Below are 53,879 nucleotides of genomic sequence, written 5' to 3'. Positions count from 1 at the left end.
GTAGTGGCCCTCGCTCAGGATCACGTCGACCGTGCGCTCGCAATACTCCGAGCTGCTCACGTGGATCAGCGCCTTCAGGTCCGCGAGGTCGCTCGCCAGGTCCGCGCCGCAGGCGATGAAGCCCACGCGCAGCGCCGCCGAGAACGACTTGGAGAAGCTGCCGATGTAGATCGTGCGCTCCAGCTGGTCGAGCGCGGCCAGGCGCGGCAGCGAGGTGGGCTTGAAGTCGGCCAGCGGATCGTTCTCGACGATCAGCAGGTCGTGCTTCTGCGCGAGCTGCAGCACGCGGAATGCCTTGGCGGGCGAGATGTCGGAGCCGGTGGGGTTGTGCGCGATCGACTGCGTGAAGAACAGGCGCGGCCGCTCGGCGACGAGCAGGCGCTCCAGCGCCTCGAGGTCGGGCCCGTCGGCCAGGCGCGGCACACCCAGCACCTGCGCGCCCGCAAGCTTGAGCTTGCCGAACAGCGGGTAGTAGCCCGGGTCGTCCACCAGCACCTTGCCGCCCGGCGGCACGAAGTAGCGGATGACGATGTCCATCGCCTCGTTGGCGCCGTGCGTGAGCACGATCTGCCGCGGCTCGGCGCCGATGCCGAAGTCGGCGAGCTTGCGCACGAGGTGGTCGCGCAGCGGCGCGTAGCCGAAGCGGCTGCCGTAGCGAAACAGCGCGCCGAGCCCCGTGCGGACCACCTTGGGGTGGTACTTGTCGAGCCGCACGTCGGCCAGCCATTCGACCGGCGGAAAACCGTCGCCCACGGCGATCGCATCGGGCTGCGTCTTGAGCTGCTCGCGCATGAGCCACACGATGTCCATGGCGCGGCCGAGGCTGCCTGCGTCTTCTTCCACCGGCTTGACCGCCTGCTGCGGCAGCACGAAGTAGCCCGAACCGCGACGCGGCTCGACCAGCCCGCGCGACACCAGCAGCTCGAAGGCGGCCACGACGGTGTTCTTGGCGTAGCTGTGCAGTTGCGCAAGTTCGCGCAGAGAAGGGAGCTTGTCGCCGGCCTTGTAGGCGCCGCTGGCGATCTGGCGCGCGAGAGTCTCGGCGAGCGAGTCGGCAATGGTGGTCATGGGCGCCGACTGTGACACAGCGGTCCGCTTTCGCGCACCACTGTCCGCACTGTCCCGCCAAACTGTGCCTTCCGCCGGCGGTACAGCCGACCTAAATTGCCTGCTCCCGAATTCATCCTCCGAAGAGACACGCAACGATGGTCGCCGATTCCCGCATTCCCAATTTCCGCGCACTCACGCCCGCGCAGCGCTTTGCCCACGTAGCGCAGGCCGCCTCCCTGAGCGACGAAGAGGTGGCGCTGCTCACCCGACCCGGCGCCCTGGGTGTGGAGCGCGCCAACGGCATGGTCGAGAACGTGATCGGCACCTTCGAGCTGCCGCTGGGCGTGGCCGGCAACTTCATCGTGAACGGCCGCGAGTACCTCGTGCCGATGGCTGTGGAAGAACCCTCGGTGGTGGCCGCGGCCTCCTTCATGGCCAAGCTGGCGCGCGAAGGCGGCGGCTTCGAGGCCTCGAGCACCGGGCCGCTGATGCGCGCGCAGGTGCAGCTGATCGGCGTTGCCGACCCGTACGGCGCGCGGCTCGCGCTGCTGAGGGCGCGCGACGAAATCCTTGCCGTGGCCAACAGCCGCGACAAGGTGCTCATCGGCCTGGGCGGCGGTTGCCGCGACATCGAGGTGCACGTGTTCGACAGCACGCCGCGCGGCCCGATGGTGGTGATGCACCTGGTCGTCGACGTGCGCGACGCGATGGGCGCGAACACGGTCAACACGATGGCCGAGGCGGTGTCGCCGCTGGTCGAGAAGCTCACGGGCGGCACGGTGCGCCTGCGCATCCTCTCGAACCTGGCCGACCTGCGGCTCGCCCGTGCACGCGTGCGGCTCGAACCCGCCGTGCTCGCCACGCGCGAGCGCAGCGGCGAGGAAGTGGTGGAAGGCGTGATCGACGCCTACACCTTCGCAGCCGTCGACCCCTACCGCGCAGCCACGCACAACAAGGGAATCATGAACGGCATCGACCCGGTGATCGTCGCCACCGGCAACGACTGGCGAGCGGTGGAGGCAGGCGCGCATGCCTACGCCTGCCGCAACGGCCGCTACACCTCGCTCACGACCTGGGAGAAGGACAACGGCGGCGCGCTCGTCGGCACCATCGAGATGCCGATGCCCGTCGGCCTGGTGGGCGGCGCGACGAAGACGCATCCGCTGGCGCGGCTGGCGCTGAAGGTTCTCGGCGTGCAGTCGGCGCAGGAGCTCGGCGAGGTGGCCGTGGCGGTCGGCCTCGCGCAGAACCTCGGCGCGCTGCGCGCGCTGGCCACCGAAGGCATCCAGCGCGGCCACATGGCGCTGCACGCTCGCAACATCGCACTGGTGGCGGGCGCCACGGGCGACGAGATCGACGCGGTGGCGAAGCAGATGGCCGCCGAGCACGACGTGCGCACCGACCGCGCGGTGGCGCTGCTCGAGGCGCTGCGCAGGAAGTAGGCAGGCAGACAGGCAACGCGGAAGACCGCGGCGGCCACGCAAGGTGGTCGCCGGAACAACCACAGACGGAGACAACGAGAAATGAACGCAGAAGAAGCAACGCCCGCCCGCTGGCGGCTGGTGGAGATATGGGGCGACACGGCCGACCTGGGCCACCTCGCGTGGTCGATCGCGATCGGCGTCGCGGTGAGCCTCACGGGCTACCTCGTCGCCAGTCGCGTGCTCGCAAGCACCGTGGGCACGCCCGAGCTGGCGCGGGCCTACGCGATGCTCGCCGGCCTTGGCGGCTGCGTGGTGTCGGGCCTGATCTGCGCGAAGCTCTTCACGCCGAAGCGCGAAGTCGTCGAAGGTACTGACGCCGATCCGCGCTGGCGCGAGGAGGTGCTGGCCGAGCTGGCCGCCGAACACGGCGGCCTCGGCTCGATGGACGACCTGCCGCCCGTGGTGGTGCGCGAGATGAAGGAGCTCGAGATCCACGAGCTGTTCGCGTCGTACGAGCCCCGCGCCCGGCGCGTCGAAGGAGCCGCGCAATGATCGACGCCGCGCTCCTGAACCAGATCCTCGTGGCCACCGGCATGGGCCTCGTGGGCGCCGTGGTGTTCGCGGCCATCGGCCTCGTGTCGGGCACCGACGAGACCACCACGCTCGCGCCGCTCACACTGCTGGTGGTGCTGCTCGGCGTGCCGCCGGTGGGCGTGTTCACCTTCTTCCTGGCGGCGGCCGTCGCCAAGCACATGACGCACGCGGTGCCAACGGCCCTGCTCGGCATTCCGGGCGACACCATGGCCACGCCGCTGCTGCAGGATGCCAACGTGCTGCGCAACCTGGGCGTGCCGCACATCGCGCTGCGCAAGATGGTGTCGGGCGCGATCATCGCGGCCTTCATCGCGGTGCCGCTGGCCGTGCTGTTCGCGGTGCTGCTGGCGCCCTACGGCGCGGCCATCACCAAGGCGGCGCCGTGGATCTTCGTGGCGGCTGCGGTGGCCATCGCGTATTTCTCCAGCGGGCGCTGGGCCTCGGTGGCGACGCTGGTGCCCTTCGTGATGGTGATCGTGGCGCTGCAGGCCCTTACCGGCAAATACGGCGTGAAGCTCAGCATCAGCTACTTCCTGGGCATCGCCATCGGGCCGCTGGTGGCCGACCTGTTCTCGGTGATCTCGCCCGCCGCGCGTGCCCGCATGAAGCGCGACAAGGTCCGCACCTTCTCTCTGGCGCCCGACGTGAAAGGCTGGTCGGGCTACTTTCCCAACCCGTTCAAGGTGCTCGACCGCGGACAGGTGAAGTGGACCTTCGCGACGGCGGCGATCTCCAGCGCCACCTTCGTGTTCAGCCCGGTGGCGATGACGGTGGTGCTGGGCGAGCTGGTCGGCTCGCGCATCAGGCATGCGTACCACCGGCTCACCACCACGCTGGCCGCGCGCAACGGCGTGACCGAGGCCACCTACATCGCCGAGGCGCTGATCCCGCTGATCGCCATCGGCCTGCCGCTGAGCCCGGTGGCCGCCGGGCCGGCCGCGCCGCTCTTCAACGCACCGCCGGTGTTCACCATCGATGCGGCCAGCGGCCAGACGCACAACCTGCACAACCTGCTGAACCACTGGGAATTCCTGGGCTACGGCATGCTGGCGGTTGTCCTGGCCGCGCTGGTGGCCTATCCGTTCACCATGAACTTCGCGCGCCGCGCGGCGCTGTTCGTGTCGCGCAAGGTGAGCCACGAGGCGATCATCGCGACCTTCGTCGGACTGATCGTGGTCATCAGCGTGTGGGAGGGCCAGCTGCTCGGGCTGCTGGTGATCCTGACGATGGGACTGCTGGGCGGCCTGTTGTCGCGTGCGATCGGGTTCAACACCGGCGTGCAGTTCATGGGCTACTACACGGCGGTGCTGACGGTGCCGGCGGCCATCAAGGCCTTTGCCTAGGGCCTGGCCCGGGCCTTGGGTTTGGGCACCGGCTTCTTCGGCTTGCCCCCGCCGAAGATCTTCTCCACCTGCTGCCCCACGCGCGCCCCGATGGCGGTGCCCACGCCCGGCAGCACCGCGCTGCCGATGGCCGCGCCGGTCAGCGCGGCGCCGGTCAGCGAGAGTTCGGGGTCGCTCATGGTGCCGCTCACCTTCAACGGCACGCCGACCACGCCATCAACGAGGTCCACCGCGATCTCGCCGTCGAGCTTGCGGTTGAACAGCTTCAGGTTGCCGCTGGCCTTGAGCACGCCCGAGCGGGCCTTGAGGTTGCTGTACTGCAGCACCACGCCGTCCTCGGTGCCCTGGGTGTCGAGCGTGCCGCTGAGTTCTTCCAGCGTGGTGGTGCCGCCGCGGCTGATGCCCGCGGTGGTGACGGCCTTGGCCACGTCCAGCCTGGTGAGCGTGGCGGGCTGCACCGAGAAGGTGGTGCGGGTGTGCAGGCTGCGGATCAGCGCGCCCAGTTCGTCGGCGCTGCCCGCCTCGGCCACCAGCGTGGTGTTGCCCGAGAACTTGCCGGCCACCGAGGTGCTGCGGCCGAAGGCCTGCGCCAGGCTCTCGATGTCGATCTGGCGCGGCTCCAGGTCGGCCGAGAGCTGGAGCTTGCCGTCGGGCTGGGTCTCGAGGCGGGAGACGCCGTTCCAGGTGCCGCCGCCCGCGTCGATGCGGGTGCGCCAGCGGTCCTGCCCGGCCTGGCGGTCGAGGCGCAGGCGCGCGGGCGGTGTCAGGCCGGAGCGCTCGACCCGGGCCTGGCGCGGGCGCCAGCCGGGGTCGAAGCGGATGTCGCCGTCGTAGGCCAGCGCGATGTCGCGCCGGTCGATCCATGTCACGTCACGCCAGCGCAGCTGTTCCACGGGCACGGGCGCGAGCGTCCATGGCGCGGGCAGCGCGACGACGCCCCCGCCCCCCTCCTGCGGTTTCGGCCCCTTGCCGCGGAACGCCTGCACCGAGGCACGCGGCAGCACCAGGCCCTCGATCTCGATGTCGTCCACGGCAATGACGCGCTGCAGCAGCGGCACGGGCTGCAGCTGCAGGGTGAGGCGGCGCAGGGTGATGGGTCGCGGCTGGTCGGTGGCGATGTCGGACAGCACCAGCACGGGCATCGGCAGCAGCGTCCAGTGGGCGCCACCGATCTTCAGGGCGACGCCGAAGCGCTTCTCGAAGCCTTCGGCGATCTTCGCGGCCACCTCGTCGTCGGTGGGCAGGCGCGTGGCCACCACCCACACCAGCGCGCCGATGCTCAGCAGCAACGCGATGGCGATGCCGGCGAGCCAGCGGCGGAGGGGGCGCTTCATCGGCGCAAGGTAGCACGCAAAGGCGACTCGGTTTGTCAGTCGCCATCGCTATAGTTTTGGCCACTCTGTTACAGGCAAGAAAGAAGCACCGAATGCGTATCTGGAAAAAAGAGATCTCCGTCGAGGCGCTGACGCGCAACCACGTGGGCACCGCCGTCTCGACGCTGGGCATGGAGTTCCTGGAGGTGGGCGACGACTTCATCCGCGCCCGCTGCCCGGTGGACGAGCGCACCCGCCAGCCCTACGGCATCCTGCACGGCGGCGTGTCGGTGGTGCTGGCCGAGACGCTGGGCTCCTGCGGCGCCCACTACTCGGCCCCCGAGGGCGACCGGGCCGTGGGCCTGGACATCAACGCCAACCACATCCGCTCGGTCACCAGCGGCTGGGTGATCGGCACGGCGCGGCCGGTGCACCGGGGGCGCACCACGCAGGTCTGGCAGATCGACCTGACGAACGAGGCGGGCGAGCTGACCTGCGTGTCGCGCATCACGATGGCGGTGCTGCAGCCGCGCTGAGCGGCGCCTCTCCCCTGTTCTTTTTCTTTCTCCGGCACAGGGTGGCGCCGGTGTTCAGGGCGGTGTTCCTCGCCCACAATCACGCCCCGGGAAAGCCGGAGCGTTCCGGGCCCCACCGCGCACAACACCCCAACAAGAGGAGAAAGAAGAATGTTCAACTGGACTGAACGGCCCGCGTCCGCGCTGGCCAACGGCGCGGTCATCGCGCCCGACGAGCGGCTGCCCTGGCTGCAGACCGGCGCCATGGGCGTGCAGCACGTCATCGCGATGTTCGGAGCCACGGTGCTCGCGCCGATCCTGATGGGCTTCAACCCCAACATCGCGATCCTGATGAGCGGCATCGGCACGCTGATCTTCTACTTCGTCACCGGCGGCAAGGTGCCCAGCTACCTGGGCTCGAGCTTCGCCTTCATCGGCGTGGTGATCGCGGCCAGCGGCTACGCGGGCAAGGGCCCCAACGCCAACATCGCGGTGGCGCTGGGCGGCATCGTGGCCTGCGGGGTGGTGTACATCCTGATCGGGGCCATCGTGCAGGCCGTCGGCACGGGCTGGATCGAACGCTTCATGCCGCCGGTGGTCACGGGCGCGGTGGTGGCGGTGATCGGGCTCAACCTGGCGAGCGTGCCGGTCAAGAACATGGCGGCCGGCAACTTCGACGCCTGGATGCAGGCCGTGACCTTCCTCTGCGTGGGCCTGGTGGCGGTGTTCACGCGCGGCATGCTGCAGCGCCTGCTGATCCTGGTGGGGCTGATCCTGGCCACGCTGGTCTACGCCGCGCTGACCAACGGACTGGGCATGGGCAAGCCGGTGGACCTGAGCGGCATCGCCAACGCGGCCTGGTTCGGCATGCCGACCTTCACGGCGCCGGTGTTCACGGCCAACGCGATGCTGCTGATCGCGCCCGTGGCGATCATCCTGGTGGCCGAGAACCTCGGTCACCTGAAGGCGGTGACGGCCATGACGGGCCGCAACCTCGACCCGTACATGGGCCGCGCCTTCATCGGCGACGGCATCGCCACGGTGGTGAGCGGCGCCGCAGGCGGCACGGGCGTGACCACCTACGCCGAGAACATCGGCGTGATGGCGGCCACGCGCATCTACTCCACCGCCGTGTTCGTGGTGGCGGCCGTCATCGCGCTGGTGCTGGGCTTCAGCCCGAAGTTCGGCGCGCTGATCCAGGCCATTCCGCTGCCGGTGATGGGCGGCGTGAGCATCGTGGTGTTCGGGCTGATCGCGATCGCGGGCGCCAAGATCTGGGTCGACAACAAGGTCGATTTCTCGCAAAACAAGAACCTGATCGTGGCGGCCATCACGCTGATCGTCGGCACGGGCGACTTCACGCTGAAGTTCGGCGATTTCGCGCTCGGCGGCATCGGCTGCGCGACCTTCGGGGCGATCATTCTCTACGCGCTGCTGGGCCGCTCGAAGAACTGAGCCGAAGGCGAACCTTCCAGGGATACCGTGGAACCGGCTTTGCCGGGCCACCGGTATCGCCCCCTGCAAGGGGGTTGGCGAAGCGCTACGAAGTACCGCGAAGCCTGGGGGTTAGCTTGGTAACCTCATGAAAGAAGTGTTTGCCGGAGGGCCTGAGGAAGGGCCCCTTCACCGGCGTTTGGCCCGCGCCCGTTAGACTCCAACGCTTTTCGCACCGACGTTTTCCCAATGGCCGATGTCTCCGCCGCGCGCACCAAGGCGGTTTTCGAATTCAAGAGCGCCACGCTGCCGCTGATCGCAGTGATCCTCAAGACGTCCGACCTGGACGTGCTGGCCGAGGCACTCGACGCCCAGCTGGCGGATTCGCCCGACTTCTTCGAGCAGGAGCCGGTGGTGATCGACCTCTCGCTGCTGCAGGAAGCGGAGGGAGGCGACGGCGACATCGACTTCGCCGCCCTGCGCGGCCTGCTGGCGCGCCACCAGACGCAGCCCATCGCGGTGCGCGGCGGCAACGACGCCCAGAACGCCGCGGCGCGCGCCGCCGGCCTCTCGGTGGCGGCCATGCCCGCGGCCCCTGCGCCCCGTGCACCGGCCCCGCCGGCCGAGCCCCCCGCTTCCGAAGCCCCGCAGATCGTGCGCGAGGTGCCGGTGCCGGCCAACGGCACGCTGCTGATCGACAAGCCGCTGCGCTCGGGCCAGCAGGTCTACGCCCGCGGCGGCGACGTGGTGGTGACCGCCGTGGTGAGCTTCGGTGCCGAAGTCATCGCCGACGGCAACGTGCACGTGTACGCACCGCTGCGCGGCAAGGCCATTGCCGGCGCGCGCGGCAACACCGAGGCGCGGATCTTCTCGACCTGCATGGAAGCGCAGCTGGTGGCCATCGCCGGCACCTACCGGACCAACGAGGTGCCGCTGCCCGACTCGGTGCTGGGAAAATCGGCCCAGGTTCGCCTGGACGGCAAAAAAATAGTGATCGACCCGATTCCCTGATCGAACCCGATCACGGAACGCGGCGACCCTGACAACCAACAACTGAATCGAAACAAGAAGGAATGGCCATGGCCAAAATTGTGGTGGTGACTTCGGGCAAGGGCGGCGTCGGCAAGACGACGACGAGCGCCAGCTTCGCGTCGGGCCTCGCGCTCGCGGGCAAGAAGACGGCCGTGATCGACTTCGACGTGGGCCTGCGCAACCTGGACCTGATCATGGGCTGCGAACGCCGCGTGGTGTACGACCTGATCAACGTCATCCAGGGCGAAGCCAACCTGAGCCAGGCGCTCATCAAGGACAAGCAGTGCGACAACCTGTTCGTGCTGGCCGCCTCGCAGACGCGCGACAAGGAAGCGCTCACGCAGGAAGGCGTCGAGAAGGTGCTGACCGACCTCGCCGCGATGGACTTCGAATACATCGTCTGCGACTCGCCCGCGGGCATCGAGACCGGCGCCATGATGGCGATGCACTTCGCCGACGAGGCGCTGGTGGTCACCAACCCCGAGGTCTCCTCGGTGCGCGACTCGGACCGCATCCTGGGCATGCTCAGCAGCAAGACCAAGCGCGCCAAGGAAGGCGGCGATCCCATCAAGGAGCATCTGCTCATCACCCGCTACAACCCGAACCGGGTGGCGGGCGGGCAGATGCTCTCGCTCGAAGACATCCAGGACATCCTGCGCATCAAGCTGATCGGCGTGATCCCCGAGTCGGAAAGCGTGCTGCATGCCTCCAACCAGGGCGTGCCCGCGATCCACGACAAGGACACCGACGTGGCGCAGGCCTACAGCGACGTGGTGGCGCGCTTCCTGGGCGAAGAGAAGCCGATGCGCTTCGTCGACGCCGAGAAGCCGGGCTTCTTCAAGCGCATTTTCGGGAGCAAGTAGCCCATGTCCTTTCTCTCGTTCCTGCTGGGCGAAAAGAAGAAGACTGCGAGCGTCGCGAAGGAGCGGCTGCAGATCATCCTCGCCCACGAGCGCTCGAGCCTCAGCGGCAAGAAGCGGCCCGACTACCTGCCCGAACTCCAGCGCGAGCTGGTGGCGGTGATTTCGAAGTACGTGTCGATCAACGCGGACGACATCAAGGTCAACCTGGAGACCCAGGACAACCTCGAGGTGCTCGACATCAAGATCGAGCTGCCCGACCCGGTTCCGGCGCCGGGGCGCTGAGCGGAAAGAAGTTGAAGCGAACGGACGGGTCCTGCAGGACCCGTCCGGACAATGCGCGCTCCCACGCGAGGTAGTCGGCCCAGGCCGCATCGCGGCGCGGACCGAAGACGCGCATCACCGAGCCCCAGTCGTCGTCGAAGGGGGTGAGTTGCTGGGCCGGCACGAAGGCCTCCGTCAGCGGCCTTCCCGAAGCCTTCCAGCCCTGCGTTCCGCCCTGGAGCCAGGTGAACACCGCGCCCGAATCCGGCCAACGCCGGTGCGCATCGCGCGCCACGCGGGCGGCGGCCGTGCCGTCGGGCGAGGCGAAGACCAGCGTGCGGCCGGCCATCGCGTGCGCGGCCAGCGGCGCGAGCGATGCCGGCAGCATGTAGAGCGCGCCCGGCAGGTGGCCGCGCTCGTAGTCGAGGCTGGGGCCGACGTCGATCACGGTGACGGCGCCGTTCCTGCGCAGCTGGGCCAATGCCTCGGGGGCGAGCGGCGGCGGGGCGCCATCGATGGTTGCGGAAAAGTCCGGCGGGGCCTGCAGAGGCGTGAGTTCGCCGTCGTACACATACACCTCGGCCTGGCCCAACTGCGTGAGCCAGAAGGCGGTGATGGCCGCGCGCAGGCGGTGGACGGGGTCGTCGACCAGCACGATGCGCGCGCCGCGCGTGCCCACGAGGTTCTCGAAGTGCATGAGCAATTGGCCGCCGGGCACCTGGCGCAGGCCGGTGCCCGCGAAGGCGGGATCGGGTTCGGGCCGCACGTCGAAGACGTAGAGGGTGCGCTCGCCGTCCTCGCGCCAACTAGCGAGCTGTGCGGCGTCGGCCACGGGCAGCGCGAAGCGCGCGAGCAGTTCGTCGGCGAGACCGCGCAGCACCTCGGAAGATTCGGGCGGCAGCTCGTCGTCAGGCGCCGCGTTCTGCACGGTGGGCGCGCCCCGCAGGCCCCAGTCCATGACGCCGTCCTCGACGAACACCGCTTCGCTCGCGCGACCGAGCAGCCGAAGCGTGGTCGCGCCGACGATGCCGCGCGTGCGGCTGAAGCAGTTGATGGCCCAGAGATGGCCTGCATCAGTCTTGGGCGGCTCGAAGCGGCGCAGCGCCAGCTCGGTGCCAGGATGGTTGCGCGCGCCGGGCAGCGAGAGGAATTCGAACTCCGCGCGCGGCCTCGCATCGACCAGCGTGGTCGGACGGCCTTCGCGCAGGCGCGCACGCAACGCCTCCACCGGCAAGCCCGGCGTGCCGTAGTGCATCCGTGCGCGGTCGCCGAAAGCCTTCACCAGCGTGCCGTAGCCGTCGATGGCGGGCAGTCCCTCGGTCACCCAGCGCTGCAGGCCGCCGTCGAGCGTGCGCACGTCGGTGTAGCCCAGGCGCGCGAGCACGGCCGATGCCGCCTGCGCGGCACCGTCGGGCGCGTCGTAGTCGTCGTAGAGCACCACCGGCGTGGAACGGCGCGGCACCAGTGCACCGACCTGCAATTCGAGGCCGCTGAAAGGTACGTTGCGCGCGAGGTTCAGGTGGCGCTGCACGAACCAGCGCGTCTCGCGCACGTCGAGCAGCGCGAGCTCGGTCGCGGGCTCTGCCAGCAGCAGGGCCCACAGCTCGCCGGGCGCGACGGCATTCTTCGGGGGCGTGCTCATGCGCGCATTCTCCGGGGCCTGCCGCTCAATTGGGCTGGATGCCGGCCTGCTTCACCACCGCGGTCCACTTGACGGTCTCGGTCTGGATGAAGCGCGCGAAGTCTTCCGGCGAGCTGCCCACGGTGAAGGCGCCGATGTCGTCGTAGCGCTTCCTGAAGTCGGCCGTCTGCACGATGTCGCGCAGCTCGCGCGACAGGCGCTGCACCAGCGGCGCGGGTGTGCCGCTGCGCACCACCACGCCGTACCAGGACGTGACCTCGAAGTCGGGCAGGCCGGCCTCGGCGGTGGTGGGCACGTCGGGCAGCCAGGGCGCGCGCGTGCGATAGGCCACCGCCAACGGCTTGAGCGTGCCGGCCTTCACGAAGGGAATGGCCGTGACCACCTCGTTGAAGATGAACTGGGTCTGGCCCGCGAGCAGGTCGTTGATGGCCGGAGCGCTGCCCTGGTAGGGAATGGCGGTGAAGTCGGCGCCGGTCTGAGTCTTCAGCAGCTCGCCCGCGAGGTGCGAATAGGCACCCACGCTGATGCCGTAGTTGACCTTGCCGGGGTTCTTCTTCGAGTAGTCGATCAGCTCGCGCGGGCTGACCACGGGCAGCTTCGGGTTCACCAGCAGCACCTGCGGCGTCTGCACGAGCAGCGACACGGGCGTGAAGTCGCGCGAGAGGTCGTAGCTCAGCTGCTTGAAGAGCGCCGGCTGCACCGTGAGGTTGGAGGCCGGCGCGAGCAGCAGCGTGTAGCCGTCGGCCGGCTGGCGTGCCACGTAGTCGAAGCCGATGTTGCCCGCCGCGCCGCTGCGGTTCTCGACCACCACCGGCTGCCTGAGCCGCTGCTGGAGCTGCTCGGAGACCTCGCGGGCGATCTTGTCGGCGATGCCTCCGGCCGGGTATGGCACGACAAGGCGGATGGTCCTGGTCGGGTAGTCGTCCAGCGTGGCGGCGTGGATCTGCACGTCGACGGACAGCGCTACGAGCAATGCCAGCGCGAGGCGGGTGAGGAAGTTCTTCATGGGGAGCGGAGCGGCCGGCAGGAATGCGGCAAAGCCAAGGAGCGTAGGCCGCACCTCTACGGGGCAGAACGAAGTTTCACGCCCATGCTTATGCGAAAAGCGCGCATGCAAACGGTCGCTTGCTACCTAGCATCGCAGTCCCATTCCTCGCCATGACATCGACTGCCGCATCCCTTCCCGAGAAAGCGCCTGCCCGCCGGCACTGGTGGTGGCACTACGAAGTGCCCACGCTGCTGCTGGCCGCAGCACTCTATGCGGCTTGGGCGGCGCTGGTGTGGTGGCACGCGGCGCTTCCGGGCTGGGCGCTGTTCATCGTCGGCGGCTTTCTCGCGCAGCTGCATTTCTCGCTGCAGCACGAGAGCATCCACGCGATGCGCCACCTGCCGAAATGGCTGCGCCACGCGGTGGTGTGGCCGCCGCTGAACCTGTGGCTGCCGTATCCGTTCTACAACCGCGGCCACAGTTCGCACCACGTCAACTACCACCTCACGCACCCGGAGCGCGACACCGAGAGCGCCTATCACTCCGCGCCGGCGTGGCAGGGCTATGGCCCGGTATGGCGCTGGATCTACATGGCCAACCAGACGATCGCGTTCCGCGTGGTGCTGGGGCCGTTCCTGCGGCTGTGGAAGCTGGTGCGCTTCGAAACCGGACGGGTGCTCGCGGGCGACTTCTCGCGCCTGCCGACGTGGTTCTGGCATGCGCTGAGCGTGGCGCCGGTGCTGTACTACGTGATCGCCGTCTGCGGCATGAGCCTGGGCGAGTACCTGCTGTACTTCGTGTACCCCGGGATGATGCTGGGCTCGCTGCGCACCTTCACCGAACACCGCTGGGCCGACACGCCGCACGAGCGCGTGGCCATCGTGGAATCGAACCTCGTGTTCGGGCTGCTGTACCTCTTCAACAACCTGCACCACGTGCACCATCGCGCGCCGACCATGCCGTGGTACGAGATACCGGTGTACTTCCGCAGGCACCGCGCGGCGGTGCTGGAGGCGAACGGCAACTTCTACTACCGGGGATATGGGGAGATCGTGCGGCGGCACCTGTTCAAGCCGGTGTTCACGCCGATCCACCCCACCTGGTAGCCCCTCCGGTTCAGTCCGCCGCCACGAAGCGCGACACCTGCTCCAGCACCTCGGCTTCCTTGAGGATGCGGCGATGCCCCCAGCCCTGCGTGGCGACGAGCCGTGCGCCTGCAATCGCGTCGCGGTAAGCCTCCGCGTCGGCGAAGCGATTCACGCGGTCGTCGCGGTCGTGCACGATCAGCGTGGGCTGCGCGATGCGCGGGCCCACGGCCGCAGGTTCGAGCTGCTGCATCAGCACGCCTTCGCGCGATTTGAACAACCGCTGCATCGCCAGCCGGGTGGCTTCATTGAGGCCGAAGGTGTGCGCGAAGTAGCGCGTGTAGTCGCGCGGCGAGGCCGGCGGCGCGAGCAGCACGATGCGCTCTGCCGACAGGCCGCGCGCGGCGGCCAGGGCCAGTCCGTTCGCACCAAGCGAATGGGCGACGGCTGCACGCAGTGCATGACCGTCCGCCGCGAGCCGGGCCGCGACATAGGCGATGGCGCGCGCGAACTGTGGCGAGTTGCTCATCATCCCGGCGCTGCGGCCGTGCGCCGGCAGTTCGAGCAGCACAGGCCGAAGTCCTGCCGCCGCCACGGCCTGCGCAAGCGGCAGCATCTGCCCCGCATGCCCGCCCCAGCCGTGCACCAGCAGCACCACGGGTGCCGACTCGGCGCCCGAGTCCTGCTCGGCGAGGTGATAGATACCGACGCTCGCGTCCTCGAAGGCCCACCCTTCGCGCCGCCATTCGGCACCGGGGCCCTGGCCGCGATAGAGCCACTTGGGCGGCAGCGGCGTGCCGAACAGGCGGTAGGCGGCCCGCACGCCCAGCGCAGGCCAGAGGCGCTGCGAGGCGGTCAGGCCGAAGCGCAGCGCGCGCATCGTGCGACTGGGCCGGTAGTAGTTCGACTGCGCGGCGTGGCCGGCAGCCGGGGTGGAAGTGCTCGTCATGGCGTGGCGTTCCTCGCGGGCGTTCAGTACCAGACCCAGTCCCCGTTGCTGCGGGGCAGGCTGCTCAGGGTGTCGCGAAGGCTCCTGACGCCAAGGACGGCCGCATAGGCGGCAAGCAAGAGGGCAATGATCAGCATGGTGCTTCTCCTTTTTATCGCACGACTGTGCGAAATTCTGGCAAATGAAAGCGCGGGAAATCCGCCTGCTTCGTGAATACGCCGGCCGCTCAGGCGAGGTAGCTGGAAAGAAGCCGCTGCCACGTTTGCGTGGCGCGGTCGGCGGCCTGCGGGTCGCGCAGGAAGCGCGCGTCGTGCAGCTGGGTCATGGTCAGGCCATTGATCTCGCTCACGAGCTGGGCAGGGTCGGTGTCGGGCTTGAGCTCGCCGGTTTCGATGGCCTGCAGCACGGTGCGGCGAAGCGCGGCGCGCCAGCGGGTGATTTCGCCGAGCAGCATCTCGCGCAGCTCGCCCTCGCGGTCGTCGAACTCGAAGGCGCCTGCCGTGTAGAGGCAGCCGGTGTACATCTCGACGTCGCGCATGCGGGCGATCCAGCGCCCCACGATGTCGTTGAGCCGGGGCAGGCCCTTGGGCTTCTGCATGGCGGGCACGAACACGTCGGCCAGGAAGCCACGGCCGTATTCCTCGATGACGGCCTTCTGCAGCGCCTCGCGCGAACCCACGCGGGAGAACACACCGCTCTTGGACAGGCCCAGCTTGCTGGCCACGGCCTGCAGCGTGATCGCTTCCAGGCCCTCGGCCAGCGCGAGGTTCATTGCCGCGCCGACGATGGCGGCACGGGTGAGTTCGCTTTTCTGGGTCTTGGCGTCCATGCGGCGGACTTTAGCACAATCGTGCGAAACTTCAAGCAAGCGATGGAAACCCACAGCCGAAGGGCCTTAAAGATGTTTTGCTCATGTGGAACCAACAAACGCATCGTTCCCCGAATAAGCGCTTCTGCCGAGAATCGCCGGTCGGCCCCAGCCGGGGCTTCGATGACTCTTCCGCGCCAGATGAACTTCCAACAACTGCGCTCGGTACGCGAGGCCGTTCGTTGCGGCTTCAACCTGACCGAAGTCGCCCACACCCTTCACACCTCCCAGCCCGGCGTGAGCCGGCAGATCCGCGAGCTCGAGGAAGAGCTCGGCATAGAGCTCTTCGTGCGCGCCGGCAAGCGGCTCACGGGGCTCACCGAGCCCGGCGGGCACGTGCTGCCGATCATCGAGCGCATGCTGATGGAGAGCAGCAACCTCAGGCATGCGGGCCAGGAATTCGTCGCGCAGCAAAGCGGCCTGCTCTCGGTGGCGGCCACGCACTCGCAGGCGCGCTACGCGATGCCGGTGGCGGTGCAGGAATTCCGCGCGCAATTCCCGAACGTGAAGCTGCACCTGCACCAGGGTTCGCCCAAGCAGATCGCGCAGATGCTGCTCGACGGCGAGGCCGACGTTGGCATCGCCACCGAGGCGCTGGGCGACTATCCGCAGCTGGTGGCCCTGCCCTGCTACCGCTGGACGCATTCGGTGATCGTGCCGCCGGGGCACCCGCTGCTCGACGCGCCGCTGACGCTGGAGGCACTCACGCGCTATCCGCTGATCACCTACGACACGGGCTTCACAGGCCGTTCGCGCATCGACGAGGCCTTCGAGCAGCGCGGACTGCAGCCCAACATCGTGCTGGCCGCGATGGACGCCGACGTGATCAAGACCTACGTGCAACTGGGCCTGGGCATAGGCATCGTGGCCGGCGTGGCCTACGAGGCCGAGCGCGACACGCAGCTGCGCGCGCTCGATGCGGGGCGGCTGTTCGGCATCAACCTCACCAAGCTGGCGGTGCGGCGGGGCACCTACCTGCGCAAGTACGTCTATGCCTTCATCGAATCGTTCGCGCCCACGCTGACGCGCGCGGTCGTCGAAAAGGCTCTGGGAGACGAAGCAAGGGCCTCGCACTACGAAATCTAGGGCTTGTCCAGAGCCTGTTGCGCGGTGTGTACTGGGGACGACAGAAAGGTTAAAAAAGAAGACTGCAGCTTCACACAGGCGGCGTACATTCGGGTTAATTCCCTGGCTTCCTGGAAATGGATCAGCAATGGCATCGTCGACCTCGCAACAGCAGCAACAGCAAACAAGGGCCGCCCTCAAGGCAGCCGATGCGGCGGAGCGGCGAGAACGGCTCAGACGGGGCCTGCCCGGCGTGGTGGAGCTGCTGCAGAGCCGACAGGCCGACCGCATCGACGACGCCGACATCGATGCGTACGTGAGCCTCAACTGGCTCGAGTGGCACGGCGGTGGTCTTCGCCTGACCATCACGGGGCGCAACGTCTGCGCCCAGTCCGTGCCCACCGCGCTGGTCTGAAGACCGGCTCCGGCGTTCCCTCCAAAAGAAAAACCGCCGCGGTTGCCCGTGGCGGTTTTGTCGTGGTGCGAGCCTTTGCTTACTGGCCAGCGATGATGTTCGCGATCACGCCGGTGGCAATGGCCGCCAGCACGAAGTCGCCGCCCACGCCCACCCACTGATAGCCACGGGGCGGCTGCTGCAGCCGGTAGGCGCGCCAGTCCTGCACCACGTAGTTGCGGCCACGGTACTCCTGCGGCACGCGGCCACCACGGCGCCATTCGGTGTGCGGCTGCGGGAAGCCACGGCGATCGAACTGGCGACCGTCGCGGAAGTCCTGGTTGCCGCGGTAGTAGTCGCCATGCGGCCCCCTGCGGTCGAAATTGCGGTCGCGCTGCTCGTAGCGGCCGCCGCCGGGGCGGCCGTTGTCGAAGCGGCGGTCTTGCGCGAAGGCGCTTCCCGCGGCCATGCTCATCGCGAGTGCAGCGGCGGCCACGGCCATGATCTTCGAGTTGGTGTTGTTCATCCGGAACTCCTTCATGCGTTGATGACGAGTCCATTGTGTGGACCGCATGTGTCCGTTTCCACCACTTCAGGTCGCGGTCAGGTGAAATCAGGTAAGCGCTGGTATCTGTGCGGCACCTTGTCCTGCATCAGGCCGGCACGTAGCGGTTGACCACCATCCCGCTCTCGTAGGCCGTGGAGCGCAGCAGCCGCAGCCTGTTGCCCTTGCGCTGGTCGTGGAACACCGAGCGCCCCGCACCCACGGCCGTGGGGTTCACGAAGAACTGGAACTCGTCGACCAGCCCCGCCTCGACCAGCGCCGATGCGAAGCCCACGCCCCCGATGGTGATGATGTCCTTGCCCGGCTCGCGCTTGAGCGCGTTCACCTCCTCGGCCATGCCGCCGCGCGCGATGACAGTGCGCTCCCAGCGCGAGGAAGCGAGCTTGTCGGTGAGCACGACCTTGCGCGCGTCGACGATCTTCCGCGCGAAGGCGTAGTGCGGATTCGCGGGAAAGTTCTTTGCCGCACGGCCCCAGTGGTCGAGATAGCCCTCTTGCGCGATGAGCCGGCTCAGCAGGATGGTGTCGATGCCTTCGAAGACGGCGTTGAAGTCGCGCTTCAGTGCGTCGTCCCAGGCCCAGCGCTCGCCCCAGCCCCACAACTGCCAGTCGAGGCTGCCATTGGCCGGCGACACATAGCCGTCGACCGACATCTGCATTTGCAGGATGAGTTTTCTCATGCCGGTTCTCCTTCGGATACTGCTTGCCAAATGCAAGCGGTTGAAGTGTTCGGCAACTGATGCAAAAATGCAAGCAGTTTTTCAAAGAGATCGGAAACACCATGGCCTCCAGCGAAAAGTCGGCATGTCCGATCAACCTCGCGCTCGAAGTCTTCGGCGACCGGTGGAGCCTGCTGATCGTTCGCGACATGATGTTCGCGGGCAAGCGCCACTTCCGCGAGTTCCTGCAGTCCGAGGAAGGCATCTCCTCGAACATCCTCACCGAGCGTCTCGGCAAGCTGGTCGAGTACGGCGTTCTCTCCAAGGCCGACGACCCGACCCACAAGCAGAAGGCCATCTACAGCCTCACGCCGATGGGCATCGACCTGCTGCCGGTGGTGGCGCAGATCGGCATCTGGGGTCGTAAATACCGGCCAGTGACCGAAGAGAGCGGCGCTCCCGCCGAAGCGCTGGAAAAAGGCGGGGCCGCTCTGCAGAAGAAGATGCAGGCCGGGCTGCGCAAGGCGCATCTCGGCGGGCACTGAGGTCGCAGCGTCAGTAGAGGCCACCTGCGAGCGCGGCAATGGCCAGACCATGCGCCAGCGTGGCCGCAAGCAACCCCGCACGCCGGTACACGAGGCCCGCGACCAGCCCTTCGATCAGCGTGAAGACCAGCACCGGCAGCCCCACGCGCGTGACGATCAGCGCCAGCCATGCGTGGCACAGGCTGAACAGCACGGCCGCCACGACCGCCGCGCGCATCGGCGCCATGTGCTGCGCCAGGCGCTGCTGCAGCATGCCGCGGAACAGCAGCTCTTCATACGCGTTGCCGAGCAGCGCGAAGACCAGGATCGGCAGGAGCATGACCGCGTCGGGCTTCGGAAGCGACGGCAGCCCCAGTGCCGTCTTCAGCGTAGCAGCCACCGCGGTGATGACTGCTGCGCCAAGCAAGCCCCAGAGCACGGAAGGCACGAGCCGCCCTCCTCGCCGCCACTCCACGCGCTCGAGCCACGCCACGCCGGCGAACAGTGCGGCCGACACGCCCGCCAGCGCGAGCAGCACGGGCGCCGGGGCCGTCAGTCGCATCGATCCCGCGCCCAGCTGCCAGAAGCCCGCGGGGCTCATCGCATCGCGCGCGAAGATGAAGAACAGGATGTGGACCGCCAGCCGCGCGCCGACCAATCCACGCGGAATGGCCAGCAGGAGCACCAGCGCGAGCACGCCGGCAGGCAGAATCGAAACCAGGTAGCCGTACAGTGAAGAAACCATCGGGAGGAACGTATGCCTGAACAAGCCGCACCGGCAGCCGCAGTGATCTATGCCAAGGACGTCGCGCGCCTCGGCGCCTTCTATGCGGATGTCGCGGGCCTCTCGATCATGCACGCGGAGGCCGACCACACGAGCCTCGAGTCGGCATCGCTGCAGCTTTTCATTGTCGCGATCAACCCGACGATCGCAGCAAAGGTCCAGATCGCGCAGCCGCCGGTGCCGAGGGAGAACACCGCGTTGAAGTTCATCTTCCCGGTGGCGAGCCTTGCGGCGGCGCGCAAGCTCGCGGTCGAGGCCGGCGGCTCATTGAAGCCGGCCGGGGCCGAATGGGCGTTCAACGGCTTCCGCCATTGCGACGGCGTCGACCCCGAGGGCAACGTGTTCCAGCTGCGCGAGCGCGCAGGCTGACGAACGCTGTCGCGCCCTCGTCAGCTCATCCGCCGACCACGCTGTTGACCTGGTAGCTGCGCGCGCTGCCGCTGCCGTGCCTGGCATGCCGGTCCAGCGGCGGCAGGTCGAGCTCGATCAGCGCGCCGTGCGCGCGGGCCAGGTCGAAGGTACCGGTCGACTGCGGCCTGTCGGTGTGCAGCACGAGCGCATACGGCCCCTCGCCGCGCGCCGCGATGCGTTGCGCAAGGGTGCCGCCTCCCTCCCCTGCATGCGTACCGTTCTCGCGCGGCGACGACAGCACGAGCACGCTGCCGCCCAGCACGATCACCGCCACGCGCACATTGCTGCCGGGCACGGCCACCGGCTCGCCGATGTGCGTGTCGGCATCGTCGCCGGACACCGTGCCGAACAGCGCCCGGTAACGCGCCAGCGTGGCGTCGAGATCGCGCACCGCGATCGCCAGGCTCGCCACGCCGAGCGCGCCGTTGGCATGCACGCGCACCTCGCCCTCGGGCACGCGCAATGCGCGCGGCGTGAGGTCGCCGCACAGGAAAGGCAGGTCGGCCGAAGGCGCTCGCGCCGTCTGCCAGCGCAGGCGTTCGCCATCGGGCCGCACGCGACCGCCGTCTAGCGGGCCGTCGAGCACGAGGCCCCGAGCCTTCGCATCGGCGACCGTGGTGGCGGTGTCGCGCGGCAGCAGCGCGAAGTCGACGATGCCTTCGCCGTGCTTCTGCAGCAGTTGCCACCAGCGCTCGGTGGGCGAAGGCTCGCGCCATGCGATGAGCTCGAAGTAGCTGCCGTCGCCGAACACCACCAGCGCGTTGTGCGTGGCGCGGCCCGGATGGTCGCCGCCGCGCAGCACGTGGAAGCCCAGTGCGCCATAGTCGGCGATGGCGCGTTCGAGGTCGTGCACCGCGATGACGATGTGGTCGAGTTTCAAGGCCATGTGCATGTTCTCCCGTGGATGTTTTTCGGATCTTGCGGATCAGGAGGCGGTACGCGCCGCGCCGTCGCCGCCGAGGTAGGCGTCGCGGATGCGCGCATCGGCCAGCAGCTCGCGCGCCGGGCCCGAGAGCACGATGCGCCCCGTCTGCAGCACGTAGCCGTGGTGCGCGATCTGCAGCGCGAGGCTCGCGTTCTGCTCGACCATGAACACCGACACACCCTGCGCGTTGATGCGCGCGATGAGCTCCAGCACCTTGTCGACGTACAGCGGCGACAGGCCCATGGTCGGCTCGTCCATGCAGATGAGCTGGGGGCGACCCATGAGCGCGCGCGCCATGGCCACCATCTGCTGCTCGCCGCCCGAGAGCGTGCCGGCCTGGAACTCGATGCGCTCGGCCACGCGCGGGAACAGCTCCAGCATGCGTTCGAGGTCTTCGGCCACGGCCTTGCGGTCGCTGCGCGCATAGGCACCCATCAGCAGGTTCTCGCGCACCGTCATCGCGGGGAACAGGCGGCGCGCCTCGGGCACCGAGCCGATGCCGCGGCGGATGATCTGCGGCGTGCTCAGCCCGAGCGTCGATTCGCCGTTGAACTCGACCTGGCCCGAACGCGGCTTGAGCAGGCCGAGCACGATCTTCATCGTGGTCGACTTGCCGCTGGCATTGCCGCCGAGCAGGCTGACGATCTGGCCCCTGCGCACTTCGATGTCCAGGTCGAAGTGGGCCTGCACGGGGCCGTAGAAGCTGTTGACCTTGCCGAGCTTCAGCAGCGATCCATTGGCCGCGGGAGCCGCGGCGGTGCGTTCGGGCAGATCCTCGTCGCGGCCCTCGCCCCAAAGGGACGAGGGAGGAAGTCCCGTGCGAGCGACGGTGGCGATCATGCGGCCACCGCCTCTCCGACGTGCCGGTGGCCGAGGTACGCCTCGATCACCGCCGGGTCGTTGCGCACTTCGTCGGGCAGGCCTTCGGCGATCTTGCGGCCGTCGTCGAGCACGGCCACGCGGTCCGACAGCTGCATCACGAGGTCGAGCTTGTGCTCGATCAGCAGGATGGCCTGGCCGCGCGCCTTGAGGCCGCGAATGATCTCCAGCATCTCGGCCGTCTCGCTCTCGTTCATGCCGGCGGTGGGCTCGTCGAGCAGCAGCAGGCGCGGCTTGAGGGCGAGCGCACGCGCAATCTCCACGCGGCGGCGGTTGGCGTACGAGAGGCTGTAGGCCGGATGATCGATGCGCGGCGCGAGGCGTTCGCCGAAGAGCGCGATGATCTCGCGCGCCTCTTCGCGCAGCGCCTCTTCCTCGCGCCGCACGGCACCTGGCTGGACCAGCGCGAGTGCGAGTTCGGCCAATGCCCCCAGACCCGGCACGCCGCCGGCGCGTGGTTTCACGGCGCGCAGCCGCGTGTGCGCGCCGACCAGCACGTTGTCGAGCACCGAAAGATTCGCGAACACGCGCCCGTGCTGGAAGGTGCGCGCCAATCCGCGCTGCGCGAGCTGCTGCGCCGGCAGGCCGGTGATGTCCCGCCCCTCGAACAGCACCTGCCCTTCGTCAGGCCGGTCGAGGCCTGTGACGAGATTGAACAACGTCGTCTTGCCCGCGCCGTTCGGCCCGATCACGCTCAGCAGCTCGCCCTCGCCCACATGCAGGTCGACGGCGTTGACGGCGGTGAGCCCGCCGAAGCGGCGCACGAGGCCCCGTATCTCAAGCAGCGATGGCATCGCCCTCTTTCCGCGATGCGTTGGCGGCCTCTGCCTTTGAGTTGACCAGCTTCACCTCTGCGCGGATGGTCTGCGGATTGCGCAGCAGGTTCAGGATGGGGCAGTTGCGTTCCACCGCCTCGAACAGCGCATCGATCTCCTCGCGGCTCGCGGGCGAATCGATGTGCACCGTGTAGCCGATCTCGTGCGGCCAGATGGGCGTCTTCTCGTGGCCCGGCTTGCCGCCGCGCGGATCGATGATGCCCGTCACCTCCACCTCGAGGCTTTCGAGCGGCACCTGCCGTTCCGCCGCCTGGATCAGGAAGATGTGCGTGACGCAGGTGCCGAGCACGCCCAGCTGCAGCTCGGGCGAGCTGGGGCCGAGGTCGTAGCCCGCGAAGTCCGGCGGGCTGTCGCTGATGACCTGGTGCTCGCGGATGCGCAGGCGGCGCACGCCGCTGCGGCCTTCGGCGCGCACGCTGGCCTTCAGCTGCACAGGTTGTGCGGTGCCGCCCGAGACGGCGGCATTGCGCGCCAGCACGGCGGCACGTTTCTCGGCGAGATAGTCGTTGAGGTGGCTCATGTGATGTGTTCTTTCAGACAGTGCCCAACAGGCCTTGGGGGCGGAAGCGGATCAGCAGGAGAAGCGCAACGCCGTAGATCAGCATCCGGTACTCGGCAGTCACGCGAAACAGTTCAGGCAGGCTCACGAGCGCGACCGCGCCCAGCAGCGCGCCGCTGATGTTCCCGAGCCCGCCGAGGATGACCATCGTCAGCGCGAGGATCGAGATCTGCGAGCCGAAGGTCTCGTGGTTGATATACGAATACATGTGCGCGGTGAAGGCGCCGCTGACGCCCGCCGCGAAGCCGCCGAAGCCGAAGGCCAGCGCCTTGTAGCGGTCGGGGCTCACGCCGTAGGCCCGCGCGGCCACTTCGTCCTCGCGCACCGCGCGGAAGGTGCGGCCCAGGTGCGAGCGCAGGAGACGCCACTGCAGCAGGGCAAGAAACACCATCGCACCGAGAGAGGCCCAGTAGATGGCCTCGTTCGACGAGGCGTCTCGCCCGAGCAGCGAAAGCGGCGGGATGCCCGACACGCCGATGGGCCCGTGCGTGAGGCTTTCCCAGTTGAGGATGGTGAGCGCCACGATCTCGCCGATGCCCAGCGTGGCGATCGACACGTAGTGGCCGCGCAGCCTGAAGGCCGGGAAGATCAGCGCCGTGCCGATCAGCGAAGTGAGGATGCCCGCGAGCACGATGCCGGTGCCCACCGGCAGGCGCAGGTCGAGCACCAGCAGCGACGAGGCATACGCGCCGATGGCCAGCAACCCGGCATGGCCCAGCGAGATCTGCCCAATGGTGCCGGCCACCAGCGTGAGGCTCAGCGCGAGCGCGCCGTAGAGCCACGCGTTGGTGAGCGTCTGCAGCAGGTAGGGCGACGGATCGAAGAGCGGCAGCGCCACCGCCGCGGCGAACAGCGCGAGCAGCAGGCTTCGCGGCGCGTGCCACGGCTTGCTCGGCGCGATGAAGGTGCCCGTGAGCGGCTCGGGCGGCAATGCGCGCTTGCGCCCGAACAGCCCGTTGGGCTTCCACACCAGGATGACCAGCAGCAGCGCGAACGCGAAGAGGTTCCGGTACGGCGTGCCGAGGATCGCCACGCCGTAGCTCTCGATCAGCCCCAGCAGCAGGCTGCCGGCGATGGCGCCCGGCACGTTGCCCACGCCGCCCACCACGGTGGCCACCACGCCCTTGAGCGTGGCCTGGAAGCTCATCGCGGGGCTGATGTTGTTGTAGTACATGCCCACCAGCAGGCCCGAGAGGCCGCCCAGCGCGGCGGCGATGGCGAACACGGCCTGGTTCACGCGGTCGACGTCCACGCCCATCTGCTGCGCCGCGTCGCGGTCCTGCGCGGTGGCGCGCACGGCCCAGCCCAGTTTCGTGAAACGCAGGAAGCCGAACAGCACGGCCGCGCTCGCGATGCCGATGCCCGCAATGAGGATGTCGAGCGCACCGATGGTGCCGGTGCCGATCTGCAGGCGCCAGTCGGGCAGCTGCGTGGGCAGTGAGCGCGGGTCGGGGCTGAACACCAGCTGCACGAGGATGTCGAGCACGAAGCTGATGCCGATGGTGGCCAGCAGCGGCGCGATGCGTGCCGCGCCCTGCAGCGGCCGCAGGCCCACGCGCTCGATCAGCATGCCGAGCGCGCCCGAGCCGAGCACCACCAGCGCGATGGTCACGGGCAGCGGCGTGTGCAGGTAGGTGATCGACGCCCAGCCGATGTACGCACCCACCGTGTACACCGAGCCGTGCGCGAAGTTGATGAGGTGCGAGACGCCGAAGATCAATGCGAGGCCGACCGCCAGCAACGCATAGATGTTGCCGATGATCAGGCCGTTGACGGTGTAGTCGAAGAAAGACGTGAAGCTCATCGACTGACTACTTGGCCGCTGCCACGGCCGCCTTCTCGTCGAGCTGCGCCCACTTGCCGTCCTTCACGACGAGGTTGACGCTCTTCACGCCGATCACGCGGCGCGTCTGCGCATCGAAGTTCGCCTTGCCGAAGATCACGCTGGGCACGTCCCGGATCTTGTAGAACGCGTCGCGCACGGCCTTGCGGTCGGCGTTCGGGCCAGCCTGGCGCAGTGCGGCCGCCGCGTACACCACTGCGTCGTAGGCGTAGGCGTTGAAGGCGTCGGGCTCCTTGTCGTACTTGGCGCGGAAGCTCTTCACGAAGTCGCGCACCTCGGCGCGCGGCTCGTCGGGATAGAAGGCGGTGTTGGTGTAGATGCCGTTCACGGCAGCGCCACCGAGTTCGATGAACTTCGGCGAATACACCGAGCCCACGGCGGCGATTGGCTGCTTCAGGCCCACGCTGCGCACCTGGCCCGCGATGAGCGCACCGTCGGGGTAGTAGGAGATGAGCACCAGCCCGTCGGGGTTGGCGTCGCGCACGCGCACCAGGGTCGAGCGGAAGTCCTTCTCGTCGGGCTGGTAGCCCTCGGCAATCGCGAGCTGCGCACCACGCTCCTGCGCGGCCTTCACGAGCACGTCCTTGCTGGTGCGGCCCCAGTCGGTGTTGAGGTACAGCACGGCGATGCGCTTGAAGCCCAGCGTCTTCACCGCGAGTTCGGCGAGCAGCGGCTGCGCGTCGGCCTGGCTGATCGAGGGGCTCCAGATGTAGTCGCCGCCCTTGGTGAAGTCGGGATGCGAGTTGGTGAAGCCCAGTTGCACCAGGCCCGCGCGCTGGTAGATGGGCGATGCGGCCATCGAGGCCGGGCTGGAGAAGTCGCCGAGCTCGATGAGCACGCGCTTGTCGTTCACCAGCTTCTGCGCAATGGCCACCGACTGGCGCGGATCGCTCTGGCTGTCCTCGAAGTTGTAGGCCAGCGGGCGGCCGTGGATGCCGCCCTGCGCGTTGATGTGCTCGAGCGCGAGGTCGAAGCCTGCCTTCCATTGCGCGCCGTACTGCGCGTTCTGCCCGGTGAGCGGACCGCTGACGCCGAACCACACGGGCTCGCCGGCAGCAGGTGCGGCCCATGCGGCGACGGGCGCGATCAGCAAGGCGGTGGAGAGTACAACCACATGACGCAGGAAGCGGTGGCGGGTGAGCAGCGGCATGGTGTCGGGTCCGGGGATGAATGAAGATGCAGGGGAACGATTCTTCGCCCGCACCCGACGCCGGTGAACTAACAAAAACGGGGAGGCTTATGCGCTTTCCGAGCAAAGGGACAAGCGCCCTCGCCCCTTCGGGCTGCGTTAGGTTGCGCGCCACATGAAGCGACGACATCTCCTCCATCTGCTGGCCGGCGTGCCCGCCGCGGCCCTCCTGGCGGCCTGCGGCAAGCGCAAGCCCTCGGCCACGGCGCTGAAATCCGATGCCCGCGTGCTGGCCCTCGGCGACAGCCTGACCTTCGGCTACGGCGCGCCGCCCGAGGCGTCATGGCCCGTGAAACTGGGGCAGCTCACGGGCTGGCAGGTCGAGAACGCGGGCGTCAACGGCGACACCTCCGAAGGCGCGCTGCAGCGCCTGCCGGGGCTGCTGAATGGCGCGAGCTACGACGCGATCCTGATCGGCATCGGCGGCAACGACATGCTGCGCGGCGTGTCGGCAACGGCCACGCGCGACAACCTCGTGGAGCTGATCAGGCAGGCGCGTGCGCACACGCCACATGTTGCCGTGCTGGCAACGCCTTCGCCCGACGCGATGCGTGCGGTGGTGGGTTCGCTCAGCGATGCGCCGTTCTATGAAGAGGTGGCGAAGGCGCAGCAGGCGCTGCTGGTGGCCAATGTGTATTCGAGCGTGCTGTCGGACTCGTCGCTGCGCTCCGACCGCATTCATGCCAATGCACGAGGCTACGAGAAGGTCGCGCAGCTGCTCGCGGAACAGCTCAAGGCTGCGGGCTGGCGTTGATCAGGTCGACGTAGGCGCCCTGCACCAGCTGTTCGGTACTCACGCCCAGTTGCGCCATGAGCGCATGCGCCTCGGCGACGCCGGCTTCGGCCGACTCGCCCTCCTCCAGCACCACTTCGAGTTCGAGGAACTCGCCGAGGCCTTCGACGCGATCCAGGTGCACGCGCGTGCGGCCGACGAGAAACAGCCGGCGCTGCTTGCGCACACGGCCAGCCTGGCCCCACGCGAGCGTGAGCGATTCGCGCAGCACGTCGGGCGTGCTGCAGGGCGTGATCAGGTAGAACGACTCCTTCGGACCGGCGCTGTTCGCGCGGCGGTAGAAGATGAGTTCCGCGCGGTCGGGCGTGAAGGTGCGCAGCTTGAGGCGGTCAGCGCTGTCGCTGCAGTGGAAGAAGGTGTCGTCTTGCGCGATCTCGATGGGGCCCTTGTCGGCCAGTGTTGCGGCGATGGCTGCAACGCGTTCCACGCCGTCGATGCGGGCCTTGATTTCTATGTTTCTTGCCATATCAGGTTCTCCCCCAGGCTTCGCGCACTTCGTGTCGCTTCGCCAACCCCCTTCCGGGGGCAACACCGGTAGCCCGGCGAAGCCGGTTCCACGGTGTTCCTGGATTGATGATCAGGGCGCACTGCCCTGCGGACCCACGGACGGCGGCGCGGCTCGGCCGCTGGACCCCGGCGAGAGCTTGCGCCCGAAGGCCTCGCCCACGTTGCGCACCGGCCGGCTGGCTTTCTCCGACACGTTGTTGATGCCGCGCCGCGTGGCGGCATCCGCACGATTGACGCCACGGCCTGCGGCATTGGTGCCGCGCTGCACGCTGCCCACGACCTTGCCGCCGTGCGATGGCGACTTGATGGTGTGGGCGCGCTGCGCCTGCGGCGGGTTGTCCGCGCTCTGGGCCTGTGCGCCGGCTGGCAGCCACAGCGCGGCGGCCATGGTCATTGCGAGCGATGCACGAAAGGTGTTCGGGAATTTCATGGAGCCTCCTTGGTATCTGTTTGGTCTGCTGCTGCGGCGCGCGCCATGCGCTCGCTCTTCCAGTAGACGTCGTCGCCGCCATTCATGCGGTTGAGCACGCGCGCGAGCACGAAGAGCAGGTCGCTGAGGCGGTTGAGGTATTGCCGCAGCGCATCGTTGAGTTGTTCGGTGGCGCCCAGCGCCACCACGGCTCGCTCCGCCCTGCGCGCCACGGTACGGCACACATGCGCAAGCGAAGCCGCGCGCGTGCCCGCCGGCAGGATGAATTCGGCCAGGCGCGGCAATGCGGCGTTGTGCTCGGCCAGCGCGTTGTCGAGCTGCAGCAGCGCATCGGCCTTCAGCAGCGTGAAACCCGGCATCGACAGTTCGCCGCCGAGGTTGAAGAGCTGGTGCTGCACGTCGACCAGCAGCTCGCGAACGGGCTCCGGCATGGGCTCGCACAGCAGCAGGCCGATGTTCGAGTTGAGCTCGTCCACGTCGCCCATCGCATGCACGCGCAGGTGGTCTTTCGGCACGCGCGTGTTGTCGCCGAGGCCGGTGGTGCCGTCGTCGCCGGTGCGGGTGGCGATCTGGGAAAGTCGGTTGCCCATGGAGGCTCCTGTTCTTTCGTTTCCTAGCGATCGACGGTCGATGCGTCGATCTTGCCCGCCAGCCACTGCAGGCCTGCAAGATGCTGCTGGTCGTGACTGCACAGGTAGTGGATGAGGCTTCGCATCGTGAGCGGTCCGTAGCCTTCGAACACAGCCGTGCGCGCGAGCTGCGCGTCGCTCAGGCTGGAGATGATCTCCATCGTCTGCACGCGTGCCAGGCGGAAGTCGGCCAGCACCTTCGCCGCGTCGGCCGCGCCGTAGTTGCGCTCGATGGCCAGTGGTTCGCTGTCGATGGAGGCGAGCGTCGGATGCGTCTCGGCCAGCGTGCGCCGGAAGCGCACGTGGTAGCCCTCGATCTCGATGTCGCGCACATGGCAGAGCTGCTCGATGGCGGTGAAGGCCTCGCTGGGCACGCCTTCCCACGAAGGAGGGGCCCAATGCCGGAAGGCGGTGGGAATGGCCGCGTAGTGGGCCTCCAGTTGCGACGGGAAGGCCGCAAGGGCGCTGAGTGTGGTGGGGTTCATGTTTTTTCCGAAGCGCATTATGGTGCTCGCTCCGTAAAATGGCCGATCCCCCTCACCCGCCAGGAGCCTCCCGATGAACGCCCCGACCCAAACCTCGCACCTGATGCCGGAGCTTCATCTGCGCGACGTGCCCGCCAGCTTGATCGACGGGCTGAAGGCGCGCTTCGGCGCCAATTGCTCCACCGCCATGGCGGTGCGCACGCAGCACGGGCGCGACGAGTCTTCCTTCGATGCGCCACCGCCCTCCGCCGTGGTGTTCGCCGAGAGCACGCAGGACGTGGCCGACGCGGTGAAGCTCGCGAGCGAGCACAGCGTGCCGGTCATCCCCTTCGGCGTGGGCTCCTCGCTCGAAGGCCACCTGCTGGCGGTGCAGGGCGGCATCAGCATCGACGTGTCGCGCATGAACAAGGTGCTGTCGATCAACGCCGACGACCTCACGGTGACGGTGCAGCCCGGCGTCACGCGCAAGCAGCTCAATGAAGAGATCAAGAGCACGGGCCTGTTCTTCCCCATCGACCCGGGCGCCGACGCCTCCATCGGCGGCATGACGGCCACGCGCGCCAGCGGCACGAACGCGGTGCGCTACGGCACGATGCGCGAGAACGTGCTGGCGCTCGAAGTGGTGACTGCGGCGGGCGACGTCATCCGCACCGGCACGCGTGCGAAGAAATCGTCGGCCGGCTATGACCTCACGCGCCTCATGGTGGGCAGCGAAGGCACGCTGGGCGTGGTCACCGAGATCACGCTGCGCATCTATCCGCTGCCTGAGGCAGTGTCAGCGGCGATCTGCTCGTTCCCGAGCATCGAGGCCGCGGTGCGCACGACCATCGAGACCATCCAGCTCGGCGTGCCGATCGCGCGCGTGGAGCTGATCGACGTGAACACGGTGCGCATGGTGAACGCGTACGCCAAGCTCAACCTGCGCGAAGAACCAATGCTGCTGATGGAATTCCACGGCTCGCCCGCCGGCGTGAAGGAACAGGCAGAGACGGTGCAGGAACTCGCAAGCGGCCACGGCGGCAATGCCTTCGAATGGGCCAGCACGCCGGAAGAACGCACGCGTCTGTGGACGGCACGGCACAACAGCTACTTCGCGGCGGTGCAGTCGCGCCCGGGCTGCCGCGTGATCTCGACCGACACCTGCGTGCCGATCTCGCGGCTGGCCGATTGCCTGCTCGACTCGGTGGCCGAGGCCGATGCCAGCGGCATCCCCTACTTCCTCGTCGGCCATGTGGGCGACGGCAACTTCCACTTCGGTTATCTGCTCGATCCGAACATCCCCGAGGAGCGCGTGAAGGCCGAGGAGCTGAACCATGCGCTGGTGAGCCGCGCGCTGGCGCTCGAAGGCACCTGCACCGGCGAGCACGGCGTAGGTCTGCACAAGATGGATTTCCTGGTCACCGAGGCCGGCGTGGGCGCAATCGACATGATGCGCACGATCAAGCGCGCGCTCGACCCGAAGAACATCATGAATCCGGGCAAGATCTTCAGCCTCTGATTCCGCGCTCAGGCGGCCAATGAAAAAGCCCGGGGCTCTTGCGAGCCGCCGGGCTTTGTCTTGTCCTGGCGCTGCCGTGATCAGTTGGTGCGGCGACGTGCCGGCGGGGCCTTCTCCGCGGGCACGTAGGTCTGCGACGGCGCTGCGCCACCATCCACGCCAAGTCGGCCGCCGCCGCCGAGGCCCTGGCCACGCACCGTCTGCGCCTTGTAGTTGCGCAGCGAACGGACCATCTGGTTGAAGGCGTCCATGAAGGCCGCGGCAATCACCTTGCCCTGCGCCGTGTTGGTGTAGCCGCCGAGGCCGCCGCCCGCGCTGCGGCCGGCCAGCGCACCGAAGGCGCCGAAGTCGGTCTTGGAGGCGCTGCCTTCCGAAGCCGCGACCTGCACACCCGAACGGTTGTCGATCAGCGTCAACAGTGCGCTGGCTTCCTTGGTCTGCATGCTGCCGCCGACAGCCGCCAGCGCACGGCCACGGCCGCCGCCCACCAGGCCGCCGAGCGCGCCGCCGATGCCACCGGCGTCGCTGTTGCTGAAGACGATCTCGGGCGACAGGCCGTAGTCGGACGCCACCATCTGGCCGCGGCCGAAGTTGCTGCCGCCGCGCATTTCACCCGACTGCTGCAGTGCGCGTTCGCGCGTCATGGCGTTCATGCCGGCAGCGCCGCGCTCGACCACGATGAAGCAGTTCGATTGCTGCACCAGCAGGCGCAGCAGGTTGGCGGTGGGGGGCAGGCGGTATTCGCCGGTGAGGATGGTGTACCAGCCGGCGCTCTGGTTCTCGATCAGCGAGACCGTGCCGAGCGGCGATTCGCAGCGCTCGAGCTGGCTGCTCGCGTTGTCGGTGGCGCCGCCTGCCGCGCTGCCCGTGGCCATGGTCTTGGCCGACTGGCTGCCCATTTGCATGTCGGTCGCGGCGCAACCGGTAAGAAGAAGTGCGCCGACGGCGATGGCCGCTAGCGGGAACCTGGTGAGCTGCATGGTGGAGACTCCCTCTGTTCGTTAAGAGATCTGGGGTTGGAAAAACCAGCGGTCGAGGATACGCGCAAAGGATTGCAGGAATCAATCAAACGAACGCCAGCCCCCGGGTTCACAAAACTAGGCCGTTCGGCGGATGCGTTCGATCAATCCGTTGAGCGCCTCGATGGAGCCGAAGTGGATCGCGAGCTCGCCGCTTTCCTCGATGCGCCCACCGCGCTTGCTGCGCTTCTTGATGCGCACCTCGACCTCGGCCGTGAGCAGGTCGGCCAGTTCTTCTTCAACGCGCTGCAGGTCGCGCGATTTCTCGCCGGAATTGCTGCGGCGCGAAGGCGTGAGCGTGAACTCGGCCGCGAGCTTCTTCACCAGCGCCTCGGCCTCGCGCACCGACATCTTCTTGGCGGCGATCTGGTTGGCTGCCGTGATCTGCGTGCCTCGGTCGAGCGACAGCAGCGCGCGGGCATGGCCCATGTCGATATCGCCGGCCATCAGCATCTGCTGCGCGGGTTCGGCCAGGTTCAGCAGGCGCAGCAGGTTGCTGGCCGCGCTGCGCGAACGGCCGACGGCCTGCGCGGCTAGCTCGTGAGTGAGCCCAAACTCGGTCACCAGGCGTTGCAGGCCTTGGGCCTCTTCCAGCGGATTGAGGTCTTCGCGCTGAATGTTCTCGATGAGGGACATCGCCGCAGCGGCCTCGTTGGGCACGTCGCGCACGAGCACCGGCACGCTGTCGAGGCCGGCGAGCTTCGCGGCACGAAAGCGGCGCTCGCCCGCGATGATTTCGTACTCGGCGTTCTTGGCCGCGGCCGATTCGGCATCGAGCCGCCGCACCAGGATCGGCTGCATGATGCCCTGCACCTTGATGCTCTCGGCCAGCTCGTAGAGCGCGCCCTCGTCCATGCGCGTGCGCGGCTGGTAGACGCCGGCGACCATCTGGTCGAGCATCAGTGTGCTCGGGTTCCTTGGCGCACCGCCCTCTTCCGTGTCCCCGGCACCGCCGCTGCCGTTGTCGGCGGCGGAAGGAGCGGCCGTCGGGCCCAGCAGCGCTTCGAGGCCGCGTCCCAGTCCCTTGGGTTTCTTGGTCGCCATCAGTTCTTTTCTTTCGAGATTTCGTTCAGGAGTTTGCGGCCCTCGGGCCAGTCGCCCAGGCCCGATTCGGCATTCAGGTGGCCGCCCGGACCCGCGTCGATGAAGCGCGCACCCCAGTCGCCGGCCAGCTGCCGCGAGCGCGAGATTTCGCAGTAGGGGTCGTCGTTGGCGGCAATCAGCACCGCCGGGAAAGGCAGCGGCTTGCGCACGATCGGTGCCCAGCCGGGAATCAGCTGGCGCAGGTTGTCGCTTTCCACATCGCCGGGCGCGACCAGCAGCGCGCCGCGCACCTTGTGCGTGTTGCGCGAGTGCGCGGCCCAGGCAGCGACGAGGATGCAGCCGAGGCTGTGCGCCGCAAAAACCACCGGACCGGCCGAAGCCAGCACTTCTTCTTCAAGCCTCGCGGACCAGTCGCCGCGCAGCGGGCGCATCCACTCGTGCTGCTCGACGCGATGGTCGCCATGGACCGACTCCCAGCGGGTTTGCCAATGGCCGGGGCCGCTGTTCTGCCAGCCAGGCAGCAGCAGGATACGAGGCTCTGTCATTTGCTACTGATTCGATAGCAGCCTGCAGCGCGCAAGCTGGCGTCAGGCGTTGTTTTCACTGGCGGAGTCGGCGGCCGGCGCGGCGGCGGGAGCCATGACGTCATCGGGAATGGGCAGGTCCGGCGTGATGCGCGCGACCGGTGCGATGGGCGGTGCCACCGCACCCGAGGCGAAGGCGCTCGCGGGCGGCATCTTGTCGACCAGCTCCTGGGCGAAGGCGATGAAGGCCTGGCTGCCACGGGCGGCCGGATCGAACACCACGCCCGGCAGGCCGTAGCTCGGCGCCTCGGCCAGCCGCACGTTGCGCGGGATCACGGTGTCGAACACCTTGTCGCCGAAGTGGGACTTGAGTTGCTCGCTCACCTGCTGCTGCAGCGTGATGCGCGGATCGAACATCACGCGCAGCAGGCCGATGATCTGCAGGTTCTTGTTGAGGTTGGCGTGCACCTGCTTGATGGTGTTGACCAGGTCGGTCAGCCCTTCGAGCGCGAAGTACTCGCACTGCATCGGCACGATCACGCCGTGGGCAGCGCACAGGCCATTGAGAGTCAGCAGGCTCAGGCTCGGCGGGCAGTCGATCAGCACGAAGTCGTACTCGGCACCGACCGCGGCCAGCGCGGTGCGCAGGCGCTTTTCGCGGCGGTCGAGTGCGACCATCTCGACTTCGGCACCGGCCAGTTCGCGATTGGCGCCCAGCACGTCGTAGCCGCAACCGCCCTCCACCAGCTTGTCGGCCTTGACCCGCGCCTCGGCCACCGAGGCCGATTCGAGCAGCACGTCGTACACCGTGAGTTCCAGCTCGCGCTTGTCGATGCCCGAACCCATGGTGGCATTGCCCTGCGGATCGAGGTCGATCATCAGCACGCGCTGGCCGACCTTGGCCAGGCCGGCCGCGAGGTTGACGGTGGTGGTGGTCTTGCCGACTCCGCCCTTCTGGTTGGCGATGCAGAAAATCTTGGCCATGTGAGTACCGGGATCGATCGATCAGCGCGAGATTGCGAGCTTGACGCCGAAGGCGATCAGGAAGGTGCCGGCAAGCTTTTCGAGCGTGGTGGAAATGCGGGGATTGGCGCGGATGCGCTCGGCCAGGAAGTGCGTGAGCAGCGTCGAGGTCAGGCCGTACAGGAAGGTCAGCGCGGCAATCGTCACCGCCATCGCGCCGAAGGTGATCAGGCCCTGGTGCCGGGCCGGGTCCACGAACAGCGGGAAGAAGGCCATGTAGAACACGATGGCCTTGGGGTTCAGCAGCGTGATGGTGAAAGCCTGGCGCATGAAATGGCTGGGTTTGATGTTGAAGATCGGCGCCGAGCCGGGCTTGGCCAACAGCATCTTGATGCCCATCCACGCCAGGTAGGCGGCGCCCAACCACTGCACTGCCTTGAAGGCAGCCGGGTAGGCGGCCATCACGGCCGATACGCCCGCCACTGCCGCCCACAGCAGGAACTGGTCGCCGATGATCACGCCGGCCGTCGCAGCCAATCCACCGCGAATGCCGCCTTTGCTCGTCGAGGTAATCAGTGCCAGATTGCCCGGACCGGGAATCAGAAGGAACAGGACGATGGCGGCGACGAATGCGCCGTAGTCAGCGATGCCGAACATGGGATTTGCCTCGAAAAAGCGAGCCGGGAATGGGACCAGAGGGAGGCATCGAGTCTAAGCGAGCACACCGCCGCCAGGACTGTTCCGACACCGGCTTTTACCGGTGTCGCCGCTTCTTTTGCGGATTCAGGCGCTGATTTCGGCCGCTTCCTTGCGCGCCCAGACGATGCAGCGCTCGGCATCCAGGCCCGGAACCATCAGTTGTTCCACGTGAAACACAGACACGCCCTTCGGCAAGGCGGCGAGTTCATCGGTCGGCACCTTGCCCTTCATGGCCAGCCAGACGCCACCCTGTGCGAGCAGGTTCATCGAGCCGTTGAAGAAATCGGGCAACGAGGCGAAGGCGCGAGAGCTGATGACTTCGTAGCTGCCGACCAGGGATTCGACCCGGGCGTGCAGTCCGCGAAGGTTTCGCAGCTCCAATTCGGCAGCCACTTGCTGCACGAAGGCGGCCTTCTTGGCGACCGCATCGAGGCAGCTCACCTCGAGATCGGGCCGCATGATGGCAATCACCACGCCGGGCAAACCGCCGCCTGAGCCCACGTCCAGCAGCTTGCCCTTCCCTGCCCACTCGCGCTGCAGGGGTGCGACGGCCGCCAGGCTATCGAGCAAATGGTGCGTCAGCACGCTGGCCGGATCGCGCAGCGCCGTGAGGTTGTAGACCTTGTTCCACTTGAGCATCAGCGTGCCGTAGGCCAACAACTGTTCGGCCTGGAGATCGGTCAGCGCCACGCCCATGGCGGCTGCGCCGGCGCGCAGCGTATCGATCGGCGCCGTCATTCGGCGGACTGCGGCTCGGTGGCTGCTTCCGTGGAGTTGGCGGCGTCGCGGGCGAAGGCTTTGTGACCGCCCTTGCGCAGGTGGATCATCAGCAAGGAGATGGCGGCCGGCGTCACCCCGGAGATGCGCGAGGCCAAGCCCAGCGTTTCCGGCCGGTGCTTGTCCAGCTTCTGGCGCACCTCGAAACTCAGCGCCTTGACCTGGCCGTAGTCGAAATCAGCCGGCAGCTTCAGGTTCTCGAAGTGCGCGGCGCGCTCGACTTCATCGTGCTGGCGTTCGATATAGCCGGAGTACTTGGCCGAGATCTCGATCTGCTCGATCTCGGTTCCGCTCAGCGCCGCCGGGGCACCGTACTTGCCGCCGTCCAGCGTCATCAGAGTTTCGTAGCTCACGTCGGGCCGGCGCAGCAGGTCGGCCAGGTTGTATTCGTGGTCGATGGCCTTGCCCAGCACCCGCTCCGACTCCGAAGCCGGCAGGTTGCGCGGGTTCACCCAGATCGACTTGAGGCGCTCTGTTTCACGTGAAACAGCATCGCGCTTGCGGCTGAAAGCGTCCCAGCGCGCATCGTCCACCAGGCCCAGCTTGCGGCCGGTTTCGGTGAGGCGCATGTCGGCGTTGTCTTCGCGCAGCTGCAGACGGAACTCCGCGCGGCTGGTGAACATGCGGTACGGCTCGGTCACACCCTTGGTGATCAGGTCGTCGACCAGCACGCCCAGATAGGCTTCGTCACGGCGCGGCAGCCAGGCATCTTCGCCACGGCATTGCAGCGCGGCATTGATGCCGGCGAACAGCCCCTGGGCCGCCGCCTCTTCATAGCCGGTCGTGCCGTTGATCTGCCCGGCGAAGAACAGGCCCTTCACCGAACGCGTCTCGAAGCTGCTCTTGAGCTCGCGCGGATCGAAGTAGTCGTACTCGATGGCGTAGCCCGGCCGCAGGATGTGGGCGTTCTCCAGCCCTGGCATCGAACGCACCAGCTGGTACTGGATGTCGAACGGCAAGCTGGTCGAGATCCCGTTCGGGTAGTATTCGTTGGTCGTCAGGCCTTCGGGCTCCAGGAAGATCTGGTGGCTTTCCTTGTCGGCAAAGCGATTGATCTTGTCTTCCACGCTCGGGCAGTAGCGCGGCCCCACGCCGTCGATCTTGCCGGTGAACATCGGGCTGCGGTCGAAGCCCGAGCGGATGATCTCGTGCGTGCGCGCGTTGGTGTGCGTGATCCAGCAGGGCATCTGCTGCGGATGCATGTCCACGCGGCCCATGAAGCTGAACACCGGCATCGGCCCTGCCCCACCGGGCATGCCGTCGCCGGGTTGTTCCGTGCACTTCGAGAAATCGATGCTGCGGCCGTCGAGCCGCGGCGGCGTACCCGTCTTGAGCCGACCCTGCGGCAGCTTCAGTTCCTTGAGCCGCGCCGACAGGCTGACGGCCGGCGGGTCGCCCGCGCGGCCGGCCTGGTAGTTGTCGAGCCCGACGTGGATGCGGCCGTCGAGAAAAGTACCCGCCGTCAGCACCACGGTGCGCGCGCGGAAAGCAATGCCCACCTGCGTGACGGCGCCGACAACGCGATCGCCCTCCACCATCAGGTCGTCGACGGCTTGCTGGAACAGGCTCAGATTCGGCTGGTTCTCCAGCCGGTGGCGGATGGCCGCCTTGTACAGAACGCGGTCGGCCTGGGCGCGGGTCGCGCGCACGGCCGGTCCCTTGCTCGAATTGAGGATACGGAACTGGATGCCGGCTTCATCGGTGGCAATCGCCATCGCACCGCCGAGCGCATCGACCTCCTTCACCAGGTGGCCCTTGCCGATGCCGCCGATCGACGGATTGCAGCTCATCTGCCCCAGCGTCTCGATGTTGTGGGAGAGCAGCAGCGTCTTGGCGCCCATGCGCGCGGCGGCGAGCGCGGCCTCGGTGCCGGCATGGCCACCGCCGACGACGATCACGTCGAATTCTTCGGGGTACAGCATTTGGAAATGGGGGCGCACAACTGACGCGTGCGCGGCGCAAAAGGGGCACTGATTTTAATCGGCCGGACCGATCTGCGCCCCTTGTGTGGACAAGCTAGAGGGGCATGCCAAATCGCCTTCAGAGACCCATGCATTCTTGATAGTTTGCTATGTTTTTAATAGCAAACTATCCGCTTCAGTCCGTCGCTTCGGCCGCCTGCGCCAAAGGCATCGGCTTCTCGATGCCGATCAGCTCGCCGCTGGGCGCCGGCGCCACCGACGGCTGCAGGCTCTCGTCCTGCAACTCGCGAACGACGAGCTTCTTGTCCGTCATGCGCACGTTGCCGAAGATCGTGCAGAAGGCCACGTCCTTCGCGTCGCGCCCCGTGCCCACGCGCACCAGCCGATCGACCGGCGCCATGCGCGTCGGATCGAACAGCACCCATCGCCCGCCGAGCCAGGCCTCGAGCACCGCGTGGAAATCCTGCGGCGGCTCGTCGAACCACACGTAGCCGACCACCAGCCGCGCCGGAATGTTGAGCGCGCGGCAGAAGGTGATGCCCAGGTGCGCGAAGTCGCGGCACACGCCTGCGCGTGCCACGAACACTTCGCGCGCGGTCGTGGTCGAGTCGCTGCTGCCCGGCTCATAGGAAATGCTCTCGTGGATCCAGTCGACGATGGCCTGCACCCGGCCGATGCCGGCCGGCAGGTCGCCGAAGAGTTGCTGCGCGCAGCGCGACATCAGGTCCGACTCGCAGTAGCGCGTGGGCATCGTGTAGTGCAGCACCTCGTCGGGTACCTCGCTGACCGGCATCTCGCCCAGATCGGTCGGCACCACCGCGTGCGCGCGCTGCACGCTGGCCCGGTAGCGGATCTTCAGCGGCCCCGGCTTCGCGTCGAAGCGAATGAAGCGGTTGCCGCTGCCCTCGTCGCAGAACAACCGCATCGGGGTCGCCGGCTCGATCGCCAGCTTCTCCTTGATGACGGTCTGCATGTCCGAGCGCGCCGCCTCGATGTTGAGCAGCATGTGGGCTGGCGCGACCACCTCGTAGTCGAGCTGCGCCTCGATGTGCGAGAGGTGCATCAGTCGAGCGCCTTCTTCACCGCACCCACGCCCAGCGCGGCCAGAACAACGAACAGCACCGCCAGCACCAGGAACAGGCCGAACAGCAGCTTCGCGATGCCGGCGGCGCCCGCCGCGACGCCGCCGAAGCCGAGCAGGCCGGCCACGAGGGAGATGACCGCAAAGATGATCGCGTACTTCAACATCCTGGTACTCCTTGCAGCAGGCCTTGCCCGCCGTGCGAGGCAGCTTAGAAAGCGCGGTGAGTGCGCCCGATAGTCGCCCCGCGCATGCGGTCGTAGGACAAAAACGCGAGGCCGCCAAACCCGCTAGCATCCGCTGCGGTTCCTCATAACAATCAGTCAACCAACCTCGTCATCACTGGAGTTTTCGAATGAAGCTGTACTACTCGCCCGGCGCCTGCTCGCTCTCCCCTCACATCGCGCTGCATGAAGCGGGCATCGCCGCCGAACCCGTGCTGGCCAGCACCAAGAGCCACAAGCTGCAGGACGGCACCGACTACTACGGCATCAACCCGCTGGGCTACGTGCCGATGCTCGAGCTCGACGACGGCACCCGCCTGCGCGAAGGCCCCGCCATCCTCCAGTACATCGCCGACCTGGCACCCACCAAGAACCTCGCACCGGCCGCCGGGACCATGCAGCGCTATCGCCTGCAGGAATGGCTGACCTTCATCGGCACCGAGGTGCACAAGGGCTTCAGCCCGCTGTTCAACCCGAACATGCCCGAGGAAGCCAAGAGCATCTTCAAGGACAAGCTCAAGTCGCGCTTCCAGTGGCTCGACAAGGAGCTGGCCGGCAAGGAGTACCTGATGGGCGAGCACTTCAGCGTGGCCGACGGCTACCTGTTCACCGTCACCAACTGGACCAAGCCCACCGGCGTGGACATCTCCGACTTTCCCAACCTGCTCGCCTGGCATGCACGCGTGGGCGCCCGCCCCGCCGTTCAGGATGCGATGAAGGCTGAAGGCCTTCTGAAGTAATACGAAGCTCGCAAAAGCGAGCAGAAGCATTGAAGCGGCCCGAGACCCTCCTAGGGAAAACCCGGGCCGCTTCAGCCACAAGCCGCACGATGCGGCTTTTTTTTCGCGCGACGCTACGGGCAGAACTCCAGCCGACCGAAGAAGGAATCCGCGCCATGCCCGAAACCCCTCCACCCGCCGAACTGCGCGAAGAGATGCGCGGGCCCGTCATGTGGCTCACCATCGAGCGCGAAGAGCGCCGCAACGCCATCAACGCCGCCGTGCTCACCGGCCTGGGCGACGCCATTGCCCGCGCCAACAACGACAGCGCCGTGCGCGCCGTGGTCATCACCGGCGCCGGCACTCGCGCCTTCTGCGCGGGCGCCGACCTGCAGAGCGGCACCTCCTTCAAGTTCGACTACGCCGCGCCCTACCAGGGCTTCGCCAATCTCTTCCGACAGGCCCGGCAATCGACCGTGCCGCTGATCGCGCGCGTCAACGGCGCCTGCATGGCCGGCGGCATGGGCCTCATGGCGATGTGCGACATGGCAGTGGCGAGCAGCCAGGCCGTGTTCGGCCTGCCCGAGGTGAAGGTCGGCCTCTTCCCTGCACAGGTGCTCAGCGTGCTCGGCGGCCTGCTGCCGCGCCGCGTGCTGGCCGAGATGTGCATCACCGGCGAACCCATGGACGCTACACAGGCGCTCGAACTGAATCTCGTCAACCGCGTGAGCGACGACGTCGACGAAAGCGTCGACTGGCTGCTCGGCCGCATGCTCGACAAGTCGCCCGCCGCCATCCGCCGCGGCCTCTACACCATGAAGAAGATCGAGGCGATGGCCTTCGAGGAATCGATGGCCTTCACCGAGAGCCAGATCGGCCTGTTCGCTCTCACCGAGGACGCAGCCGAAGGACAGCTAGCCTTCCGCGAGAAGCGCAAACCGCAATGGAGCGGCCGATGAGCAGCAATCAGAACAACGAGCGCATCGTCCGCATCGGCGGCGCCTCCGGCTTCTGGGGCGACAGCAGCGTGGGCGCGCCGCAGCTCGTGGGCAGCGGCCAGATCGACTACCTCGTGTTCGACTACCTTGCCGAACTCACCATGTCGATCCTCGCGGGCGCGCGGCTCAAGAAGCCCGAGCTCGGCTATGCGACCGACTTCGTCTCGGTGGCGATGAAGTCCGTGTTGAAGGACGTCGTGAAACAAGGCATCCGCGTGGTGAGCAACGCGGGCGGCGTCAATCCGCAAGGCTGTGCCGACGCGCTGGCGGCGCTGGCCGCCGAGCAGGGCATATCGCTGAAGATCGCCGTGGTGAGCGGCGACGACGTGTCTCCCCTGCTGCCGCAACTGCGCCAGTCGCAACCACCCGTGCGCGAACTGCAGAACGGCGCCGCGCTGCCCGAACGCGTGCTCACCGCCAACGCGTACCTCGGCGCACGTCCGATCCAGGCAGCGCTCGATGCGGGCGCGCAGGTCGTCATCACCGGCCGCTGCGTCGACTCGGCCGTCACGCTCGGCGTGCTCATGCACGAGTTCAAGTGGCAGCCGAGCGACCTCGACCTTCTCGCCGCAGGCAGCCTCGCGGGCCACATCATCGAATGCGGCTGCCAGGCCACCGGCGGCCTGCACACCGACTGGGACACCGTGCCCGACTGGCCGAACATCGGCTATCCCATCGTCGAATGCAGCGCCGACGGCAGCTTCGTCGTCACCAAGCCCGCGAGCACCGGCGGCAAGATCACGCCCGCAGTGGTGGGCGAGCAGATGCTCTACGAGATCGGCGACCCCGCCGCCTACCTGCTGCCCGACGTGGTGGCCGACTTCACGCAGGTGCGCATCGAGCAGGCCGGCGAGCACCGTGTGCGCGTGCACGGCGCGCGCGGCCGTGCGCCCACCGCGAGCTACAAGGTCAGCGCCACCTACGTCGACGGCTTCAAGACAGCGGCGCAACTCACCATCGTCGGCTTCGATGCAGTGGCCAAGGCGAGGCGCACGGGCGAAGCGATCCTCGCGCGCACGAGCGCACTGTTCTCGCAATACGGCTTCGGCCCCTACAGCGGCACGCAGATCGAGGTGCTGGGCGCGGAGTCCTGCTACGGCCCGCATGCACAGGCATTGCAGACGCGCGAGGCTGTGCTGCGGCTCGCGGTGACGCATCCGCGCAAGGAGGCGCTGGAGCTGTTCGCGCGGGAGGTCGCGCCTGCAGGCACGTCGTGGGCACCGGGCACCACCGGCGCGGGTGGTGGACGGGCTTCCGCGTCGCCGTCGATCCGGCAGTACGCGTTCCTGCTCGACAAGTCGCAGGTCGACGCAGCAGTGACCATCGATGGAGAGCGCATCGATGTTCCACGCACAGACGGTGCGCCCGCCAACAAAGCGGCCAACGCCATCTCTTCGCCTGCCAGAGCCACCCAGACGACGATCGACACCCCCGCCGCGGACAGCATCGAAGTGCCATTGCTGCGCCTTGCATGGGCTCGCAGCGGCGACAAGGGCGACACATCGAACATCGGCGTCATCGCACGCCACCCCGACCTGCTTCCGCTGCTGCGCGAGCAGCTCACCGAGACGCGCGTGGCCGAATGGCTCGCGCACCTGGTCAAGGGCCGCGTCACGCGCTACGAGGTGCCCGGCATCGACGCCTTCAACTTCGTCTGCGAACAGGCACTCGGCGGCGGCGGCATGGCCTCGCTGCGCAACGATCCGCTCGGCAAAGGCATGGGGCAGATCCTGCTGGCCGTGCCCATGCGCGTGAGCCCCGCATTGCTGGCGCTGCTTCCTTAGCACCAATCCGTCAACCGTGCGACAGCAGGGTTGAGGCTGCGCGCTTAGCCTTGCGCCTGTTTCAACTCTGCTTTCGATCGCACGATGTCCACCCTCTTCGACCCCGTACAGGCCGGCGACCTGAAGCTCGCCAACCGCGTCGTCATGGCGCCGCTCACGCGCAACCGCTCGCCGAACGCCATCCCACCCGACATCGCCGCCACCTACTACGCCCAGCGCGCCAGTGCCGGCCTTCTCATCACCGAGGCCACCGCCATCAGCCACCAGGGCCAGGGCTATTCCGACGTGCCCGGCCTCTACGGCACCGAGCAGCTCGACAGCTGGAAGCGCGTGACCGACGCCGTGCACGCAAAGGGCGGAAAGATCGTGGTGCAGCTGTGGCACGTGGGCCGTGTCTCGCACAACGAACTGCAACCCGGTGGCGGAAAGCCCGTCGCGCCCTCGGCCATCACCGCCAAGACCAAGACCGTGCTCATCAAGGACGGTGTGCCGACCTTCGTCGACACCTCCGAGCCGCGCGCGCTCGACGCGGGCGAGCTGCCCGGCATCGTGCACGCCTACGCGGTGGCCGCTCGCAGCGCGGTCGAGACCGCCGGCTTCGACGGCGTGGAAGTCCATGGCGCCAACGGCTACCTGCTCGACCAGTTCCTGAAGGACGGCAGCAACAAGCGCACCGACGACTACGGCGGCAGCATCGAGAACCGCGCCCGCCTGCTGCTCGAAGCCACGCGCGCGGTAGTCGACGCCGTCGGCGGCGGCAAGACCGGCATCCGCCTGTCGCCCGTGACGCCGGCCAACGATGCGCACGACAGCAACCCGCAGCCCCTCTTCACCTACGTGGTGAAGCAGCTCGCATCGCTCGACCTCGCCTACATCCACATCATCGAAGGCGCCACCGGCGGCCCGCGCGAGATCGAGGACCGCCCCTTCGACTACGAAGCCCTCAAGGCCGCGTACCGCCAGGCCGGCGGCAAGGGCGCATGGATGGTGAACAACGGCTACGACAAGCCACTGGCTGAAGAAGCCCTGAAGGAAGGCGACGACCTCGTGGCCTTCGGCAAGCCCTTCATCTCCAACCCCGACCTCGTTCGCCGCCTGCGCGAGAACGCGCCGCTGAACCCGCTCGACAAGGCCACGATGTACGGCGGCGGCGCCAAGGGCTACACGGACTATCCGGCGCTGGCCTGAGCCCGCAGGGGCCATGGCAAGATGCGGCGGACGCTTCGTGTCCGCCGCCCCAAGGAGAGAAATGCCATGGCCCGCATCGAGCAACGACTGGCCGCGCTCGGCCTCGTTCTTCCGCCTGCAGTGACGCCGCCGCCCGGTGTCGTGCTGCCCTTTCAATTCGTGCGCATCGTCGGCCGGCGCGCCTTGATCTCGGGCCACGGCCCGCTCAACGCAGACGGCACCATCGCCGCGCCGCTCGGCAAGCTGGGCCGCGAACTGAGCGTCGAACAGGGCTACGCCGCCGCGCGCCTCACCGGGCTCGCGATGCTCGGCAGCCTGCAACGCGCTCTCGGCGATCTCGACCGCATCGCCGCGTGGACGCGCGTGTTCGGCATGGTCGCCTGCGCTCCCGGTTTCGACCGGCAGCCGGCCGTCATCAATGGCTTCTCCGACCTCATCCTCGAAGTCTTCGGCCCCGACATCGGCGCGCATTCGCGCAGCGCCGTGGGCATGGCCGAGCTGCCGTTCGGCATCCCCGTCGAGATCGAGGGCGAAGTGGAATTCGACGCATGACGGCGTGGACCATCCGGCGCGCGACGGAGAGCGACGCTGCATCCATCGCCGACTGCGCCGTCGAGGCCTTCCGCCACTACATCCCGCGCCTGGGCCTCACGCCGATTCCGATGACCAAGGACTACGGCGCGGCGATCGCGAATGCGCAGGTGTGGATTGCCACGCAAGAGGACCGGACCATCGCCGCGCTGGTGCTCGACGTCACCGACGAAGGCTTCCTCATCGACGTGATTGCGGTGCGTCCCGGCCAGCAGGGCACGGGCCTGGGCCGCGCGCTGCTCGAACTGGCCGAGCGCGAGGCACTGCGGCAAGGGCATGACTCGATCTACCTCTTCACCAACGAGAAGATGACCGAGAACCGCGCGCTCTACGAGCGCATCGGCTACGTCGAATACAAGCGCCTCGCCTTCGCGGAACGCACCCGCGTCTTCCTGCGCAAGCAACTGAAGCAATGAGCACGATGCAGCTCGCCCGCATTCACCACGTCGCCATCATCTGCTCCGACTACGCGGTGTCGAAGCGCTTCTACACGGAGGTGCTGGGCCTGCGCGTGGTCGCCGAAAACTACCGCGCCGCGCGCGACTCGTACAAGCTCGACCTGGCGCTGCCCGACGGCTCGCAGATCGAACTCTTCTCCTTTCCCGATGCACCCGCGCGCCTCACTCGGCCCGAGGCCCAGGGGCTGCGGCACCTCTCCTTCGAGGTGCCCGACGTGCAGGCCGCGGCCGACGAACTCGCGGCGCAGGGCATCGCCGTCGAACCGCTGCGCACCGACGAATTCACGGGGCGGCGCTTCACCTTCTTCGCCGATCCCGACGGCCTTCCGCTCGAACTCTACGAGGCCGTGCCAGACGACGATCTCGATGCGCTGCTGCTGAAACTCGAAGGCGCACTGCATCTTCGCGAGGTGCGCGCGAGCGCCGCGCGACTCGAGGAACTGCTGGACGACGACTTCCATGAACTCGGCGTCTCGGGCACCGTGTGGACACGCGACGCCATCATCGAAGCGCTGCGCGACGAGGCCTTTTCGGAACGGACGATGTCGGACTTTCGCGTGCTGCGCATGGCGCCCGACGTGGCGCTGGTCACCTATCGCGCACACCGTGAAGCCACTTCACAGCGCCCCGCCGCGGACTCGCTGCGCAGCTCACTGTGGCAACGCCGCGCCGGTCGCTGGCGCATGGCGTTCCACCAGGGTACGCCGCTGCAGACGCCCTAGATCGCCTCGCCGAACGCCACGCTCACGCGCAGGCCCGTGGGCTCGGCCGCTTCGAGCCGCAGCTCCGCGCCCAGCAGCTCCGCATAGCGCGAGACGATCGACAGCCCCAGCCCCGAGCCCTGCCCCAGCTTCTCCCCCGCGGGCCCTTGTGACCAGCGCTGCATCAGGTCGCGCTGCGCTTCGAGCGGAATGCCCGGCCCGTCGTCGATCACGCTCAGCGTGTGGCCCGCCAGCTCGACGGTGATGGTGCGCCCGCCATAGCGCAGCGCGTTGTCGATCAGGTTGTCGAGGATGCCTTCGACCAGCGCCTCGTTGGCACTCACGACAACGCCGTCATCGAGGCCGCGCGCACCCAGGTCGACACCCCGCGCGTCGGCACGCGCAAGGTGCCGCAGCACCGTCTGCTCGGCCAGCACGTCGAGCCGCACCGGCACGCGCTTGAGCTCGGTGCGCGCCTCCTCGGCCAGCGCAAGCGCAAGCAGCTGGTCGATCAGGTGGCTGGCGCGCGCCTGCCGTTCCGACACGCGCTCCAGCTGCTCGCGCCACACCTTGGAGTCGTGCTGCGCCAGTCCGTATTCGGCCAGCGCGCGAATGCCCGCCAGCGGCGTGCGCAGCTCGTGCGCCACGTTGCCCACGAACTCGCGTTGCGCCTGCACGCTGTTGCTGAGCCTCTCGAAGAGCGAGTTCACCGCGTTGCCGAGGCGCTGGAGTTCGCGCGATGTGTGCGCCACAGCCACCGGGGACAGGTCGCGCACGTCGCGACGGTCGAGCGCGCGCTGCAGGTCGCCGAGCGGGCGCAGGTCGCTGCGAATGCCGTACCAGAGCCAGATCGCGAGCAGCACGAGCAGCAGGATCTGCGGCGCCAGCGCGTAGCCCAGCAGCTGCCGCACCAGCGCCGTCCGGCTCAGCGTGGTCTGCGCGATGATCACGCGATAGGGCATGCTGATGTCGGGCTCGGCATCGTGTTCGAGCACCACCGCGCGCAGCGTGCTGCCCTCGTAGTCCACGTCGGCAAAGCGGTAGCGCGAGCCGTCCACCGGCAGCGGTGCCTTCAGGCCGGGCTGCCCCGAGATCAGCGTGCCATCGAGCCGCTGCACCGCGAAGTACACCTTGTCGACCTGGTCGAAGAGCACGGTGGCCACCTCGCGCGGCGTGAGCATCAGCTCGATGCCGCGTTCGCCGGCCTGCACGTTGGCCGACAGCGCATAGGCGTCGTCGAGCATGCCGCGGTCGAAGGCCTGTTCGGAGAAGTAGTTGGCAATGACCAGCGCGATGACCGCGCCGACCATCCACGTGAGCGCCAGCGGCACCAGCACGTTGCGCAGCACGCGGCGCGTGAGCGACGGCGCGCGCACTGCCGGCGCCGGTGGCGATTCGGTGGTCTGCTCCTGGCCGGTCACGCGCGGATCACACCTCGGCTTCGAGCAGGTAGCCGATGCCGCGCAGCGTGCGGATGCTTGCGCCAGTGCCTTGCAGCTTCTTGCGCAGGCGGGAGATGAAGGCCTCGAGCGCGTTGTCGCCGAGCGATTCGTCGAAGCTCGAGAGCTTGTCGGACAGCGCACGCTTGCTCACGGTGCGGCCCGGCGGGCTCATGAGTTCCCACAGCACCTCGAACTCGCGCGCCGGCAGGTCGAGCGGGCCGCTCGCGGTGGAGAAGCGGCGTGCCTTGCGGTCGAGCTTCAGCTGGCCCAGCAGCACGACGTCTTCGGTGCCCTTCGCGCGGCGCACCAGTGCGCGCAGGCGGGCTTCGACCTCGGCCAGGTCGAAGGGCTTGCCGAGGTAGTCGTCGGCACCCGCGTCGAGGCCCGCAATGCGCTCCTCGGTGCGTCCGCGCGCGGTGAGCACGAGCACCGGTGTCCGGTCGCCCCGCGCGCGTGCCTGTCGCAGCGCGGTGAGGCCGCTTGCGAGGCCGCTGGTGGGGCTTGCGGTGGCCGGCAGGTTGAGGTCGAGCAGCACTGCATCGAAGGGCTGCACGCGCCACAGGTGGTCGGCATCCTCGACGTTGGTCGACACATCCACGCGATGGCCGGCATCGGCGAGGCTGCGCACCATCACATCGCGCAGGACGGTGTCGTCTTCAACGAGCAGAATTCGCATGGTCTTTGAATGGTTTGGGGGTAATCTGCCTAGCGAACGACGGGTCAGCGGCCGGTCAGTCGCTCCAAGCGATAAACGCAACATGAGCATACGACAGCACGATGAAACACGGGCCACTTTCGTGGCCTGCGCCACACGATGAGCGCGCGTGAACCCTCCGATCTCCTGAGCCTTGTGCCTCCGGAAGTGCAGGGCACCGCCGTGGTCCTGCTCCATGGTTTATGCAGCACGCCTGACGAGTTGCTGACCGTGCAGTCCGCACTGCGCAGCCGCGGCTATCCGGTGCACCCGCTGGCGATCGAGGGTTACTCGTTCGACGCCAATGCGCCGATGCAGCGGGCAGCGCCGTACGAACGCTGGCTCGATGCGATCCAGGCCCAGGTGAAGGCGCTGCGCAAACAGCACGATCGCGTGATGCTGGTCGGCATCTCCGCCGGCTCCTCGCTCGCGCTCGGCGCGGCCATCCGCTGCGGCAGCGAGGTCGATGCGCTGGTGCTCATGTCGACCACGCTGCGCTTCGACGGCTGGGCCATTCCGCGCACGCAGTTCCTGCTGCCGCTGGCCTTCTACACGCCGCTCGGCAGGCTCTGGCAATACCGCGAGCGTCCGCCCTACGGCGTGAAGAACGAGCGCGTGCGTGCCTGGATCGAGCGCGAGCTGCGTCATCGCAAGGTCTCGCGCGCCGGCAGCTCCGTCATCGGCGTGGGTCATCTGCGCGAGCACGACAGGCTCATCCGTCACGTGCGCCGCAACCTCCACAACGTGCAGTGCAACGACGTGCTCGCGCTGCATGCCCAGCAGGACGAGGTGGCCAGCGTGGCCAATCTCGGCATCCTCGCGCGCGGTCTTCGCTGCCGCGCATTCCGTGCCGTGGTGGTCGCCAACAGCTACCACATGATCACAATCGACAACGATCGTCAACAGGTCGTGAGCGAAACAGTGTCGTTCGCCGACGCGGTGGCGCATGGCACGATGCCCGAGCATCCGCTGTACGCCTGACATCTTCGAACTTGTTCGACCACGCCTGAAAGGAAAGCATTCCAATGTCTTCTTCCGACGCTTCCACCCCCACCTTCAACAGCATCGCGGCGATCCTCGAGACCGACTTCCGCGTCGAACGCTCGGCCATCACGCCGGCCACCGCGCTGACCGATCTCGGCCTCGACTCCCTCGCGCTGATGGAGTTCGTCTTCGCCGTCGAGGACGCCTTCCACCTGCGCATTCCCGAAGACCGCCTCGACCCGCGCGAAGCCGGCATCACGCTGCAGCGCCTGTGCGAAGTGATCGACGCGGAAAGCACCGGCGCCACCGCGGGCCAGCCCGCAGAAGCGACAGCATGAGCAGCGGTGCCGCCCACGCCGTGCTGGCCGCCTCGGCCGCGCGCGCCGCATCCGCGCCGGTGCGCGTGAGCGGCATCGGCTTCGTCACGCCCATCGGCCGCACCGTCGAGGCCTTCGACGAAGCGCTGTTCGCGGGCCGCTCGGCCGTGCGCGCGCAGACGCTGGAGATCAAGGGCATGGACCCGATGGCGCTCGCCGTCGCCGCATGCGACTTCGATTCGAACGGCGTGCGCAGCACCTCCCGCCTGCCGCTGGACCGCGGCACCGCCATGGCGCTGGCCGCCGCGCAGGACGCGGCCGGCGAAGCGAAGCTCGACCTCGAAACCATCGACCGCGATCGCCTCGGCATCTTCTGGGGCTGCGGCCTCGCGGGCGCCGGCACCTTCGACAACACCACCAGCGCGCTCTACGGCGAGCAGCGCCGCATGCGCCCGACGACCGTGCTCACGGTGATGCCCAACGCCGCCGTGGCCGAACTGGCGCTGCACTTCGGCGCACGCGGCTCGGCCATTGCCTACGCCTGTGCCTGCGCCTCCTCGGCCGTGGCCATCGGCGAGGCGATGCGCGCGATTCGCGGCGGCTGGATCGACGTTGCCATCGTCGGCGGCCACGACGCCATGCTCACGCCCGGCGTGATGGCCAGCTGGCACGCCATGCGCGTGATGGCGCCGCCACCGGCCGATGCGCCCTCCTCCGCATGCCGCCCGTTCTCGGGCGACCGCGCGGGCTTTGCCATCGGCGAAGGCGCGGCCGCGCTGGTGCTCGAATCCGAAGCACATGCCGCCGCGCGCGGCGCCGAAGCCGCGCCCTTCGTGCTCGCGGGCTACGCCACCAACTGCGACGGCACGCACATCACCAACCCCGACTCCGCGGGCCAGGTGCGCGTGATGCGCGCCGCACTGCGCGACGCGGGCATCGAGGCCTCCGAAGTCGGCCACATCAATGCCCACGGCACAGCCACTTCCGCCGGCGATGCAGCCGAAGCCGCATCGATCCGAGAAGTGTTCGGCAACACCGTGCCCGTAAGCGCGACCAAGGCCATCCATGGCCACGTGCTCGGCGGCGGCGGTGCGATCGAACTCGTCGCGGCGCTGCGTGCACTCGCGCGCGAGACGCTGCCGCCCATCGCCAACCTGCAGACGCCCGATGCCGCATTCGACCTCGACTTCGTGCAGGGCGAGGCTCGCGAGGCCAAGGGCATCCGCTATGCGCTGTCCAATTCCTTCGCTTTTGGCGGCACCAACGCTGTCATCGTGGCCGGCCGCGCGTCCGATCGCTGAAGATTCGCTGAATACTTCCTGAAAAAACGCGCGGTGCATCGGCTGGTCGTTTTCGTCGTGCCGGTGTTCGCGCTGCTCATGGCGTGCGAGTTCGCCTGGGGCTGGTTGAAGCGGCGCAACACCTACCGCTTCAACGACACGCTCGGCAGCCTGAGCCAGGGCCTGCTGAGCCAGGCGCTCGCGGTCTGCACACAGCTCTTCCAGATCGGCCTCTACGCGATGGTCTATCCGCTGGTCGCGATATGGACGCGGCCGAGCTTCTGGGACAGCGCCATGGGCTGGATCGTCGCCGTGCTGCTGTTCGACTTCTTCGACTACTGGCTGCATCGCGCAGGGCACGAGTCGGCCGTGTTCTGGGCCGCGCACTCGGTGCACCACCAGAGCCAGCACTTCAACTTCTCCACCGCGCTGCGGCAGGAGAGCACGGTGGCCTTCCTGGGCTGGGCCTTCTACCTGCCGATGGCGGTGGTGGGCGTGCCGCCCGAGCAGTTCGGCCTCGCGGGGCTGATCGTGCTGGTCTACCAGTTCTGGATCCACACGGAGCACATCGGCAAGCTCGGCTGGTTCGACCGCGTGTTCTCTTCGCCGTCGAACCATCGCGTGCATCACGCCGTGAACGACGGCTACGTCGACCGCAACTACGGCGGCATGCTCGTGGTGTGGGACCGGATGTTCGGCACCTTCGCGGAAGAAACCGAGCGCTGCGTCTACGGCACGCGCAAGGCGCTTTCGAGCTTCGATCCGATGCGCGCCATCCTCGGCCCCTACGCGCCGCTGCTGCGCGACGCCTGGCACACGAAGCGCTGGCGAGACAAGATCGCCGTGTGGTTCAAGTCGCCGGGCTGGCGGCCGGCCGACGTGGCGGCGCGTTTCCCCGAGCCCGCGTTCTCGCTGGAAGAAGCCATGCACATCCATGACCCCGCGCTCACGCGCCCGCAGGTCGCCTCAGCCGCACTTCACTTCGCATGCTGGGTCGGCGTGACGCTGGCCTTTCTCTGGCGCGCCGACGATCTCGCGTTCCAGATCGGGCTGATGCTTCTCGTGCTCGCGGTCGGCGGCTTCTGGTCCATCGGCGCCGTGCTCGATTCACGGCTTCGACTGCGATGGGCCTGGTGCGCGCAGGCGGCGTTGCTGGCGATCTCGGCGGTACTGCTCTTCACCTGAACGCCCGATCACCTGAGCCTGGCCCGCTATGCTCTGCGCCTTCATCGTTGCGGGGCATCCATCATGCGCAGGCTGGCCACACCCGAAGACATCGACACCGTCTTCGCCCTCTACATGCACGAGAAGGTCGTGCCCTACCTGGGCTACGACCCGATGCCGCTCGAGGACTTCAAGCCGATCTACCGGCAACTGCTGGACGGCCGCGACTTCTTCATCTACGAACGCGAAGGCCACGTCGCCGGCTTCTATCGCGCCTCGCGCTACCCCGGTCGCGTGCGGCACGTGGCCAGCCTCGGCACGCTCGCGGTGAACCCCTCACTGCACGGCCAGGGCATTGCGCTGGCGATGGTGACCGAGGCGATCGAGCGGCTCAGGTCGGACGGCGTCAAGCGCATCGAGCTCATCGTCGAGAGCGACAACGCACCGGCGCTGCGCTTCTACGAAAAGCTCGGCTTCGAGCGCGAAGGCACCCTGCGCAAGTTCTACAAGCGTGCAGGCGATGCGCAGGCCATCGACGACCACATCATGGCGCTGCTGTTCGACTGAGCGGACGACCGGCGCAGCAAACTCAGGGCTTCCAGCGCCGCAGCAGCAGCGCATTGGCCATCACGCTCACGCTCGACAACGCCATGGCCGCGCCGGCCACCACCGGACTGAGCAGGCCGAAGGCCGCGAGCGGAATGCCGGCCACGTTGTAGGCAAAGGCCCAGAACAGGTTCTGCCGGATCTTCGCTACCGTGCGTGCCGAAAGCTCGAAGGCCTGCTCCACCAGTGCGAGATCTCCGCGCATCAGCGTGATGCCGGCCGCTTCCATCGCCACGTCGGTGCCGCCGCCCGAAGGCGCCATCGCGATGCCCACGTCGGCCGCAGCCAGTGCGGGTGCATCGTTGGCACCATCGCCGACCATCGCGACGACGTGGCCGTTCTTCCTCAGCGCCGAAACCTGCGCCGCCTTGTCGGCCGGCAGCACGTCGGCGCGCACATCTTCTGCCGCGATACCGAGCCGCGCTGCCATGGCCTGCGCCGCACGCAGGTTGTCGCCGGAGATCATCACCACGCGCAGGCCGCGTGCACGCAGCGTGCGAATGGCTTCAGCGGCCTGAGGCTTGGGCTCGTCGGCGAAAGCGAGCAATGCCTGCACATGCGCGGCACCGGCTTCGTCGAAGCGCAGCAGCGCAGAGACGGTTGCGCCCTGCGATTGCAGGCGGTCGACTTCCGAGTCGTCGGGCATCGCGTCGAGCTCGCGGCACCAGCGCAGGCTGGCGATGGCCCATTGAACGCCTTCGACCTCGCCGCGCACGCCACGACCGGGCCAGGCCTGCATCGTGCCCAGTGCGGGAACCTGCAGGTTGCGCTGGGCAGCCGCCGACAGCACGGCCTTGGCCAGCGGGTGCTCGCTGCCGCCTTGCAGGCTGGCGGCTGTGGCCAGCAGCTGGTCTTGTGAAGCGCCTGCACCGGCCACGGGCACCAGCGCCGTGAGCACCGGATGGCCGATCGTCAGCGTGCCGGTCTTGTCGAACGCAACGGTGTCGACGCGGTGCGCGATTTCCAGCGAACGCGCATCCTTGATCAGCACGCCATGCCGTGCCGCCACGCCCGTGCCCGCCATCACGGCGACCGGCGTCGCGAGGCCCAGCGCACACGGACATGCGATGACCAGCACCGCCACGGCATGGATCAGCGCCGTCTCGATGCCGGCACCCGCCACCATCCAGCCCGCGAACGTGGCCAGCGCGATGAGCAGCACCACCGGCACGAACACGGCCGCCACCTTGTCCACCAGCCGCTGGATCGGCGCCTTCGCGGCCTGCGCGTCCTCCACAAGGCGGATGATGCGAGCGAGCACGCTTTCGGCGCCGATCGCGCTCACCTCGACGACCATGCGGCCGTCGCCGTTGACTGCGCCACCGGTCAGCGCATCGCCCGGCCCCTTGGCCACGGGCAGCGGCTCGCCGGTGAGCATCGATTCATCGACTTCGGACTGCCCCTCGATCACCCGCGCATCGGCCGGCACCCGCTCGCCGGGCCGCACCGCGAGGCGGTCGCCCACCATCACCTCGGCCAGGGGCACGTCGCTTTCCTTGCCGCGTGCACCGATCAGGTGGGCCACCTCGGGCCGCAACTGCTGCAATGCACGGATCGCCGAAGTGGCCTGGCGCTTGGCACGCGCCTCCAGCCACTTGCCGAGCAGCACCAGCGTGATCACCACCGCCGAAGCCTCGAAGTACAGGTGCGGCACCATGCCGTGGCCGGCATGCTCGCCGGTGGACGCACGCCACCAGAGCCAGAGCGAAAGGCCGAAGGCCGCGCTGGTGCCCAGCGCCACCAGCAGGTCCATGTTGCCTGCGCGCGCCTTCACCGCATGCCAGCCGGCGCGATAGAAGCGCGCGCCCAGCCAGAACTGCACCGGCGTCGCGAGCAGCAGCTGCACCCAGGGCGGCAGCATCCAGTCGAGCCCGAAGAGATCGCCCAGCATCGGCGCCATCAGCGGAATCGACAGCGCGAGGCCGATCGCGACCGGACCGAAGCCGGCCCATGGAGACAGCGCGGCTTCATCCGCGGCGCTGTCCGCCGTGCGAGGTTCGTAGCCGGCAGCGCGCACGGCGCGGCGCAGGCGGGCGTCCATGTCTTCATTGCCGCCCGTCACCACGCGGGCCGATTCGGTCGCGAGGTTCACGCTCACGTCCTGCACGCCCGGAACGTTCTTCAGGGCACGCTCGACGCGCATCACGCAGGAGGCACAGGTCATGCCGCCCACCGAGAGGTCGAAGGTGGAGATGGCGGGGTTCTGCTGAAGTTTTTCCATGTGCGAAGGCTAAAGGCTCACACCGTGTCAAGGTCAAGCAGCTGGTTCCAGAACCCCTGCGCTGGACATTGACATCGTGAGAGGGTTCAAACTGCGGCCTATCGATCCCCTCATTTTCAAGGAGCTACACGATGAGCCAGAAAT

Annotated in this window: 59 protein-coding genes (2 of these 59 only partly in view); 28 read left to right on the top strand and 31 right to left on the bottom strand. The window is 68.0% G+C overall.

Going from position 1 to position 53,879, the window contains the following annotated elements:
* Positions 1–1,068, bottom strand: partial view of a PLP-dependent aminotransferase family protein gene (locus EJO71_RS20815; protein ID WP_125950142.1) — the 5' portion only. Its footprint begins 318 nt before the window's first position; 1,068 of the gene's 1,386 nt are visible here — the first part of the coding sequence; it begins with the start codon at positions 1,066–1,068; its stop codon lies beyond the left edge, outside the window.
* 137 nt (positions 1,069–1,205) lie between these two features.
* Here EJO71_RS20815 and EJO71_RS20810 point away from each other — a divergent pair, with 137 nt between their 5' ends.
* The 3 genes from EJO71_RS20810 to EJO71_RS20800 all read left to right on the top strand — a co-directional run bounded on the left by EJO71_RS20810 (position 1,206) and on the right by EJO71_RS20800 (position 4,411).
* Positions 1,206–2,492, top strand: coding sequence for a hydroxymethylglutaryl-CoA reductase, degradative (locus EJO71_RS20810; RefSeq protein WP_125950143.1), 1,287 nt, complete (start codon positions 1,206–1,208; stop codon positions 2,490–2,492).
* An 81-nt stretch (positions 2,493–2,573) separates the two neighbouring features.
* Positions 2,574–3,026 (top strand): hypothetical protein, encoded by a 453-nt coding sequence (locus EJO71_RS20805; protein WP_125950144.1) that lies wholly within the window; start codon positions 2,574–2,576, stop codon positions 3,024–3,026.
* Entirely contained in the window at positions 3,023–4,411 is a 1,389-nt protein-coding gene (locus EJO71_RS20800) for a tripartite tricarboxylate transporter permease (RefSeq protein WP_125950145.1), read from the top strand. Before EJO71_RS20805 ends, EJO71_RS20800 begins: the two co-directional genes overlap by 4 nt.
* Here the strand turns inward: EJO71_RS20800 and EJO71_RS20795 are convergent.
* A complete protein-coding gene (locus tag EJO71_RS20795) occupies positions 4,408–5,745 on the bottom strand; it encodes a hypothetical protein (RefSeq protein WP_125950146.1) in 1,338 nt (445 codons plus the stop codon). The genes EJO71_RS20800 and EJO71_RS20795 overlap by 4 nt on opposite strands.
* A gap of 92 nt (positions 5,746–5,837) precedes the next feature.
* Here EJO71_RS20795 and EJO71_RS20790 point away from each other — a divergent pair, with 92 nt between their 5' ends.
* The 5 genes from EJO71_RS20790 to minE all read left to right on the top strand — a co-directional run bounded on the left by EJO71_RS20790 (position 5,838) and on the right by minE (position 9,850).
* The gene (locus EJO71_RS20790; RefSeq protein WP_093195743.1) at positions 5,838–6,260 is read left to right on the top strand and encodes a hotdog fold thioesterase; all 423 of its coding nucleotides are present in this window, start codon (positions 5,838–5,840) and stop codon (positions 6,258–6,260) included.
* Positions 6,261–6,410: 150 nt separating this feature from the next.
* Entirely contained in the window at positions 6,411–7,694 is a 1,284-nt protein-coding gene (locus tag EJO71_RS20785) for a solute carrier family 23 protein (protein ID WP_125950147.1), read from the top strand.
* A 228-nt stretch (positions 7,695–7,922) separates the two neighbouring features.
* The gene (gene minC, locus EJO71_RS20775) at positions 7,923–8,684 is read left to right on the top strand and encodes a septum site-determining protein MinC (protein ID WP_125950148.1); all 762 of its coding nucleotides are present in this window, start codon (positions 7,923–7,925) and stop codon (positions 8,682–8,684) included.
* Between the two features lie 68 nt (positions 8,685–8,752).
* Positions 8,753–9,568 (top strand): septum site-determining protein MinD, encoded by an 816-nt coding sequence (minD, locus tag EJO71_RS20770; RefSeq protein ID WP_125950149.1) that lies wholly within the window; start codon positions 8,753–8,755, stop codon positions 9,566–9,568.
* A gap of 3 nt (positions 9,569–9,571) precedes the next feature.
* Positions 9,572–9,850 (top strand): cell division topological specificity factor MinE, encoded by a 279-nt coding sequence (minE, locus tag EJO71_RS20765; RefSeq protein WP_093195747.1) that lies wholly within the window; start codon positions 9,572–9,574, stop codon positions 9,848–9,850.
* On the opposite strand, the gene EJO71_RS20760 is transcribed toward minE, so the two are convergent.
* Together EJO71_RS20760 and EJO71_RS20755 are read right to left on the bottom strand one after the other, a co-directional pair.
* The gene (locus EJO71_RS20760; RefSeq protein WP_125950150.1) at positions 9,807–11,471 is read right to left on the bottom strand and encodes a rhodanese-like domain-containing protein; all 1,665 of its coding nucleotides are present in this window, start codon (positions 11,469–11,471) and stop codon (positions 9,807–9,809) included. The two genes, minE and EJO71_RS20760, sit on opposite strands and share 44 nt — an antisense overlap.
* Before the next feature lie 25 nt (positions 11,472–11,496).
* Entirely contained in the window at positions 11,497–12,477 is a 981-nt protein-coding gene (locus tag EJO71_RS20755; RefSeq protein WP_125950151.1) for a tripartite tricarboxylate transporter substrate binding protein, read from the bottom strand.
* Between the two features lie 152 nt (positions 12,478–12,629).
* On the opposite strand from EJO71_RS20755, the gene EJO71_RS20750 reads away from it, so the two are divergent.
* Positions 12,630–13,565, top strand: coding sequence for a fatty acid desaturase (locus EJO71_RS20750; RefSeq protein ID WP_125950152.1), 936 nt, complete (start codon positions 12,630–12,632; stop codon positions 13,563–13,565).
* Between the two features lie 10 nt (positions 13,566–13,575).
* Here EJO71_RS20750 and EJO71_RS20745 read toward each other — a convergent pair whose 3' ends face one another.
* Both EJO71_RS20745 and EJO71_RS20740 read right to left on the bottom strand, forming a co-directional pair.
* A complete protein-coding gene (locus tag EJO71_RS20745; RefSeq protein WP_125950153.1) occupies positions 13,576–14,493 on the bottom strand; it encodes an alpha/beta hydrolase in 918 nt (305 codons plus the stop codon).
* A gap of 226 nt (positions 14,494–14,719) precedes the next feature.
* Positions 14,720–15,322: a TetR family transcriptional regulator gene (locus EJO71_RS20740; protein WP_125950154.1), complete on the bottom strand. Its 603-nt coding sequence runs from the start codon at positions 15,320–15,322 to the stop codon at positions 14,720–14,722.
* Between the two features lie 180 nt (positions 15,323–15,502).
* On the opposite strand from EJO71_RS20740, the gene EJO71_RS20735 reads away from it, so the two are divergent.
* A complete protein-coding gene (locus EJO71_RS20735) occupies positions 15,503–16,447 on the top strand; it encodes a CysB family HTH-type transcriptional regulator (protein WP_125950155.1) in 945 nt (314 codons plus the stop codon).
* 127 nt (positions 16,448–16,574) lie between these two features.
* Entirely contained in the window at positions 16,575–16,841 is a 267-nt protein-coding gene (locus tag EJO71_RS20730) for a hypothetical protein (protein ID WP_125950156.1), read from the top strand.
* Positions 16,842–16,920: 79 nt separating this feature from the next.
* Here the strand turns inward: EJO71_RS20730 and EJO71_RS20725 are convergent, their stop codons facing one another.
* Together EJO71_RS20725 and EJO71_RS20720 are read right to left on the bottom strand one after the other, a co-directional pair.
* A complete protein-coding gene (locus EJO71_RS20725) occupies positions 16,921–17,346 on the bottom strand; it encodes an RcnB family protein (RefSeq protein ID WP_125950157.1) in 426 nt (141 codons plus the stop codon).
* Between the two features lie 127 nt (positions 17,347–17,473).
* Positions 17,474–18,064: a dihydrofolate reductase family protein gene (locus EJO71_RS20720; RefSeq protein ID WP_125950158.1), complete on the bottom strand. Its 591-nt coding sequence runs from the start codon at positions 18,062–18,064 to the stop codon at positions 17,474–17,476.
* Between the two features lie 101 nt (positions 18,065–18,165).
* Here EJO71_RS20720 and EJO71_RS20715 point away from each other — a divergent pair, with 101 nt between their 5' ends.
* Complete coding sequence (locus EJO71_RS20715) at positions 18,166–18,588, top strand: helix-turn-helix domain-containing protein (RefSeq protein WP_125950159.1); 423 nt, start codon at positions 18,166–18,168, stop codon at positions 18,586–18,588.
* A 10-nt stretch (positions 18,589–18,598) separates the two neighbouring features.
* Here EJO71_RS20715 and EJO71_RS20710 read toward each other — a convergent pair whose 3' ends face one another.
* Positions 18,599–19,312 (bottom strand): CPBP family intramembrane glutamic endopeptidase, encoded by a 714-nt coding sequence (locus EJO71_RS20710; protein WP_125950160.1) that lies wholly within the window; start codon positions 19,310–19,312, stop codon positions 18,599–18,601.
* 12 nt (positions 19,313–19,324) lie between these two features.
* On the opposite strand from EJO71_RS20710, the gene EJO71_RS20705 reads away from it, so the two are divergent.
* Complete coding sequence (locus EJO71_RS20705; RefSeq protein WP_125950161.1) at positions 19,325–19,720, top strand: VOC family protein; 396 nt, start codon at positions 19,325–19,327, stop codon at positions 19,718–19,720.
* 25 nt (positions 19,721–19,745) lie between these two features.
* On the opposite strand, the gene EJO71_RS20700 is transcribed toward EJO71_RS20705, so the two are convergent.
* The 6 genes from EJO71_RS20700 to EJO71_RS20675 are packed head-to-tail and all read right to left on the bottom strand — an operon-like array spanning position 19,746 to position 25,954.
* Positions 19,746–20,648, bottom strand: a complete 903-nt coding sequence (locus EJO71_RS20700; protein ID WP_125950162.1) for a VOC family protein — start codon at positions 20,646–20,648, stop codon at positions 19,746–19,748.
* 39 nt (positions 20,649–20,687) lie between these two features.
* Positions 20,688–21,527: an ABC transporter ATP-binding protein gene (locus EJO71_RS20695; protein ID WP_240651448.1), complete on the bottom strand. Its 840-nt coding sequence runs from the start codon at positions 21,525–21,527 to the stop codon at positions 20,688–20,690.
* Positions 21,524–22,360, bottom strand: coding sequence for an ABC transporter ATP-binding protein (locus EJO71_RS20690; protein ID WP_125950163.1), 837 nt, complete (start codon positions 22,358–22,360; stop codon positions 21,524–21,526). The genes EJO71_RS20695 and EJO71_RS20690 overlap by 4 nt, the downstream gene beginning before the upstream one ends.
* Entirely contained in the window at positions 22,344–22,922 is a 579-nt protein-coding gene (locus EJO71_RS20685; protein WP_125950164.1) for an OsmC family protein, read from the bottom strand. Before EJO71_RS20685 ends, EJO71_RS20690 begins: the two co-directional genes overlap by 17 nt.
* A 13-nt stretch (positions 22,923–22,935) precedes the next feature.
* Positions 22,936–24,765, bottom strand: coding sequence for an ABC transporter permease (locus EJO71_RS20680; protein ID WP_125950165.1), 1,830 nt, complete (start codon positions 24,763–24,765; stop codon positions 22,936–22,938).
* A 7-nt stretch (positions 24,766–24,772) separates the two neighbouring features.
* On the bottom strand, positions 24,773–25,954 hold the full coding sequence (locus EJO71_RS20675; protein ID WP_125950166.1) for an ABC transporter substrate-binding protein: 1,182 nt from the start codon (positions 25,952–25,954) through the stop codon (positions 24,773–24,775).
* A gap of 154 nt (positions 25,955–26,108) precedes the next feature.
* Between EJO71_RS20675 and EJO71_RS20670 the strand changes: the two genes are divergently transcribed.
* Positions 26,109–26,747 (top strand): GDSL-type esterase/lipase family protein, encoded by a 639-nt coding sequence (locus EJO71_RS20670; protein ID WP_125950167.1) that lies wholly within the window; start codon positions 26,109–26,111, stop codon positions 26,745–26,747.
* Here the strand turns inward: EJO71_RS20670 and EJO71_RS20665 are convergent.
* The 4 genes from EJO71_RS20665 to EJO71_RS20650 form a co-directional block, all read right to left on the bottom strand.
* On the bottom strand, positions 26,725–27,252 hold the full coding sequence (locus EJO71_RS20665) for a class IV adenylate cyclase (protein ID WP_125950168.1): 528 nt from the start codon (positions 27,250–27,252) through the stop codon (positions 26,725–26,727). The genes EJO71_RS20670 and EJO71_RS20665 overlap by 23 nt on opposite strands.
* Positions 27,253–27,363: 111 nt before the next feature.
* Positions 27,364–27,723 (bottom strand): hypothetical protein, encoded by a 360-nt coding sequence (locus EJO71_RS20660; RefSeq protein ID WP_240651449.1) that lies wholly within the window; start codon positions 27,721–27,723, stop codon positions 27,364–27,366.
* On the bottom strand, positions 27,720–28,313 hold the full coding sequence (locus EJO71_RS20655; protein ID WP_125950169.1) for a cob(I)yrinic acid a,c-diamide adenosyltransferase: 594 nt from the start codon (positions 28,311–28,313) through the stop codon (positions 27,720–27,722). The genes EJO71_RS20660 and EJO71_RS20655 overlap by 4 nt, the downstream gene beginning before the upstream one ends.
* 23 nt (positions 28,314–28,336) lie before the next feature.
* The gene (locus EJO71_RS20650; RefSeq protein WP_125950170.1) at positions 28,337–28,837 is read right to left on the bottom strand and encodes a DinB family protein; all 501 of its coding nucleotides are present in this window, start codon (positions 28,835–28,837) and stop codon (positions 28,337–28,339) included.
* Between the two features lie 73 nt (positions 28,838–28,910).
* On the opposite strand from EJO71_RS20650, the gene EJO71_RS20645 reads away from it, so the two are divergent.
* Positions 28,911–30,335, top strand: a complete 1,425-nt coding sequence (locus tag EJO71_RS20645; protein WP_125950171.1) for an FAD-linked oxidase C-terminal domain-containing protein — start codon at positions 28,911–28,913, stop codon at positions 30,333–30,335.
* Between the two features lie 80 nt (positions 30,336–30,415).
* Here EJO71_RS20645 and EJO71_RS20640 read toward each other — a convergent pair whose 3' ends face one another.
* The 9 genes from EJO71_RS20640 to EJO71_RS20600 form a co-directional block, all read right to left on the bottom strand.
* Complete coding sequence (locus tag EJO71_RS20640; RefSeq protein WP_125950172.1) at positions 30,416–31,315, bottom strand: CsgG/HfaB family protein; 900 nt, start codon at positions 31,313–31,315, stop codon at positions 30,416–30,418.
* A gap of 117 nt (positions 31,316–31,432) precedes the next feature.
* The gene (locus EJO71_RS20635; RefSeq protein WP_125950173.1) at positions 31,433–32,398 is read right to left on the bottom strand and encodes a ParB/RepB/Spo0J family partition protein; all 966 of its coding nucleotides are present in this window, start codon (positions 32,396–32,398) and stop codon (positions 31,433–31,435) included.
* On the bottom strand, positions 32,398–32,943 hold the full coding sequence (locus EJO71_RS20630) for an alpha/beta hydrolase (protein WP_125950174.1): 546 nt from the start codon (positions 32,941–32,943) through the stop codon (positions 32,398–32,400). The genes EJO71_RS20635 and EJO71_RS20630 overlap by 1 nt, the downstream gene beginning before the upstream one ends.
* Before the next feature lie 42 nt (positions 32,944–32,985).
* On the bottom strand, positions 32,986–33,906 hold the full coding sequence (locus tag EJO71_RS20625) for a ParA family protein (protein ID WP_125950175.1): 921 nt from the start codon (positions 33,904–33,906) through the stop codon (positions 32,986–32,988).
* Between the two features lie 21 nt (positions 33,907–33,927).
* A complete protein-coding gene (locus tag EJO71_RS20620) occupies positions 33,928–34,542 on the bottom strand; it encodes a LysE family transporter (protein WP_125950176.1) in 615 nt (204 codons plus the stop codon).
* A gap of 126 nt (positions 34,543–34,668) precedes the next feature.
* Positions 34,669–35,322 carry a 16S rRNA (guanine(527)-N(7))-methyltransferase RsmG gene (gene rsmG / locus EJO71_RS20615; protein ID WP_125950177.1) on the bottom strand — a complete coding sequence of 218 codons (654 nt, stop codon included), beginning with the start codon at positions 35,320–35,322 and terminating at the stop codon, positions 34,669–34,671.
* The gene (mnmG, locus tag EJO71_RS20610) at positions 35,319–37,283 is read right to left on the bottom strand and encodes a tRNA uridine-5-carboxymethylaminomethyl(34) synthesis enzyme MnmG (protein WP_125950178.1); all 1,965 of its coding nucleotides are present in this window, start codon (positions 37,281–37,283) and stop codon (positions 35,319–35,321) included. The genes rsmG and mnmG overlap by 4 nt, the downstream gene beginning before the upstream one ends.
* A gap of 175 nt (positions 37,284–37,458) precedes the next feature.
* Entirely contained in the window at positions 37,459–38,346 is an 888-nt protein-coding gene (locus tag EJO71_RS20605; RefSeq protein ID WP_125950179.1) for a transglutaminase family protein, read from the bottom strand.
* Positions 38,346–38,531, bottom strand: a complete 186-nt coding sequence (locus EJO71_RS20600) for a DUF1328 family protein (protein ID WP_013538518.1) — start codon at positions 38,529–38,531, stop codon at positions 38,346–38,348. Before EJO71_RS20600 ends, EJO71_RS20605 begins: the two co-directional genes overlap by 1 nt.
* Positions 38,532–38,719: 188 nt before the next feature.
* Here EJO71_RS20600 and gstA point away from each other — a divergent pair, with 188 nt between their 5' ends.
* The 7 genes from gstA (at position 38,720) to EJO71_RS20565 (ending at position 45,048) form a co-directional block, all read left to right on the top strand.
* A complete protein-coding gene (gstA, locus tag EJO71_RS20595) occupies positions 38,720–39,328 on the top strand; it encodes a glutathione transferase GstA (RefSeq protein WP_125950180.1) in 609 nt (202 codons plus the stop codon).
* A 155-nt stretch (positions 39,329–39,483) separates the two neighbouring features.
* On the top strand, positions 39,484–40,266 hold the full coding sequence (locus EJO71_RS20590) for an enoyl-CoA hydratase/isomerase family protein (protein ID WP_125950181.1): 783 nt from the start codon (positions 39,484–39,486) through the stop codon (positions 40,264–40,266).
* A complete protein-coding gene (locus tag EJO71_RS20585) occupies positions 40,263–42,089 on the top strand; it encodes an acyclic terpene utilization AtuA family protein (protein ID WP_125950182.1) in 1,827 nt (608 codons plus the stop codon). The genes EJO71_RS20590 and EJO71_RS20585 overlap by 4 nt, the downstream gene beginning before the upstream one ends.
* A gap of 84 nt (positions 42,090–42,173) precedes the next feature.
* Positions 42,174–43,277, top strand: a complete 1,104-nt coding sequence (locus EJO71_RS20580) for an alkene reductase (protein ID WP_125950183.1) — start codon at positions 42,174–42,176, stop codon at positions 43,275–43,277.
* A 66-nt stretch (positions 43,278–43,343) separates the two neighbouring features.
* Positions 43,344–43,829, top strand: coding sequence for a RidA family protein (locus EJO71_RS20575; RefSeq protein ID WP_125950184.1), 486 nt, complete (start codon positions 43,344–43,346; stop codon positions 43,827–43,829).
* Positions 43,826–44,284, top strand: coding sequence for a GNAT family N-acetyltransferase (locus EJO71_RS20570; RefSeq protein ID WP_125950185.1), 459 nt, complete (start codon positions 43,826–43,828; stop codon positions 44,282–44,284). Before EJO71_RS20575 ends, EJO71_RS20570 begins: the two co-directional genes overlap by 4 nt.
* On the top strand, positions 44,281–45,048 hold the full coding sequence (locus EJO71_RS20565) for a VOC family protein (protein ID WP_240651450.1): 768 nt from the start codon (positions 44,281–44,283) through the stop codon (positions 45,046–45,048). Before EJO71_RS20570 ends, EJO71_RS20565 begins: the two co-directional genes overlap by 4 nt.
* Here EJO71_RS20565 and EJO71_RS20560 read toward each other — a convergent pair.
* Positions 45,045–46,448, bottom strand: a complete 1,404-nt coding sequence (locus tag EJO71_RS20560; protein WP_125950186.1) for a sensor histidine kinase — start codon at positions 46,446–46,448, stop codon at positions 45,045–45,047. The two genes, EJO71_RS20565 and EJO71_RS20560, sit on opposite strands and share 4 nt — an antisense overlap.
* A gap of 7 nt (positions 46,449–46,455) precedes the next feature.
* Entirely contained in the window at positions 46,456–47,145 is a 690-nt protein-coding gene (locus EJO71_RS20555; RefSeq protein WP_125950187.1) for a response regulator transcription factor, read from the bottom strand.
* Between the two features lie 138 nt (positions 47,146–47,283).
* Here EJO71_RS20555 and EJO71_RS20550 point away from each other — a divergent pair, with 138 nt between their 5' ends.
* From EJO71_RS20550 to EJO71_RS20530, 5 genes are all read left to right on the top strand, one after another.
* Positions 47,284–48,144 carry an alpha/beta fold hydrolase gene (locus tag EJO71_RS20550; RefSeq protein ID WP_125950188.1) on the top strand — a complete coding sequence of 287 codons (861 nt, stop codon included), beginning with the start codon at positions 47,284–47,286 and terminating at the stop codon, positions 48,142–48,144.
* A 44-nt stretch (positions 48,145–48,188) separates the two neighbouring features.
* Entirely contained in the window at positions 48,189–48,485 is a 297-nt protein-coding gene (locus tag EJO71_RS20545; RefSeq protein ID WP_125950189.1) for a phosphopantetheine-binding protein, read from the top strand.
* The gene (locus EJO71_RS20540) at positions 48,482–49,765 is read left to right on the top strand and encodes a beta-ketoacyl-[acyl-carrier-protein] synthase family protein (protein ID WP_125950190.1); all 1,284 of its coding nucleotides are present in this window, start codon (positions 48,482–48,484) and stop codon (positions 49,763–49,765) included. Before EJO71_RS20545 ends, EJO71_RS20540 begins: the two co-directional genes overlap by 4 nt.
* A 33-nt stretch (positions 49,766–49,798) precedes the next feature.
* Complete coding sequence (locus EJO71_RS20535; protein ID WP_125950191.1) at positions 49,799–50,929, top strand: sterol desaturase family protein; 1,131 nt, start codon at positions 49,799–49,801, stop codon at positions 50,927–50,929.
* 63 nt (positions 50,930–50,992) lie between these two features.
* Complete coding sequence (locus tag EJO71_RS20530; protein WP_206169032.1) at positions 50,993–51,475, top strand: GNAT family N-acetyltransferase; 483 nt, start codon at positions 50,993–50,995, stop codon at positions 51,473–51,475.
* 22 nt (positions 51,476–51,497) lie between these two features.
* Here the strand turns inward: EJO71_RS20530 and EJO71_RS20525 are convergent, their stop codons facing one another.
* Entirely contained in the window at positions 51,498–53,735 is a 2,238-nt protein-coding gene (locus tag EJO71_RS20525) for a heavy metal translocating P-type ATPase (protein ID WP_125950193.1), read from the bottom strand.
* 131 nt (positions 53,736–53,866) lie between these two features.
* Between EJO71_RS20525 and EJO71_RS20520 the strand changes: the two genes are divergently transcribed.
* Positions 53,867–53,879, top strand: the start of a protein-coding gene (locus tag EJO71_RS20520; RefSeq protein ID WP_019653627.1) for a cation transporter. 182 nt of this gene lie beyond the right edge of the window; 13 of the gene's 195 nt are visible here — the first part of the coding sequence; the start codon lies at positions 53,867–53,869; its stop codon lies off the right edge, out of view.

The organism is Variovorax sp. 679, assembly GCF_003952185.1.
In the GTDB taxonomy this organism is placed as follows: domain Bacteria; phylum Pseudomonadota; class Gammaproteobacteria; order Burkholderiales; family Burkholderiaceae_C; genus Variovorax.
This window is presented reverse-complemented; position numbering and strand designations above follow the sequence as displayed.

Bases quoted from the DNA above. Each gene is read 5' to 3' on its own strand.
- EJO71_RS20810 (WP_125950143.1), top strand. From the start codon at position 1,206: ATGGTCGCCGATTCCCGCATTCCCAATTTCCGCGCACTCACGCCCGCG.
- EJO71_RS20805 (WP_125950144.1), top strand. From the start codon at position 2,574: ATGAACGCAGAAGAAGCAACGCCCGCCCGCTGGCGGCTGGTGGAGATA.
- EJO71_RS20800 (WP_125950145.1), top strand. From the start codon at position 3,023: ATGATCGACGCCGCGCTCCTGAACCAGATCCTCGTGGCCACCGGCATG.
- EJO71_RS20795 (WP_125950146.1), bottom strand. From the start codon at position 5,745: ATGAAGCGCCCCCTCCGCCGCTGGCTCGCCGGCATCGCCATCGCGTTG.
- EJO71_RS20790 (WP_093195743.1), top strand. From the start codon at position 5,838: ATGCGTATCTGGAAAAAAGAGATCTCCGTCGAGGCGCTGACGCGCAAC.
- EJO71_RS20785 (WP_125950147.1), top strand. From the start codon at position 6,411: ATGTTCAACTGGACTGAACGGCCCGCGTCCGCGCTGGCCAACGGCGCG.
- minC (WP_125950148.1), top strand. From the start codon at position 7,923: ATGGCCGATGTCTCCGCCGCGCGCACCAAGGCGGTTTTCGAATTCAAG.
- minD (WP_125950149.1), top strand. From the start codon at position 8,753: ATGGCCAAAATTGTGGTGGTGACTTCGGGCAAGGGCGGCGTCGGCAAG.
- minE (WP_093195747.1), top strand. From the start codon at position 9,572: ATGTCCTTTCTCTCGTTCCTGCTGGGCGAAAAGAAGAAGACTGCGAGC.
- EJO71_RS20760 (WP_125950150.1), bottom strand. From the start codon at position 11,471: ATGAGCACGCCCCCGAAGAATGCCGTCGCGCCCGGCGAGCTGTGGGCC.
- EJO71_RS20755 (WP_125950151.1), bottom strand. From the start codon at position 12,477: ATGAAGAACTTCCTCACCCGCCTCGCGCTGGCATTGCTCGTAGCGCTG.
- EJO71_RS20750 (WP_125950152.1), top strand. From the start codon at position 12,630: ATGACATCGACTGCCGCATCCCTTCCCGAGAAAGCGCCTGCCCGCCGG.
- EJO71_RS20745 (WP_125950153.1), bottom strand. From the start codon at position 14,493: ATGACGAGCACTTCCACCCCGGCTGCCGGCCACGCCGCGCAGTCGAAC.
- EJO71_RS20740 (WP_125950154.1), bottom strand. From the start codon at position 15,322: ATGGACGCCAAGACCCAGAAAAGCGAACTCACCCGTGCCGCCATCGTC.
- EJO71_RS20735 (WP_125950155.1), top strand. From the start codon at position 15,503: ATGAACTTCCAACAACTGCGCTCGGTACGCGAGGCCGTTCGTTGCGGC.
- EJO71_RS20730 (WP_125950156.1), top strand. From the start codon at position 16,575: ATGGCATCGTCGACCTCGCAACAGCAGCAACAGCAAACAAGGGCCGCC.
- EJO71_RS20725 (WP_125950157.1), bottom strand. From the start codon at position 17,346: ATGAACAACACCAACTCGAAGATCATGGCCGTGGCCGCCGCTGCACTC.
- EJO71_RS20720 (WP_125950158.1), bottom strand. From the start codon at position 18,064: ATGAGAAAACTCATCCTGCAAATGCAGATGTCGGTCGACGGCTATGTG.
- EJO71_RS20715 (WP_125950159.1), top strand. From the start codon at position 18,166: ATGGCCTCCAGCGAAAAGTCGGCATGTCCGATCAACCTCGCGCTCGAA.
- EJO71_RS20710 (WP_125950160.1), bottom strand. From the start codon at position 19,312: ATGGTTTCTTCACTGTACGGCTACCTGGTTTCGATTCTGCCTGCCGGC.
- EJO71_RS20705 (WP_125950161.1), top strand. From the start codon at position 19,325: ATGCCTGAACAAGCCGCACCGGCAGCCGCAGTGATCTATGCCAAGGAC.
- EJO71_RS20700 (WP_125950162.1), bottom strand. From the start codon at position 20,648: ATGGCCTTGAAACTCGACCACATCGTCATCGCGGTGCACGACCTCGAA.
- EJO71_RS20695 (WP_240651448.1), bottom strand. From the start codon at position 21,527: ATGATCGCCACCGTCGCTCGCACGGGACTTCCTCCCTCGTCCCTTTGG.
- EJO71_RS20690 (WP_125950163.1), bottom strand. From the start codon at position 22,360: ATGCCATCGCTGCTTGAGATACGGGGCCTCGTGCGCCGCTTCGGCGGG.
- EJO71_RS20685 (WP_125950164.1), bottom strand. From the start codon at position 22,922: ATGAGCCACCTCAACGACTATCTCGCCGAGAAACGTGCCGCCGTGCTG.
- EJO71_RS20680 (WP_125950165.1), bottom strand. From the start codon at position 24,765: ATGAGCTTCACGTCTTTCTTCGACTACACCGTCAACGGCCTGATCATC.
- EJO71_RS20675 (WP_125950166.1), bottom strand. From the start codon at position 25,954: ATGCCGCTGCTCACCCGCCACCGCTTCCTGCGTCATGTGGTTGTACTC.
- EJO71_RS20670 (WP_125950167.1), top strand. From the start codon at position 26,109: ATGAAGCGACGACATCTCCTCCATCTGCTGGCCGGCGTGCCCGCCGCG.
- EJO71_RS20665 (WP_125950168.1), bottom strand. From the start codon at position 27,252: ATGGCAAGAAACATAGAAATCAAGGCCCGCATCGACGGCGTGGAACGC.
- EJO71_RS20660 (WP_240651449.1), bottom strand. From the start codon at position 27,723: ATGAAATTCCCGAACACCTTTCGTGCATCGCTCGCAATGACCATGGCC.
- EJO71_RS20655 (WP_125950169.1), bottom strand. From the start codon at position 28,313: ATGGGCAACCGACTTTCCCAGATCGCCACCCGCACCGGCGACGACGGC.
- EJO71_RS20650 (WP_125950170.1), bottom strand. From the start codon at position 28,837: ATGAACCCCACCACACTCAGCGCCCTTGCGGCCTTCCCGTCGCAACTG.
- EJO71_RS20645 (WP_125950171.1), top strand. From the start codon at position 28,911: ATGAACGCCCCGACCCAAACCTCGCACCTGATGCCGGAGCTTCATCTG.
- EJO71_RS20640 (WP_125950172.1), bottom strand. From the start codon at position 31,315: ATGCAGCTCACCAGGTTCCCGCTAGCGGCCATCGCCGTCGGCGCACTT.
- EJO71_RS20635 (WP_125950173.1), bottom strand. From the start codon at position 32,398: ATGGCGACCAAGAAACCCAAGGGACTGGGACGCGGCCTCGAAGCGCTG.
- EJO71_RS20630 (WP_125950174.1), bottom strand. From the start codon at position 32,943: ATGACAGAGCCTCGTATCCTGCTGCTGCCTGGCTGGCAGAACAGCGGC.
- EJO71_RS20625 (WP_125950175.1), bottom strand. From the start codon at position 33,906: ATGGCCAAGATTTTCTGCATCGCCAACCAGAAGGGCGGAGTCGGCAAG.
- EJO71_RS20620 (WP_125950176.1), bottom strand. From the start codon at position 34,542: ATGTTCGGCATCGCTGACTACGGCGCATTCGTCGCCGCCATCGTCCTG.
- rsmG (WP_125950177.1), bottom strand. From the start codon at position 35,322: ATGACGGCGCCGATCGATACGCTGCGCGCCGGCGCAGCCGCCATGGGC.
- mnmG (WP_125950178.1), bottom strand. From the start codon at position 37,283: ATGCTGTACCCCGAAGAATTCGACGTGATCGTCGTCGGCGGTGGCCAT.
- EJO71_RS20605 (WP_125950179.1), bottom strand. From the start codon at position 38,346: ATGCACCTCTCGCACATCGAGGCGCAGCTCGACTACGAGGTGGTCGCG.
- EJO71_RS20600 (WP_013538518.1), bottom strand. From the start codon at position 38,531: ATGTTGAAGTACGCGATCATCTTTGCGGTCATCTCCCTCGTGGCCGGC.
- gstA (WP_125950180.1), top strand. From the start codon at position 38,720: ATGAAGCTGTACTACTCGCCCGGCGCCTGCTCGCTCTCCCCTCACATC.
- EJO71_RS20590 (WP_125950181.1), top strand. From the start codon at position 39,484: ATGCCCGAAACCCCTCCACCCGCCGAACTGCGCGAAGAGATGCGCGGG.
- EJO71_RS20585 (WP_125950182.1), top strand. From the start codon at position 40,263: ATGAGCAGCAATCAGAACAACGAGCGCATCGTCCGCATCGGCGGCGCC.
- EJO71_RS20580 (WP_125950183.1), top strand. From the start codon at position 42,174: ATGTCCACCCTCTTCGACCCCGTACAGGCCGGCGACCTGAAGCTCGCC.
- EJO71_RS20575 (WP_125950184.1), top strand. From the start codon at position 43,344: ATGGCCCGCATCGAGCAACGACTGGCCGCGCTCGGCCTCGTTCTTCCG.
- EJO71_RS20570 (WP_125950185.1), top strand. From the start codon at position 43,826: ATGACGGCGTGGACCATCCGGCGCGCGACGGAGAGCGACGCTGCATCC.
- EJO71_RS20565 (WP_240651450.1), top strand. From the start codon at position 44,281: ATGAGCACGATGCAGCTCGCCCGCATTCACCACGTCGCCATCATCTGC.
- EJO71_RS20555 (WP_125950187.1), bottom strand. From the start codon at position 47,145: ATGCGAATTCTGCTCGTTGAAGACGACACCGTCCTGCGCGATGTGATG.
- EJO71_RS20550 (WP_125950188.1), top strand. From the start codon at position 47,284: ATGAGCGCGCGTGAACCCTCCGATCTCCTGAGCCTTGTGCCTCCGGAA.
- EJO71_RS20545 (WP_125950189.1), top strand. From the start codon at position 48,189: ATGTCTTCTTCCGACGCTTCCACCCCCACCTTCAACAGCATCGCGGCG.
- EJO71_RS20540 (WP_125950190.1), top strand. From the start codon at position 48,482: ATGAGCAGCGGTGCCGCCCACGCCGTGCTGGCCGCCTCGGCCGCGCGC.
- EJO71_RS20530 (WP_206169032.1), top strand. From the start codon at position 50,993: ATGCGCAGGCTGGCCACACCCGAAGACATCGACACCGTCTTCGCCCTC.
- EJO71_RS20525 (WP_125950193.1), bottom strand. From the start codon at position 53,735: ATGGAAAAACTTCAGCAGAACCCCGCCATCTCCACCTTCGACCTCTCG.